The 57,150-nt window shown below is 39.3% G+C and carries 53 protein-coding genes; 36 read left to right on the plus strand and 17 right to left on the minus strand.

Translation table 11 applies throughout. The features are described 5' to 3' along the window. From ACEW8O_RS21290 to ACEW8O_RS21310, 5 genes are all read left to right on the plus strand, one after another. The coding region (locus ACEW8O_RS21290) for a MazG nucleotide pyrophosphohydrolase domain-containing protein (protein WP_373496644.1) at window positions 1-285 on the plus strand (285 nt) is incomplete at its 5' end. A gap of 87 nt (window positions 286-372) precedes the next feature. Beyond that, a complete protein-coding gene (locus tag ACEW8O_RS21295; RefSeq protein WP_373496645.1) occupies window positions 373-690 on the plus strand; it encodes a nucleotidyltransferase domain-containing protein in 318 nt (105 codons plus the stop codon). Between the two features lie 209 nt (window positions 691-899). Next, window positions 900-1,808, plus strand: a complete 909-nt coding sequence (locus tag ACEW8O_RS21300; RefSeq protein ID WP_373496646.1) for a hypothetical protein — start codon at window positions 900-902, stop codon at window positions 1,806-1,808. 57 nt (window positions 1,809-1,865) lie between these two features. Continuing rightward, window positions 1,866-2,666, plus strand: a complete 801-nt coding sequence (locus tag ACEW8O_RS21305; protein ID WP_373496647.1) for a CHAD domain-containing protein — start codon at window positions 1,866-1,868, stop codon at window positions 2,664-2,666. 35 nt (window positions 2,667-2,701) lie between these two features. Then, window positions 2,702-4,084 carry a methyltransferase RsmF C-terminal domain-like protein gene (locus ACEW8O_RS21310; protein WP_373496648.1) on the plus strand — a complete coding sequence of 461 codons (1,383 nt, stop codon included), beginning with the start codon at window positions 2,702-2,704 and terminating at the stop codon, window positions 4,082-4,084. Window positions 4,085-4,087: 3 nt separating this feature from the next. On the opposite strand, the gene hflX is transcribed toward ACEW8O_RS21310, so the two are convergent. Further along, window positions 4,088-5,353, minus strand: coding sequence for a GTPase HflX (gene hflX / locus ACEW8O_RS21315; RefSeq protein ID WP_373496649.1), 1,266 nt, complete (start codon window positions 5,351-5,353; stop codon window positions 4,088-4,090). A 227-nt stretch (window positions 5,354-5,580) separates the two neighbouring features. Between hflX and rfbC the strand changes: the two genes are divergently transcribed. The 8 genes from rfbC (at window position 5,581) to ACEW8O_RS21355 (ending at window position 12,198) form a co-directional block, all read left to right on the plus strand. Beyond that, window positions 5,581-6,132: a dTDP-4-dehydrorhamnose 3,5-epimerase gene (rfbC, locus tag ACEW8O_RS21320; protein WP_373496650.1), complete on the plus strand. Its 552-nt coding sequence runs from the start codon at window positions 5,581-5,583 to the stop codon at window positions 6,130-6,132. Then, the gene (locus ACEW8O_RS21325; RefSeq protein WP_373496651.1) at window positions 6,132-6,884 is read left to right on the plus strand and encodes a tyrosine-protein phosphatase; all 753 of its coding nucleotides are present in this window, start codon (window positions 6,132-6,134) and stop codon (window positions 6,882-6,884) included. Before rfbC ends, ACEW8O_RS21325 begins: the two co-directional genes overlap by 1 nt. After that, a complete protein-coding gene (locus ACEW8O_RS21330) occupies window positions 6,881-7,849 on the plus strand; it encodes an SDR family NAD(P)-dependent oxidoreductase (RefSeq protein WP_373496652.1) in 969 nt (322 codons plus the stop codon). The genes ACEW8O_RS21325 and ACEW8O_RS21330 overlap by 4 nt, the downstream gene beginning before the upstream one ends. A 142-nt stretch (window positions 7,850-7,991) precedes the next feature. Then, window positions 7,992-9,413 carry a tetratricopeptide repeat protein gene (locus tag ACEW8O_RS21335; RefSeq protein WP_373496653.1) on the plus strand — a complete coding sequence of 474 codons (1,422 nt, stop codon included), beginning with the start codon at window positions 7,992-7,994 and terminating at the stop codon, window positions 9,411-9,413. 26 nt (window positions 9,414-9,439) lie between these two features. Next, window positions 9,440-10,210, plus strand: a complete 771-nt coding sequence (locus ACEW8O_RS21340; protein WP_373496654.1) for a phosphosulfolactate synthase — start codon at window positions 9,440-9,442, stop codon at window positions 10,208-10,210. Window positions 10,211-10,257: 47 nt separating this feature from the next. Further along, window positions 10,258-11,190: a DUF368 domain-containing protein gene (locus ACEW8O_RS21345; protein ID WP_373496655.1), complete on the plus strand. Its 933-nt coding sequence runs from the start codon at window positions 10,258-10,260 to the stop codon at window positions 11,188-11,190. Continuing rightward, window positions 11,190-11,948, plus strand: a complete 759-nt coding sequence (gene aroE / locus ACEW8O_RS21350) for a shikimate dehydrogenase (RefSeq protein ID WP_373496656.1) — start codon at window positions 11,190-11,192, stop codon at window positions 11,946-11,948. Before ACEW8O_RS21345 ends, aroE begins: the two co-directional genes overlap by 1 nt. Window positions 11,949-11,982: 34 nt before the next feature. Beyond that, the gene (locus ACEW8O_RS21355) at window positions 11,983-12,198 is read left to right on the plus strand and encodes a hypothetical protein (protein ID WP_373496657.1); all 216 of its coding nucleotides are present in this window, start codon (window positions 11,983-11,985) and stop codon (window positions 12,196-12,198) included. A gap of 558 nt (window positions 12,199-12,756) precedes the next feature. Here the strand turns inward: ACEW8O_RS21355 and ACEW8O_RS21360 are convergent. After that, window positions 12,757-13,890, minus strand: a complete 1,134-nt coding sequence (locus tag ACEW8O_RS21360; protein ID WP_373496658.1) for a DUF819 domain-containing protein — start codon at window positions 13,888-13,890, stop codon at window positions 12,757-12,759. Window positions 13,891-14,041: 151 nt separating this feature from the next. Here ACEW8O_RS21360 and ACEW8O_RS21365 point away from each other — a divergent pair, with 151 nt between their 5' ends. Next, the gene (locus tag ACEW8O_RS21365) at window positions 14,042-15,388 is read left to right on the plus strand and encodes a PhoH family protein (RefSeq protein ID WP_373496659.1); all 1,347 of its coding nucleotides are present in this window, start codon (window positions 14,042-14,044) and stop codon (window positions 15,386-15,388) included. A gap of 251 nt (window positions 15,389-15,639) precedes the next feature. Next, window positions 15,640-15,996 carry a hypothetical protein gene (locus tag ACEW8O_RS21370; protein ID WP_373496660.1) on the plus strand — a complete coding sequence of 119 codons (357 nt, stop codon included), beginning with the start codon at window positions 15,640-15,642 and terminating at the stop codon, window positions 15,994-15,996. 86 nt (window positions 15,997-16,082) lie between these two features. Here the strand turns inward: ACEW8O_RS21370 and ACEW8O_RS21375 are convergent, their stop codons facing one another. The 7 genes from ACEW8O_RS21375 to ACEW8O_RS21405 form a co-directional block, all read right to left on the minus strand. Then, on the minus strand, window positions 16,083-16,838 hold the full coding sequence (locus tag ACEW8O_RS21375; protein ID WP_194973618.1) for a LytTR family DNA-binding domain-containing protein: 756 nt from the start codon (window positions 16,836-16,838) through the stop codon (window positions 16,083-16,085). A gap of 143 nt (window positions 16,839-16,981) precedes the next feature. After that, the gene (locus ACEW8O_RS21380) at window positions 16,982-17,716 is read right to left on the minus strand and encodes a LytR/AlgR family response regulator transcription factor (RefSeq protein WP_373496661.1); all 735 of its coding nucleotides are present in this window, start codon (window positions 17,714-17,716) and stop codon (window positions 16,982-16,984) included. Window positions 17,717-17,728: 12 nt separating this feature from the next. Next, entirely contained in the window at window positions 17,729-18,781 is a 1,053-nt protein-coding gene (locus ACEW8O_RS21385; protein ID WP_373496662.1) for a sensor histidine kinase, read from the minus strand. A 95-nt stretch (window positions 18,782-18,876) separates the two neighbouring features. Continuing rightward, complete coding sequence (gene uvrA, locus ACEW8O_RS21390) at window positions 18,877-21,723, minus strand: excinuclease ABC subunit UvrA (protein ID WP_373496663.1); 2,847 nt, start codon at window positions 21,721-21,723, stop codon at window positions 18,877-18,879. 101 nt (window positions 21,724-21,824) lie between these two features. Beyond that, window positions 21,825-23,615: a hypothetical protein gene (locus ACEW8O_RS21395; protein WP_373496664.1), complete on the minus strand. Its 1,791-nt coding sequence runs from the start codon at window positions 23,613-23,615 to the stop codon at window positions 21,825-21,827. A 65-nt stretch (window positions 23,616-23,680) separates the two neighbouring features. Next, window positions 23,681-24,628, minus strand: a complete 948-nt coding sequence (locus tag ACEW8O_RS21400; protein WP_373496665.1) for a lytic transglycosylase domain-containing protein — start codon at window positions 24,626-24,628, stop codon at window positions 23,681-23,683. A gap of 2 nt (window positions 24,629-24,630) precedes the next feature. Next, window positions 24,631-25,365 carry a TIGR00730 family Rossman fold protein gene (locus ACEW8O_RS21405; protein ID WP_373496666.1) on the minus strand — a complete coding sequence of 245 codons (735 nt, stop codon included), beginning with the start codon at window positions 25,363-25,365 and terminating at the stop codon, window positions 24,631-24,633. A gap of 120 nt (window positions 25,366-25,485) precedes the next feature. Here ACEW8O_RS21405 and ACEW8O_RS21410 point away from each other — a divergent pair, with 120 nt between their 5' ends. Genes ACEW8O_RS21410 through ACEW8O_RS21425 form a run of 4 tightly spaced genes read left to right on the plus strand, consistent with a single transcriptional unit; the run spans window position 25,486 to window position 27,628 of the window. Beyond that, on the plus strand, window positions 25,486-26,097 hold the full coding sequence (locus ACEW8O_RS21410) for a YkgJ family cysteine cluster protein (protein ID WP_373496667.1): 612 nt from the start codon (window positions 25,486-25,488) through the stop codon (window positions 26,095-26,097). A 53-nt stretch (window positions 26,098-26,150) separates the two neighbouring features. Then, the gene (locus ACEW8O_RS21415) at window positions 26,151-26,510 is read left to right on the plus strand and encodes a phage holin family protein (RefSeq protein ID WP_373496668.1); all 360 of its coding nucleotides are present in this window, start codon (window positions 26,151-26,153) and stop codon (window positions 26,508-26,510) included. Then, window positions 26,497-26,874: a hypothetical protein gene (locus ACEW8O_RS21420; RefSeq protein ID WP_373496669.1), complete on the plus strand. Its 378-nt coding sequence runs from the start codon at window positions 26,497-26,499 to the stop codon at window positions 26,872-26,874. Before ACEW8O_RS21415 ends, ACEW8O_RS21420 begins: the two co-directional genes overlap by 14 nt. Then, on the plus strand, window positions 26,864-27,628 hold the full coding sequence (locus tag ACEW8O_RS21425; RefSeq protein WP_373496670.1) for a geranylgeranylglyceryl/heptaprenylglyceryl phosphate synthase: 765 nt from the start codon (window positions 26,864-26,866) through the stop codon (window positions 27,626-27,628). Before ACEW8O_RS21420 ends, ACEW8O_RS21425 begins: the two co-directional genes overlap by 11 nt. A gap of 171 nt (window positions 27,629-27,799) precedes the next feature. Here ACEW8O_RS21425 and pheS read toward each other — a convergent pair whose 3' ends face one another. Beyond that, entirely contained in the window at window positions 27,800-28,828 is a 1,029-nt protein-coding gene (gene pheS, locus ACEW8O_RS21430) for a phenylalanine--tRNA ligase subunit alpha (protein ID WP_373496671.1), read from the minus strand. 460 nt (window positions 28,829-29,288) lie between these two features. Here pheS and ACEW8O_RS21435 point away from each other — a divergent pair, with 460 nt between their 5' ends. From ACEW8O_RS21435 to ACEW8O_RS21480, 10 genes are all read left to right on the plus strand, one after another. Next, the gene (locus ACEW8O_RS21435) at window positions 29,289-29,855 is read left to right on the plus strand and encodes a fasciclin domain-containing protein (protein ID WP_373496672.1); all 567 of its coding nucleotides are present in this window, start codon (window positions 29,289-29,291) and stop codon (window positions 29,853-29,855) included. A gap of 240 nt (window positions 29,856-30,095) precedes the next feature. Beyond that, the gene (locus ACEW8O_RS21440; protein ID WP_373496673.1) at window positions 30,096-31,346 is read left to right on the plus strand and encodes a hypothetical protein; all 1,251 of its coding nucleotides are present in this window, start codon (window positions 30,096-30,098) and stop codon (window positions 31,344-31,346) included. A 151-nt stretch (window positions 31,347-31,497) separates the two neighbouring features. Further along, window positions 31,498-34,308 carry a type I restriction-modification enzyme R subunit C-terminal domain-containing protein gene (locus ACEW8O_RS21445; RefSeq protein ID WP_373496674.1) on the plus strand — a complete coding sequence of 937 codons (2,811 nt, stop codon included), beginning with the start codon at window positions 31,498-31,500 and terminating at the stop codon, window positions 34,306-34,308. Between the two features lie 29 nt (window positions 34,309-34,337). Next, on the plus strand, window positions 34,338-35,234 hold the full coding sequence (locus ACEW8O_RS21450; protein WP_373496675.1) for a DUF488 family protein: 897 nt from the start codon (window positions 34,338-34,340) through the stop codon (window positions 35,232-35,234). A 38-nt stretch (window positions 35,235-35,272) separates the two neighbouring features. Next, complete coding sequence (locus tag ACEW8O_RS21455; protein WP_373496676.1) at window positions 35,273-35,950, plus strand: DUF433 domain-containing protein; 678 nt, start codon at window positions 35,273-35,275, stop codon at window positions 35,948-35,950. Further along, window positions 35,947-36,366 (plus strand): hypothetical protein, encoded by a 420-nt coding sequence (locus tag ACEW8O_RS21460; protein ID WP_373496677.1) that lies wholly within the window; start codon window positions 35,947-35,949, stop codon window positions 36,364-36,366. Before ACEW8O_RS21455 ends, ACEW8O_RS21460 begins: the two co-directional genes overlap by 4 nt. Next, complete coding sequence (locus ACEW8O_RS21465; RefSeq protein ID WP_373496678.1) at window positions 36,363-37,712, plus strand: restriction endonuclease subunit S; 1,350 nt, start codon at window positions 36,363-36,365, stop codon at window positions 37,710-37,712. The genes ACEW8O_RS21460 and ACEW8O_RS21465 overlap by 4 nt, the downstream gene beginning before the upstream one ends. Beyond that, entirely contained in the window at window positions 37,709-38,497 is a 789-nt protein-coding gene (locus tag ACEW8O_RS21470; RefSeq protein ID WP_373496679.1) for a DUF262 domain-containing protein, read from the plus strand. The genes ACEW8O_RS21465 and ACEW8O_RS21470 overlap by 4 nt, the downstream gene beginning before the upstream one ends. Before the next feature lie 84 nt (window positions 38,498-38,581). After that, window positions 38,582-39,511 carry an HNH endonuclease family protein gene (locus tag ACEW8O_RS21475; RefSeq protein WP_373496680.1) on the plus strand — a complete coding sequence of 310 codons (930 nt, stop codon included), beginning with the start codon at window positions 38,582-38,584 and terminating at the stop codon, window positions 39,509-39,511. After that, window positions 39,511-41,028 (plus strand): N-6 DNA methylase, encoded by a 1,518-nt coding sequence (locus ACEW8O_RS21480; protein ID WP_373496681.1) that lies wholly within the window; start codon window positions 39,511-39,513, stop codon window positions 41,026-41,028. Before ACEW8O_RS21475 ends, ACEW8O_RS21480 begins: the two co-directional genes overlap by 1 nt. 164 nt (window positions 41,029-41,192) lie before the next feature. Here the strand turns inward: ACEW8O_RS21480 and ACEW8O_RS21485 are convergent, their stop codons facing one another. Further along, window positions 41,193-41,516, minus strand: coding sequence for a four-helix bundle copper-binding protein (locus ACEW8O_RS21485; RefSeq protein WP_373496682.1), 324 nt, complete (start codon window positions 41,514-41,516; stop codon window positions 41,193-41,195). Window positions 41,517-41,698: 182 nt separating this feature from the next. Here ACEW8O_RS21485 and ACEW8O_RS21490 point away from each other — a divergent pair, with 182 nt between their 5' ends. After that, window positions 41,699-42,403, plus strand: a complete 705-nt coding sequence (locus ACEW8O_RS21490; protein WP_373496683.1) for a head GIN domain-containing protein — start codon at window positions 41,699-41,701, stop codon at window positions 42,401-42,403. A gap of 334 nt (window positions 42,404-42,737) precedes the next feature. Here ACEW8O_RS21490 and ACEW8O_RS21495 read toward each other — a convergent pair whose 3' ends face one another. Further along, window positions 42,738-43,313 carry a porin family protein gene (locus tag ACEW8O_RS21495; RefSeq protein WP_373496684.1) on the minus strand — a complete coding sequence of 192 codons (576 nt, stop codon included), beginning with the start codon at window positions 43,311-43,313 and terminating at the stop codon, window positions 42,738-42,740. Between the two features lie 133 nt (window positions 43,314-43,446). On the opposite strand from ACEW8O_RS21495, the gene ACEW8O_RS21500 reads away from it, so the two are divergent. Together ACEW8O_RS21500 and ACEW8O_RS21505 are read left to right on the plus strand one after the other, a co-directional pair. Further along, complete coding sequence (locus ACEW8O_RS21500) at window positions 43,447-43,896, plus strand: secondary thiamine-phosphate synthase enzyme YjbQ (RefSeq protein ID WP_373496685.1); 450 nt, start codon at window positions 43,447-43,449, stop codon at window positions 43,894-43,896. Between the two features lie 243 nt (window positions 43,897-44,139). Beyond that, on the plus strand, window positions 44,140-46,350 hold the full coding sequence (locus ACEW8O_RS21505; protein ID WP_373496686.1) for a DUF5916 domain-containing protein: 2,211 nt from the start codon (window positions 44,140-44,142) through the stop codon (window positions 46,348-46,350). A 262-nt stretch (window positions 46,351-46,612) separates the two neighbouring features. Here the strand turns inward: ACEW8O_RS21505 and ACEW8O_RS21510 are convergent, their stop codons facing one another. After that, entirely contained in the window at window positions 46,613-47,185 is a 573-nt protein-coding gene (locus ACEW8O_RS21510) for a TIGR00730 family Rossman fold protein (protein WP_373496687.1), read from the minus strand. Window positions 47,186-47,484: 299 nt separating this feature from the next. On the opposite strand from ACEW8O_RS21510, the gene ACEW8O_RS21515 reads away from it, so the two are divergent. Then, window positions 47,485-48,066, plus strand: coding sequence for a hypothetical protein (locus tag ACEW8O_RS21515; protein ID WP_373496688.1), 582 nt, complete (start codon window positions 47,485-47,487; stop codon window positions 48,064-48,066). A 70-nt stretch (window positions 48,067-48,136) separates the two neighbouring features. Here ACEW8O_RS21515 and ACEW8O_RS21520 read toward each other — a convergent pair whose 3' ends face one another. From ACEW8O_RS21520 to ACEW8O_RS21530, 3 genes are all read right to left on the minus strand, one after another. Beyond that, window positions 48,137-48,322, minus strand: a complete 186-nt coding sequence (locus ACEW8O_RS21520) for a hypothetical protein (RefSeq protein ID WP_373496689.1) — start codon at window positions 48,320-48,322, stop codon at window positions 48,137-48,139. 148 nt (window positions 48,323-48,470) lie between these two features. Then, entirely contained in the window at window positions 48,471-49,673 is a 1,203-nt protein-coding gene (locus ACEW8O_RS21525) for an NAD(P)/FAD-dependent oxidoreductase (protein WP_373496690.1), read from the minus strand. 355 nt (window positions 49,674-50,028) lie between these two features. After that, the gene (locus ACEW8O_RS21530; RefSeq protein ID WP_373496691.1) at window positions 50,029-50,172 is read right to left on the minus strand and encodes a hypothetical protein; all 144 of its coding nucleotides are present in this window, start codon (window positions 50,170-50,172) and stop codon (window positions 50,029-50,031) included. A gap of 553 nt (window positions 50,173-50,725) precedes the next feature. Between ACEW8O_RS21530 and ACEW8O_RS21535 the strand changes: the two genes are divergently transcribed. The 3 genes from ACEW8O_RS21535 to ACEW8O_RS21545 all read left to right on the plus strand — a co-directional run bounded on the left by ACEW8O_RS21535 (window position 50,726) and on the right by ACEW8O_RS21545 (window position 56,041). Then, window positions 50,726-53,527, plus strand: a complete 2,802-nt coding sequence (locus ACEW8O_RS21535) for a UvrD-helicase domain-containing protein (protein ID WP_373496692.1) — start codon at window positions 50,726-50,728, stop codon at window positions 53,525-53,527. Between the two features lie 48 nt (window positions 53,528-53,575). Then, on the plus strand, window positions 53,576-54,742 hold the full coding sequence (locus tag ACEW8O_RS21540; RefSeq protein WP_373496693.1) for an MFS transporter: 1,167 nt from the start codon (window positions 53,576-53,578) through the stop codon (window positions 54,740-54,742). Window positions 54,743-55,015: 273 nt separating this feature from the next. Further along, window positions 55,016-56,041, plus strand: a complete 1,026-nt coding sequence (locus ACEW8O_RS21545; RefSeq protein ID WP_373496694.1) for a virulence RhuM family protein — start codon at window positions 55,016-55,018, stop codon at window positions 56,039-56,041. A 119-nt stretch (window positions 56,042-56,160) separates the two neighbouring features. Here ACEW8O_RS21545 and ACEW8O_RS21550 read toward each other — a convergent pair. Then, window positions 56,161-57,150 (minus strand): SulP family inorganic anion transporter (locus ACEW8O_RS21550; protein ID WP_373496695.1); only part of this gene is annotated, 990 nt, incomplete at its 5' end.

Raw genomic sequence — 57,150 nt, forward strand, 5'->3', positions numbered from 1 at the left:
GTGGAAGAAGAAATGCAGGAATTCAAAGAAGCCTTTAATGCTGTCGAAGATGCTGAAATCAACAAGGAACAGGCCTCCGGTGAATTTGGTGATTTGCTTTTTTCTCTGATCAATTACGCAAGATTTATCGATATCAATCCTGAAGAGGCTCTAGAACGTACAAATTTAAAATTTATCAAGCGGTTTCAGTATCTGGAAAATGCTGCGAAAGATGCCGGAAGAAAAATAGAGGATATGACCTTGGCTGAGATGGATGTGTATTGGGAGGCGGCGAAGAAAATCTGAGGAAAAACTTTTGGATGAAATTTTTCCAGCCTTAGAAAGGCTTAGGGAATTCTTTAAAACAGAAGCCAAAACTTAATCCCGGAAAGCATGAAAACCATTTTGGATAATTTTGGACTAAAAGAAAGGGATTTAAAAACAATTTTTGAAATCCTTGATAAATATGCGGAGGTCAAACTTGTACAAATCTTTGGCAGCAGGGCAAAAGGTACCCATAAGACAGGGAGTGATATCGATTTGGCAATCATGAATGATGGGGTTCCGGATTCAACTATTATGAAAATAAAATCAGAATTTGAAGACAGTTCTCTACCCTATTTTGTAGACTTTGTAAACTTTCCCCAGCTCAAACATCCTGGATTAATAGAACATATCGAAAGAGTTGGAAAAGTATTTTATGAAAAATAAAACTTAGTGAATCTTAAATAGTTGGTTTTCACCTTCAGCACCTTCACTTTTTTACCTTTGAAAAGGATAATTTCCTCCTCAAAATTTTATTTTGAATTTCCCTTTTTTAATTCTCATTTCCGTGGTAAATAGTCTTGATTTTCAAACAAAATCACCCAAATCTATCTCTTCAATCGCAGTGCTTTTTGCTGCCTTAGGATTAATTCACTATGAAAAGTTTCACCCGTGTGGCTTTCGCATTCATCATTTTCCTGGTTTCATCTTCTGTTTATTCCCAACAAACCGATTTCCTCAAAATAGATAAAGAAATCAACCTTTCAATCCATCATGAGGACTGGCTAAAGGTGCTGGAATTGGCCAAGGCCCAAATCAATATGGATGTTGATCAGGGAGAAGGATATTATTATTCCGCCCTTGCCCTCTTTAAAACAGGTAACACCAAAATGGCAAAACCCTATCTGGAACAAGCCAAAAAACTGGGGAGCGAAAATCTCTATCCCAAAATCTTTGAATTGGAAAAAGCCATTTCATCAAACAGCAAAAAGCCAACTCAGAAGTATGACAATCTCCCTGAAGGATTTATTCCTATAAGAAAAGTGGACAGATTTTTTTATTCTTATGTCTATAATCCAACCGCCCCGTTTGGATTTACCATCGGCAGCATCAATCACCGTGGAATTGGGACCTATATGACCATTAGAGGAAACTCCGATATTCTGGTCAAAACAGGTGACCTGACAGCAAACAACATGGGTACCGTTTATGGTGAAGCGGAATTTGAAAAAGCACAGACCTCAGGATACATCCGTCATGGCGTGGTAGAAGGAATCATGGGCATAACCTGGAAAATTCATAAACCCCTTTGGATGTATTTCGGCGCAGGATTGAACCACAGCAGGGAATTTTGGGAAGTGGAGATCATTGAAGAGAGCAAGACAATAAAAAGAAACGAATGGGCTAAAAATCCTCAGGCCAACAAAAACAAGGCTGCCTTTGAAGGCGGTATGATTCTGGATTTTAAAGGATTGAACTTGAGGTTTGGAGGCAACCTGAGGGAGTTTGACTTCTCCAATGTCGAATATCATATTGGCATCGGATTCTCATTGAAATCCAAATGAATTAAATGCTAATTCTTTTTTGAATAAAATGTATATTCATGACCAAAATTATAGAGATTGAACAAGCGCAAACAAAAAGAATTTTTAGAGGATAGATGGAAAATGCTTCAGCAGCATTTTGACCAATTTTGTCAACATCAAAACCCAGTTGATATTCACCAAATGAGGGTTTTTACCAAGAAAATCCACTCATTTGTAAAATTCCACTCTCATGCTTTTCCGGACAGTGACCTTGTCAGGATTTTCAAACCGGTAAGAGAAATTTTTAAACATGCCGGCGTAATCAGGGAAGCCCAAATACACCTGCTCAATTTTGAAATAGTTGGTTTGGCAAATGGAAAACTTCAAAACAGGCTGGAAAATCTGATCCAAAAGGAAACCGATAAATTTGTTCAAAAAGAAAAAAAATATCGGAAAATCCTTCAAAAGGCTGAGGAAGATTTTTACAAAGAACTTACCCCCATTCCCATTTCCCATTCGAAGAGGTTCTACAAAGATTATATCCTTGACACTCAACTCATTTTTAACAAAAAAAAATATATCCCCCATCTTCACGATTCCAGAAAAAACCTGAAATCAATCCTCCACATATCAGAATTGACCGGAAATGGGGTTAGCCAAAAGAAAGAGGTGAATGTGGAATACCTTGGAGGACTGACAGAAAAAATCGGTAATTGGCATGACCTACATCAGACCCAATTGTGGTTGAAAGGAAAGAAAATTGATGGCTTTTCCAGAAATACCTTATATCAAAACATTGTAGATATACTTATCCAAATTGACACCTCAAAAGATGGTTTCAAAGAAAAGATTCTGCGGGTCTCTTCAACCGAATCTCAGATTGTGCAAGAACAATAAAAGGGAAAAGGTTATTTTTGGCAAAACCATTTTGTATGTCTGAAATCAAACTCCCGGAAGCTTTTGTGCTCAGGATGAAAAACTATCTGGGCGAAAAAGAATTTCCGGCATTTGTAAAATCACTGGAAAAAGAACCTCGGGTTTCTATCAGGATCAATCCTTACAAGGAAATAGACCTGAAAGAAGATGTGACAAGCGTTGCTTGGAATGATGAAGGTTATTTTTTATCCGAAAGACCTTCATTTACTTTAGATCCACTGTTTCATGCGGGATGTTATTATGTTCAGGAATCTTCTTCCATGTTTATTGGACATATATTAAAATACATTCAGTCACCCAAGGACGGAATATTTTTAGATTTAGCTGCGTCGCCGGGTGGGAAATCCACATTGTTGAGCAGTTTTCTTGGAAAGGATGGTTTTTTGGTAGCCAATGAGGTGATCAAAACCCGTGCAAATATCTTAAAGGAAAATATCATCAAATGGGGCTTGGGCAATACCATGGTCACCCAAAACGATCCGGAGCACTTTAAAAATCTCGAAGGTTTTTTTGATCTGGTGCTAGTAGATGCGCCATGTTCGGGAGAAGGTTTGTTCAAAAAAGATCCGGAGGCAAGGAATGAATGGTCAGAAGACAATGTCAACCTGTGTGCTTTAAGACAGGAAAGAATCATGGACCAAGCCGGTGCATTGGTAAAGGGTGGTGGATATCTCATCTACAGTACCTGTACATTCAATGAAAAAGAAAACGAGGAAATGATCCGGTTTATCTGTTCGGAATATGCCTATGAACCTGTCCGAATCCCCTTAGATCCCGCTTGGAAAATAACCGAAAGTGCCACCGAAACCGAGGATGGGATTTTTTATGGGTATAGGTTTTACCCACATCATGTAGAAGGCGAAGGTCTATTCATTTCAGTCTTCAAAAGACCTGAGGATGACTACATTCAGGAACCCAAAAAAACAAAGGATTTCAAGCATTCCCACATCAAGGCGGCAAGCAAGCAGGAAAGCCAAAGATTGATTTCGGATTTGGGCTTGGATGAAGAAAGTACTTTCTATAGTCTTCAGGACAGTTTCTTTTGGACCAATGCCAGATATCAAACCTATTTTGAATTCCTGAGCAGGTTTTTGAACATCAGGTATTTTGGGGTTGAGTTGGGCAAATTCAACAAAGACCAATTTATCCCCAACCATGAGTTTGCGGTCAGCATATTACCCAAAATGGGAATGACTACACACGAACTGAGTCTTTCTGATGCCCTTTCTTTCCTGAGAAAAGAGGACATTGAAATAGGAGATATCCCTGAAGGATGGGTTTTGGTCACTTATCGAAACAACCCTCTGGGTTGGATCAAAAATCTGGGGAATAGGATCAACAATAATTATCCAAAAGAATGGCGGATAAGGATGAGGTAAGGATCACTCTAAATCCTTATATAAAGACATATCGATCACCTCATCTTCAAGATAATGCGGATACATTTTGATATGCTGCTTTTTCACCTCTTTGACCAAGGATTCCCTGAAAATCTCCACGTTAGTTCCCTCATGTGCTGCCATGAAAACAGGCTCAATACCGGTTTTTTTGGTATAGGATTCAGCTAGTTTCTCAAAATCCAGGTAATTGTTTTCCTCCACCTCAAGCTCCGTCATGTGCATCATTTCCTCTTCTGAAGGCATTTTGGGCACAAGGTCAATTTTGTTGAAGACCAGCAACATTGCTTTATCCCCTGCACCGATTTCATTGAGCGTGTTGTTCACTACCGAAATATGATCTTCGAATCCCGGATGTGAAATATCCACCACATGCACCAAGAGTTCTGCTTCCCTGATTTCGTCCAAGGTGGATTTAAAAGATTCGATCAAATGGGTAGGTAGTTTTCTAATAAACCCAACCGTGTCAGAAAGCAAAAAGGGAATGTTCTCTAGTACCACTTTCCTGACAGTAGAATCAACCGTTGCAAAAAGTTTGTTTTCCGCAAGGATATCTGTTTTGGTCATCAGGTTCATCAAAGTACTTTTACCCACATTGGTATAACCTACCAAAGCAACCCTAACTATCCCTTTCCGGCCTTTTCTTTGGGTCACGCCTTGCTTATCGATATCCTGGAGTTTGCTTTTTAGCAATGTGATTTTGCTACGGATATCTCTTTTATCCGTTTCGATTTCCTTTTCACCGGCACCGCCCCTGGTTCCCGTACCACCTCTTTGTCTTTCCAAGTGGGTCCACATTCTGGTCAATCTCGGTAAAAGATATTGAAAACGGGCAAGTTCCACTTGGGTCTTGGCCTGGGCCGTCTGGGCCCTGTTGAGAAAAATATCCAAAATCAACAATGAGCGGTCATAGACCTTTACCTTAAGTTCATTTTCCAGATTTCGCATTTGGGAAGGGGAAAGGTCATCATCAAATATCACCATATCCACCTCAAAGTGCTCTATGTAGGATTTAATCTCCTCCAATTTACCCGAACCCACGAATGTCCTGACATCTGGCTTTTCCATCCTTTGGGTAAAGCGGTAAACCGTCTTGGCACCTAATGTCTCTGTCAAAAATGAAAGCTCGTCAAGATATTCTGTGATCTGATGGTCTGTCTGTCCCTGACGGATCAAGGCCACCAAAACAGCAGTCTCCTGAACCGGAGCGGTATCATATAATTTTTGAAGCTTTCGGGAATATTTACTCATGTAAGTTTGTTTGTTTTTGAAAAGATCAAGAGCACATAAATAGTTCCAAATCTTAATCAATACCACAAATTTACCAACCTACTCCCAATAAGCCTTATATTTGCCCAAATATTCCCGGAAATCAACCAAAACCGACAAATACGACGAGTGAGATACAAAAAGATATTCACGGATCATCAGTTTAGTTTGTAAATACCTATCACCAAAATATTAACAAATAAAGATTTATGAAAATTTTAACTACCCCGATTGAAGGTCTTTTTGAGATTTATCCAACAATTTTTGAAGACAATCGAGGATACTTTTTTGAATCATTCAAAAAAAGTGAATTGGATCGCTACGGGATAGAGAGTGAGTGGATACAGGAAAATCAATCTTTTTCCAAAGCAGGTACAGTAAGAGGGCTCCATTTTCAAAAAGAACCTCATGCCCAAGCTAAATTGGCCAGGGTATTGAAGGGAAAGGTGCTTGATGTAGCTGTGGACTTGAGAAAAGGTTCAAAGACTTATGGCGCTGTTTACACTAAAATTTTAGACGATGTCCAGCACAACATGTTGTATGTACCTGAGGGTTTTGCCCATGGTTTTTCGGTATTGGAAGATGCTGTGTTTGCATATAGGTGTTCAAGTTATTACAACAAGGAGAGTGAAGGTGGCGTTATTTGGAATGACCCGCAATTGGCAATAGACTGGGAGGTGGATACGCCGATTCTTTCCGACAAAGATCAGTTATTGCCCACTTTCGAAGAACTTACCGAAATGACCAAAGGAGGAATTTAATGGGAGTGTTAGATATTTTTAATTTTATCAAAAAGGATAAATCCATTCAGGATCTCGACTTGAGTTGGATGGGAGTGGATATGCATTCCCATTTGATACCGGGGATTGATGACGGTTCGAAGAGTATGGAAGAAAGCATAGGCCTGATCAAAAGGCTAAAAAGCTATGGACTTCGAAAACTCATCACCACGCCGCATGTCATGTCCGAGTATTACAAAAATTCTTCGGAAACAATTCTGCCAGGACTAGCCAAATTGAGAGAAGCTCTTTTAGAGGAAAACATAGAAATTGAAGTCGAAGCCGCAGCGGAATATTTCATTGATGAGATGCTGATGGAAAAACTCAAAAACGGAGAAAAATTATTGACCATCGGAGATAATCTTGTTCTTGTTGAGACCGGATTTATGAGCAGGCCTTTGATGTTGAAGGAGATATTTTTTGATATGGAAATGCACGGATACAAACCGGTTCTGGCACATCCTGAACGGTATCAATACCTTATACAGGACAAAGATTTTCTATATGAACTGATCGATAGGGATATTTTTTTCCAGATCAACCTGTTATCGCTTACAGGCTTTTACTCCAAGCCCATCAAAAATTTTGCTGAATTGCTTATCGATGAAGGTAAAATAAGATTTTTTGGAACTGATTGCCATAACCACAGGTACCTGGACATGTTGGAAACTTTGCCAAAATCCAAGTATTTCGAAAAAATTCAGCAGATGGGACTGCTCAACCCTTCCTTATGAAAATATTGATCACAGGTGCCACGGGACTTTTTGGCAGCTACCTTGTAAAGAAATTCGCTCAGGTAGGGTCTATTTTTGCATTAAAAAGAAAAAGCAGTTCTGATAAATTACTAGGCGATGATGCTTCAATGATCAATTGGATAGAAGGGGATATCCTTGACCCTATATCCCTTGAAACCGCTATGGAAGGAATTGACATGGTCATTCATGTAGCCGGACTGGTTTCATTTGAACCTAAAGATGAGGACAAACTCATGGAGGTCAATGTAACCGGAACGGCCAATGTTGTCAATGCCATGCTGGAAAAAGGGGTGAAAAAACTCATCCATGTGAGTTCTGTTTCTGCATTGGGGAGGACAGTCGATACGCTCACCTATGATGAAAATTCGAAATGGACAGCATCCAAATTCAATACACCTTATGCCATTTCCAAGTACAGGGCCGAATTGGAAGTTTGGAGAGGTGTTCAGGAAGGGCTACAGGCAATGGTAATCATGCCTTCGGTGATTCTGGGAAAGATAACTGATGATAGAAGCAGTACCCGGATCTATCATTATGTCCTCGAAGAAAATAAATATTATCCACAAGGGACTGTCAATTTTATCGACGTCCGGGATGCTGTAGAGATCACCTTTCAACTCTATCAAAAGGAACAGTGGAATGAGCGTTTTATTCTTAACCATAAGACAATACCTTACAAAGATTTTTTTGAGGAAATGGCAAAAGCCTTTGGTAAAAATCCTCCGACGAAAAAATTGAAATCCTATCAGCTAAGGATGGCGCTGATAGCAGTCGGTATTGCAAGACTGTTGAAACTGACCAAAAGTCCATTAAACAAACAAACCGCCTTGATTTCGCAGTTAGAAATATATCTTGAGAACAAAAAAGTGAATTCGCTTTTGAACTTTAGATATACCCCTTTAGAGCAAACTTTCAAATGGGCAAAAGCAAACGAAAGCCTCTGAAGTACGTTGACAACCCTTATAACAATTAACCGGTAAACCCACGTCATATAACCTACCCAAATTTTAGAGAAAAATATTTGAAGTATGATTTTGTGGCTCCTGATAATTTGGTACCTTAAGTAAGAATTTTAAAATAAAGCTGATGACCGGAGATTTTGAAAACGAATGGGAGGAAGACAAAGAGTTAGTAGAGAGATTTGAAAACTCATTGAAATCCAATTTGGATTTATATTTTGAAGAGGAAGAATTAGAGAATATCATCCGCTTTTATTTTGACCAACAAAAATACCTGAAAGCGCTAAAGGCCTCTGACCACGCCTTGGAGAAGTTCCCCTACAGCATTGAAATAAAGCTGTTTAAGGCCCAATGTTTGATTTTTAATGATGAACTGGAAGAAGGTCTGGAGATTCTTGAAAACCTCAATAACCTTTCCCCGAACAATGAAGACATCATTCTTGCCTTAAGTCAGGGACTGATGATCAATGGAAGTATCAAAGAGGCGATTACCATGTTGGAGGACTTCATTCCTTTGGCCGATGATAAAGCGGAGGTTTATTATTGTCTTGGCAATCTTTATAAAGCCGATGAGAACAATGAAAAAGCCATTCATTATTACAAGGAATGTGTCAAACTGCGCATCAATCATGAGGATGCGCTTTTTCAATTGGCTATGATCACCGAGGAAGAAGGTTCTTTTACTGAAATCCTTCAATTCTATCAGGATTTCATAGATCAGGATCCTTACAGTGCAGGTGCATGGTATAACTTGGGAGTGGTTTATAACCGCTTGGGAAGATATGAAGAGGCCATTCAAGCCTATGATTATGCGCTGATCATTGATGATGCCTTTGCCTCTGCCTATTTCAACCTTGGCAATGCCTACATGAATACCCAGCAGTTTGATCTGGCATTGGAGGCGTATCAAAACACGATCAACTGTGAAGGTTCGAATGCGGAGAATTGCTGCTACTTGGCGGCAGCTTACGAAAAGCTGGATCAGATTGACATGGCCTTCAAATATTTCAAAAAATCATCCAAACTTGACCCGGAATATGATGATGCCTGGTTTGGCCTGGGCATGTGTATGCTCAAAAGAGAAAAGTTTTTTGAGGCTATCCATTATTTCCGAAAAGCCATCAACCTGACGACCGAAAACCCCAATTATTGGGTAGGTATGGCTGATGCGGAATACAACCTTGGCAACCTCCAAGCAAGCGCCGATGCCTATGAAGAAGCCATTAATCTTGAGCCGGGAATCATCGAAACCTACGTCAACCTTGCCATCATTTATTTTGACCAAGACCGATTTGAGGAGGCTATTGATGTCCTCAAAGAAGGAATTGAGGAACTCCCTGAGGAAGCCGAACTGTATTACCGTATGGTCGTATTTCAGCTAAAAACAGGTAAATACAAGGAAGCCTTTTCATATTTGGAAAATGCATTAACTTTGGACTTTGGGAGACACACCATGCTTTTTGAATTGATGCCGGAAATCAAACATCAAAAGGCTATTTTCAAAATCATCTCCCAATATAAAGATGACGCAAAGTCATCGGAATCTTAACATCTAATTACCTGAAATCTGTTGGAATGAATTACGTTCTTAAGAACCTGCCAGTACGTTCACAAAAGCCGCGTACTACAGGGTTAACCATGGTCATGGATAAAGGCCTAAGCATCAGGGAAGTCGAATACTTTGTTGATTCAAACAGCGATTTTGTTGACATTGTGAAATTGGGCTGGGCAACATCCTATCTGACTAAAAACCTGGCACAAAAAATCGATATTTACCAAGATGCTGGAATCCCCGTGTATTTGGGAGGCACATTGTTTGAGGCTTTTGTAATCAGAGGTCAGTTTGAGGATTACAGAAGGGTGCTTGAAAAATATAACCTTAGATTCGCTGAGGTTTCTGATGGCTCTATCAGTCTCAATCACGACAAAAAATGTGAATACATTGAAATCCTTGCAAAAGATGTCACAGTCCTTTCGGAAGTAGGGTCAAAAGACGCCGCAAAAATCATCCCTCCTTATAAATGGATCGAGCAAATGCAGGGTGAACTTCAAGCAGGTTCCTGGAAAGTGATCGGAGAAGCAAGAGAAGGCGGAACTGTGGGACTTTTTAGAGATTCGGGAGAAGTAAGACAAGGATTGGTAGAAGAAATCCTCACCAAAATCCCCGAAGAAAAAATTATCTGGGAAGCCCCCCAAAAAGAGCAACAGGTATGGTTTGTCAAGCTTTTGGGTGCCAATGTCAACCTTGGAAATATAGCCCCAAATGAAGTCATCCCTTTGGAAACTATCAGATTGGGACTAAGGGGCGATACCTTTGACCATTTTCTTGGAGACCATCAACTTTAATTTTACGGAAGTGCCATTATGGAAAGGCATCTAATCTATCTCAATCAATGAACCATCTGAAAGATTACATTTTGGTCTTCCTGAAAGGAATTTCTATGGGTGCTGCGGATATTGTTCCGGGAGTATCGGGAGGCTCAATAGCACTGATTACCGGGATATACGAAAAACTGCTGGACAGCATCAAGGCCATCGATCAGACTGCCCTGGGCTATCTTTTTCGTTTTGAGATCAAAAAATTCTGGGAACATATCAACGGAACATTTCTATTGACGCTGTTGATCGGAATCCTGACGAGTATCTTCACGCTCTCAAAACTGATCACTTTCTTGATGGAATACCACGCCATTCCCCTGTGGTCGTTTTTTTGTGGATTGATCATCATTTCAGCCATCATCATTTTGCGGGACATCATTACTTGGACAATTGGAGTAGTCATTGCTATACTTATAGGTACTGTGGCTGCTTATTGGATTACCGGACTTCCACCTGTAGGTTCTCCTGATGCCCTTTGGTTTACATTTGTGGCCGGTGCCATTGCCATCTGTGCCATGATTTTACCTGGCATTTCGGGCAGTTTTTTGTTATTGATATTGGGTCAGTATGAAAGAATCCTTGCAGCAGTTTCTGAAAAAAATATCCCCGTTCTAGCTGTGTTCGCTTTGGGTTGTATTGTGGGTTTATTGTCATTCAGCAGATTGATTTCCTGGTTATTGAAGAAATATCATGCCATTACATTAGGATTATTGTCAGGGTTTATGCTGGGGTCCATCAACAAACTATGGCCATGGAAGAAAGTGTTATCCTACCGGATGTCCTCAAGCGGGGTGCAAAAACCTTTTGTCACCGAAAACATACTTCCCCAAAATTATCTCGAGGTCACAGGTCAGGAATCTTTATTTCTATTTGCCTTGCTTGCGTTTTCATTTGGTGTAATTTTGGTACTCGGTATCGAAAGGACCGCTTACTACATCAATAAGTAATGAGGAATTTTGGATTGATAGGTTATCCTTTAGGCCATTCTTTTTCGAAGAAGTATTTTACTGCTAAATTCGAAAATGAGGGAACAAAAGACTGTCAATACGATCTTTATGAAATTGAAGATATTTCGCTTCTTCCCTCCATTATCCGGAATAACCCGGAACTTCAAGGTCTAAATGTGACCGTCCCTTACAAAGAAAAAGTATTGCCTTTTTTGGACAGCCTTGATCCTGCCTGTGAAGAAATCGGTGCTGTAAACTGCATCAAAATCATGGATGGAAAACTCAAGGGTTATAACACCGATTACATTGGATTTAAAGAATCGTTGGAAAATTGGTTGAATGGTGAAAAGCCTTATGCATTGGTTTTGGGAACAGGTGGAGCCTCCAAAGCTGTTGTTAAAGCATTAAAGGATTTGGGGATTTCATACCTGATGGTATCCCGAAACCCAGGTGATGACCCGGGAATTATTTCTTATGAAGACCTTTCAAAGACTAAATCGGTTTTGGACCGGAATCATCTCATTATCAATACGACCCCATTAGGTACTTTTCCCAAAACAGAAGAAATGCCGGCAATTAATCCTGATTATATTTCCAGCATGCACAAAGTGTATGACCTGGTATATAATCCGGAAAAGACTTTTTTGATGCGGTCTCTTGAAGCCCGCGGTGCGGTGGTGAAAAATGGAATGGAAATGCTCCAACTTCAGGCCGAAGCAGCCTGGAGAATCTGGATACAAAATGGAAATGCTCTGTGACCAAACAGAAAGAATCTGCAAAAAACTTGAAAGGATGGGCGTAGAATATTTCCGAAACCAATACCTCAACATCATCGCCATCAAGGCAAAGTATATGTCCAAGGAACTCGCACATAAATATTACCTGGTAGCAGACAGCTATGAACATGAAGCCAAATGGTACAAAATCGTAGTAATGCCCCACGTCAAGCCGGGAACAATTGACAGGTTTTTGATGGAATTGGAGGGGGAAGTCAGGGGGAGGAAGTGATGTGGAGCTTGGTGTAGATTGGCGTTGCCGCTAGGCGTAGATTGTATCTACGCCTTTTTTCTATCTTTGGATCCCGTACAGTAGTCGGGAGCAATTCCAGTGTCAATATTTGTACTCTAATCCTTGAAACTCAGGAATGAAAGGTCATATTGAGGTGGCTTATTGGTGAATTTAGGAAGGTTTACAATTGCAAATTGATAATGATAGAAGGGTGTAGTTGCAAACTACACCCAGTCACCACCGAAAGTTTAACCACACCCAGAGGTAGAAATCAAACAGAATTATTTATGATTGAACCAAATAAATCCTGCAAATTTGATATTAAGTATTAAATTCAATTTCTTAAATTTAAAAGTATGACAGTGATAATTGATAAAAACAATTCCAAGAACATTTCCAAAATACTCAATGAAAAACTTGGGAAAAGGAATAAGACTGGAAACATAGCTAAACACTTTGGACATTTGAAAAGGAAAATTGACGGATTAGCATATCAACTGGATGTAAGGAAAAATTAAAGTTGATTTCACTTGATTGGTCTAAGAATTTTTTTTCAATCTACACCATCCCCGCCACCATAAAACCCAAATAAGTTCCCAAAGCATTTCCCAAACTACCAACCAATACCCCGGGGATCAAAAGATCCGGACGGTTGAGACTTTCGGCAGCGGCAAGGGCAGTGGTATTCCCTCCCACATTGGCCTGAGAAGCTACGGCAATCACATCCCAATCCATTTTAAATGCTGCCCCCACACCGAATATCACCAGACCATGAATCAAGATAATAACAAAAACAAAAAGCATCAATGTGCCCGCAAGAGAGCCTATTCCTGATAGTGCCGTCACATCACAGAGTGTCCCAATGACAGCCAGGAATATCAAAATAAAAAAGAATCCCAAGGTATGTTTTCCCTGCAACCGCTTGACAAAACTGAATTGGGCCATAATCAGGGCCAGTGAAGTTAGGGTGATGATCTCAGGGATTTCTGGGAAATAATAGGCAGTCATTTTGGAAATACCCATTCCCAGCAAACCCATTCCTAAGATCAAGGATAGCGAAAAAATGGAAATGTTTTCCTCTGCTTTGATTTTTGCTGCTGATTTGGATGAATCCAGCTTTTTGCGGGGAAAATACCGCTGCAGGTACTTCGGCAAAATCAAGGTGGCAATGACCCATGGCGTTCCCAGAAGATTGTCAACCACCGTAGTAGCTGCAAACAAAACCCCACTTTCATTGACCTGATAATGCAACGCCACCGCATTGAAATTGATACTCCCTCCAATATAGGTCCCGGTAAACATCCCCGCCACGGCATGTGCCAAGGGACCGATCTCCGCTGCAGGATTCACCAAAAACCAGGCAACAAATATACCAATTAATGTCCCCAAAGCTCCCAATCCAAACATCAGAAGGATGGGAAGACCGGCATCTTTTAGGCTTTTGAGGTCCACTTCCAACAGCGCTATGAAAATTCCCAAAGGAGCGATATAGACAAATACGCCTGTATAAACCGGATGACCGTCAGTGGCCGTGGGGATAATTCCCAAATTGGAAATGAGCGCGCAGATAAGAATGGCTAGGATGGGAGTGCCTATTGTTTTCCAACCCTGAAACCTATTCAACCAACTCGCAAAAAATACGGCCAAACAGAGCATGGCCGAAACATAAACAGGATCCTGATTCCAGAGCATTCTGAAAAATAGACAAAAAATTATCATTCTGATAGTCAAATCAATAAGATTATCCTTTTCTTAAATAAACTTAATTTCTTTTGATAAAATGGTAATCCTATATTTAAATTTCTATATTATTCCCAACAAACAGACAGTAACATTTTAACCTATGCCAAGAGCTAAATCCGATAAAGACCGAAAAATTTTTGTGTTGGATACCTCAGTCATCCTTTATGCACACAATTCCATCATGAACTTTGCGGAACATGATGTAGTCATCCCGATTACGGTATTGGAAGAGCTCGATCAGTTTAAAAAGGGCAACGATACCAAGAATTTTGAAGCCAGGGAATTTATCCGCCTATTGGATAAATTGGCCAAAGACCACATGATCCATAATTGGACACCACTGAACGGGAAGACCAAGGGTAACTTCAGGGTATTGATGAACCCGGATAACAGTATCAATGCCAACTTGGTGTTTGGAGAGGAAAAAAACGACCATAAAATCCTGAATGCCGCCCTTCATCTACAACAAACCGAAAAAAACAGGAAAGTAATCCTGGTCAGCAAGGACATAAACCTCAGACTCAAAGCCAAGTCTCTGGAAATCCATGCGGAGGATTATGAAACCGGCAAAATCAAAAACATCACCGAACTTGAAAATACAGGGAAGTATTATCTGGATGGTATTGATCAGAATGTGATCAACAACCTTTACGAAAGCCACTCGGTAGAAGCCAAGGCGGTGTTGGGAACGAGAAAGAGAAAGGCCAATGCTTTTTATATCCTCAAAAGTGAAAAGAATTCTGTCCTTGCCTATTTCAATTCCGAGGACAATACCATGGAAAGAGTGGATAAGAAACTGGCCTACAATATCAAACCCAAAAATGCTGAACAGACCTTTGCCCTTCATGCCATCTTAAACCCTAGAATAAAACTTGTTTCCATACAAGGAGTCGCAGGTACAGGAAAAACCTTATTGGCATTGGCAGGAGCATTGGAACAAAGGAGGGATTTTAAGCAGGTATTTTTAGCGCGGCCCATTGTTCCATTAAGCAATAAAGACATCGGATATCTACCGGGTGATATCAAATCCAAATTGAATCCCTATATGGAGCCTCTTTGGGATAACCTGAAGTTCATTCAGAATCAGTTCAAAGAATCTGACAAGGAATACCAGAAGATCACCGAAATGATCAATCAGGAAAAGTTGGTGATTCAACCTTTGGCCTATATCAGAGGCAGGTCTCTTTCGAACATTTTCTTTATTGTGGATGAGGCCCAAAATCTCACTCCCCACGAAATCAAGACCATCATCAGCAGGGCAGGGGAAAATACCAAGATTATCTTTACAGGAGATATTTTCCAAATTGACACTCCTTATCTTGACAGCCAAAGCAACGGGCTATCTTACTTAATAGATAGAGTCAAAGACCATCCTTTGTATGCACATATCAAATTGGAAAAAGGTGAACGGTCAGAATTGGCCAACTTAGCCAACGACCTGCTATAATTAAAATCGCTTTTTGATTTTTTTAAAATCCGTATGCAACCTCTTCTCCCGAATTTGAATCAGAATAACTGTATCACAAAACAAAAGAGTGTGTACGCCATCGTACACCTCATCTCGGTATAAGAACACATAATCTATTGAATTTCAATTATTTACTAAAATGGGATCAGAATTTGGCATATACCTGATACCATGCAGCGATCGGGCTGACAGAAATAACAGAAACCAAGTCAAACAAAAAAATAAAGAAAATGAAAACCACTATTTTAACTCAGAAAAATGTTTGTGCCTTTTTAGGATTATTAATGGCATTGACAATCTTGTGGTCTGCACAGGCAGTAGCGAAAGTTGATACAACTATCAACGAGGTAATCCCAATGGAAATCGAATTGGGATATGGATCAGTACAGGAAGAAGCCATCCAAATGGAAAAAATTGATCTTTCTGATATCAGAGAAATTCCAACCATCACTTTTATCAACAAATATGGAGATATCGTGGCGGAGTTTTATGGAGAGAAATCCGAATTGGAGAAAAAATTCAAGGAAACATTTAAAAAAGGACAATTCGTAACTGCCTACGGCAAACACGAATTCTACCTCATATGAAAGTTTAGTTGATTGTTTGGTTTTTTGAAAATAAAAAAAGGTGGGTCATGCCCACCTTTTTTATTGTATAAGTATAGTTTCGAAAATTAACTTTCAGTGATGGTGTTCAGTTTGGCCAAGAAGCTGTTATAATATTGTCTTCCTACCTGAACCACAGAACCCATGTGGAGCGTGATATCTTTGGTGTTGAAGCTTTCGATCTGTCCCAATTGGACGATAAAAGATTTCTGAACCCTTAGGAAAAGATGGGAAGGCAGTTTTTCCTCCATATCTTTCATCGACTTCCTGATGGTGAAATTTCTGTTTTTGGTAAAGATAGTGACCATGTTGCCATTCGCCTCCACATAGTAAATGTCCTCATAAGGAACCCTTTCATAAGCATTGTCTGCTTTGATGAAAACGGCATCCGTTACGAGATAAGGACTTTCATCCTTGGACCTGATAACTGCTGTTTCGGGTGCGGGTTTGGTTCTTTTGTTGTAAAGAACAATTTCTACAATGGCATGAATATCATTGGTATTGAATGGCTTGACGATAAATCCTGCCGGATTGATTCTTTTGGCCCTTTCAATAATGGTAGGGTCACTGTAGGAGGTGACATAAACCAAAGGAGCATCCACCATTTGTTTGATGATTTCACCCAATTCAATTCCGTCTTTATCACCTTTCAGTTTGATATCCATAAAAACCAAATCAGGCCTGTATTTCTTGACCACCTTGATGGCCTGATTGGCTGAATTGGCTATATCGATATTGACATAACCTAAAAGTTCTAAAATTTCTTCAATGTTCTCGGCAATATTAACGTCATCTTCAACGATCAGGATCCTTTCCTCTTTCATAGTGTTTTATGGGAAATAATACGTTATAATAAATGTTAAATAGATTTTTATTATTAAAAGAAAATAATAGCCTCTATTTACAAATTTTAGTTTTCAGAATCAATATTTATTTAAATTTTCTGAAATTATCAACTTTCTGACCCTTACAGACTCATCAGATCTTTGAATCTTGCAGCCTGTCTTCTGCTGACTTCAATTCTGTCCCCTCCTTTAAGCGTGACCACAAGTCCACCGTTAAACCAAGGTTCAATCGCTTCCACCCAACTGAGATTGATGATATGCTTTCTGCTTGCTCTGAAAAAAGACTTTTCGTCCAGTCTTTCATCCAATGCATTGAGGGATTTGTGGATCATCGGTTTATTGTTGTCAAAATAAACTTTGATATAATTCCCGTCTGATTCAAACAACCTGACGTTGGCCAATTTGACAAACCAGCACCTGTCACCGTCTTTAACAAAGACCTGATCATCCAAAGTCAGTTTTTTGGAAAGAAAAGCATCACCCTCACTTGATCTTTCAGGTGCTTCATTGAGCTTTTTGAAGAGTCTTTCAATGGCTTCATTCAGCCTTTTAGGTTCTATGGGTTTGAGGAGATAATCAAGTGCATTGACCTGAAAGGCCTTCAGGGCATATTCGTCATAAGCCGTGGTGAAGACCACATGGGGTACATTGTCCAATTCTTCCAATAAATCAAAGCCGGTTTTTTCCGGCATCTGAATATCGAGAAATACCACATCGGGCGACAATGCTTCAATTTTTTCTTTGGCATCGTCAACATTATTGGCTTCTCCTACGATTTCCACCTGATCGTATTGGGACAATAAATTGATCAGTTCTTTTCTTGCCAGTCTTTCATCATCAATTACTAGTGCTCTCATTTTTTTTGATTTTCAACCTAATGTAAGGTTTTGTTTTGGAATTTTGATTTCTGTTACTACATATTCGGTATCCGAATTATATATTTTGAAAGAGGCCCTGTCTCCATAAATCAATTTCAGCCTTTGGACGGTATTGTTGATACCATGCCCCTCCCTTTCTTTCTTTTTACTGAATCCCTGACTTTTTAACTGTCCACTGTTTTTGACCTGAATGATCAGATCATCAGTAATGCCTTCCCTACATTTGATTTCAATCAAACCACCTTTTACCCGGTTGGAGATTCCATGTTTGATCGCATTTTCTACAATAGTCTGCATCATCATAGGAGGAATCTTATAATCATAGGCAGATGGTTCGATATCATATTTCACCTGAAGCCTTTCCTCAAATCTAATGGTTTCCAAATTTAGATAATCCTTGACAGTATTGATCTCATTTTCAAAATCAATGATCCGTTTTTTATCCATCATCAATGAAAACCTCAGGATATTGGACAATTGGGTGATTGCCTGCTTTGCTTTGGAAGGATCCTCATCTACCAATGCCCGCACACTATTCAGGGCGTTGAAAATAAAATGGGGATTCAATTGGCTCTTTAAGTGGTTTAATTGGATCTCATTGATTTTGGCCTGGTACTTCAGGGATTGGTTGTAATTGTCCAGGAAATGGAAAAGGAAATACAGCATTACCCAAAGGGAATAAAAAAGGAAGCTGAGGAAAATATTCACTGAAATGACTACCAATCTAAAATCCTGTTCAGTATCCAATGTATCAAAAGCAAGATTGATCAAAATCTGGACAATAGTATTCAGTACACTCAATGCAACCAAAGCAAGTAATGTATTTGGAAGCAATTGGGTAAAACGCAGGTTTAGCCATCCGTACTTTTTGACGACAAACCTAAATGTATGTGTGGACAACAGGTAGAAAGATGCCAAAGAACAATATGCCCCAATCTGGATCGGAGACACCCCCCGCTCCAGCGAAACAAAAAAAAGATTGATCAGGGCAAATCCCGACCAACCAAAAATCTGCAAAAACCAGTATAGTCTTGTCTTGTTCATGGTGTTGTCTCAAATATAATCAAGCCATCCCATGTACAACCAATATTTTTAAAGAAGGGTGAATTCCCGGTTTTGACGGGTCAAATTTCATTATGTCAGTTAAATTCCTCTTTCAAAAACCCGGCTGTATAACTCTTTGGATGGAGTGCTACTTCCTCAGGCTTGCCCTCTACCACGATATGTCCACCTTTTTCACCACCCTCCGGTCCAAGATCAATGATATAATCTGCTACTTTGATCACATCCATGTTGTGTTCGATGATCAATACCGTATTCCCTTTTTCCACCAAGCGGTTCAAAACTTCCAATAAATGTTCAATGTCCTGAAAATGTAAACCGGTAGTAGGCTCATCCAAAATATAAAAGGTCTTGCCTGTATCTTTTTTGGAAAGCTCGGTGGCAAGTTTCACCCTTTGGGCTTCACCGCCGGAAAGGGTAGTAGCATGTTGTCCCAAGGTAATGTAACCCAAGCCGACATCATTGAGGGTTCTGATCCTTCTGAGAATCTTGGGCTGGTTTGCAAAAAAATCAACTGCCTGCTCCACCGTCATGTCCAGCACGTCCGAGATTGATTTTCCTTTGAACCTTACCTCAAGGGTTTCCCTGTTGTATCTTTTTCCTTTACAGGTTTCACAGGGAATATGCACATCCGGCAAAAAGTCCATTTCAATCAATTTCATGCCACCACCCTCACAATCTTCACATCTGCCTCCTTTGACATTGAAGCTGAATCTACCGGGTTTGTATCCCCGGATTTTGGACTCCGGCAATTCGGTAAATAATGTTCTGATATCAGAAAACACTCCTGTATAGGTTGCCGGATTGGATCTTGGAGTTCGGCCTATGGGAGACTGATCCACTTCGATGACCTTATCCAAGTGGTTAAGACCTTTAATTTCTTTGTGGGCCAAAGGCTCTTTTTTGGAATTATAAAAATGCCTGTTCAGTAAAGGGTACAATGTTTCATGGATCAAAGAACTTTTGCCACTTCCCGAGACCCCTGTCACACAGATCATGGTTCCCAAAGGCAGTTTGAGATTGACATTCTTGAGGTTATGTCCGGAAGCACCTTTTAATTCCAAAAGTTGACCTGAACCTTTCCTTCTTTTTTGAGGAACTTCTATTTTTAGACTGCCTGACAGATATTTTGCAGTGATACTCCTTTGCTCCAAAAACTCCTGAGGATTCCCAGCCGCTACAATCTGACCGCCATGTCTGCCGGCGCCTGGTCCAATGTCCACCACAAAATCAGATTGCATCATCATGTCTTTGTCATGTTCGACTACGATGACTGAGTTGCCAAGATCACGGAGATCTTGTAGCGCCTTGATCAATTTGACATTATCTCTTTGGTGCAGTCCGATACTTGGTTCATCCAATATATAAAGGACTCCGACCAGTTGGGTACCGATCTGAGTGGCCAGTCGTATTCTTTGCGCCTCTCCCCCTGACAAGGTCCTGAGCGGTCTGTTCAGAGAAAGGTAATCCAATCCTATATCCAAAAGAAAGCCAATCCGCTTCCTGATTTCTTTTAGCACTTCCTTGCCGATAATCTGTTGCCTTTCCGACATCCGGTCCTCAAGTCCTTCAAACCATTCTCCCAAACTCACAATATCCATCATAGCCAATTGACCAATATGCTTTTCATCTATTTTGATATGGAGTGCTTCTTTCTTCAACCTGTAGCCTTCACATTCAGGACAGGTCATTGAAGTTGTGAATTCATTGACCCAATCCCGTATTTTTTCAGTGCCGCCTTCTTGCTGCTTTTGTAGAAAATTGACTATACCCTCAAAAGTAGTATGCCATTTGGTGCCGGGGTATTTGACGGAGTCAACCGCCACCTCCACTTTATCGCCATACAATAATATATCCACCACCTCCTTTGGGAGTTTTTCTATAGGTGTGGAAATACTGCATTTGTAGTGTTTGAGGATGGCATCCACTTTCTTGAAAATCCAAACATCCCTGTATTCCCCCAAAGGTGCAATCCCTCCTCTTGTAATACTCAGACTTGGGTCAGGAATGATATTGTCTATCGTAATCTCGTCGATGACTCCCAGTCCATTACATGTCGGGCAGGCACCATAAGGGCTGTTGAATGAAAAGGTATTGGGTGCAGGTTCGTCATAAGAAAGCCCTGTGGTGGGATCCATCAGGTATTTGGAAAAATGATGGATGTTATCCTCTTCATCCCGGAGCATGATGATACCCTTTCCATGCTGAAGTGCGGTTTTCAGGGATTGGGTAATCCTGAACCTGTCATCCTCATCGGCAACTATCCTGTCCACTACAATCTCAATGTCGTGGATTTTATACCTGTCCACCTGCATCTTGGGCTGCACGTCCATGACCACTCCATCTACACGTATTTTAGAAAAACCCATCTTGCGGATCTGTTCAAAAAGCTCCCGGTAATGTCCTTTTCTGCCTTTTACTATAGGTGCCAGAATGTAAAGTTTCTTTCCTCCAAAATTCTCGAAAAGCTGTTCTACAATCTGATCTTCCGTCTGCCTGATCATCTTCTTACCCGAAAGGTAAGAATAGGCTTCACCTGCCCTGGCAAAAAGTAACCTCATAAAATCATAGATTTCTGTGACCGTACCTACCGTGGACCGTGGATTCTTAGAGGTAGTTTTCTGTTCTATGGAAATGACAGGAGAAAGGCCATTGATTTTGTCCACATCAGGACGCTCCATCCCGCCTAAAAAAGACCTTGCGTAAGCTGAAAAACTTTCCATGTACCTGCGCTGACCTTCTGCATAAATGGTGTCAAAGGCCAAGGAGCTCTTGCCACTTCCACTAAGGCCTGTGATGACTACAAGTTTGTTTCGGGGGATATTGATATCTATATTTTTGAGATTGTGCTCGCGGGCACCATATATCTCAATCAACTCTTCTTTTTTCTCGACTATGAGTTCGGACATGGAAGTTTCTAGCATTTCATTCAAGCTTGCAAAAGTACAAATTATTGACGGGTAATCCCATTGAGGGCCAAAAGTTAAAACCCTTGCCACTGCACAAAGTTTATGATTTAAAAAATTTAATCTTTTTTGTTACTTTCTCTCCTGGCCTGCCTTTTCTCTTTTCTTGTAAGTTCATTTTGATCATCCGTATTATTTTTGGAAGAAGATGAGCCGGTTGTTTTTGAATCAGAGTTACCCGATCTTTTTTGTATTTCATTCTGTCTCATTTCATCCACCGACTCTCCTGACAAGGTCGATTTCAATCCCGAAAAAATAAGCTGCCACCAATAGTTGAACATGGGCTTGTGAGGGACTCTGATAAAATAGACGCTGCCTTTTTTCAATTCACCCCTATTGTTCGGATTGTTGGATTTGATGATTACCCTGTTGGCAATAAAAGCCCCAATTTTTCGGAGTAAATTTTGATCTTGCTCAAAATCCTTGTTGAGAAGTTCAATCTCAAGATTTTGATATCGGATAATTACTTCACCTGAACCTTCATAATCATTTGCCAAAATATTGAAATCCAATCTATCGACTGTTCCTGATTTGAGAATTGCCTTAGCCTCAGGCCCCATCATGGAATTCAGTACGGTGAGATCCATTTTTTCCAAAGTACCTTTTAAAGTGAATTTTCCTTCCGGATCTTCCAGGTCATATTGGATCAAGGCATTGATCTGTCCCTCCCCCATCAATTTTCCATTGGCATCAATAGAAATGGTTCGGTTATCCCCTCTTCTGTCTATGTAATTGGAAACATTGGTCACATGGGCATTCAATTCCGAAAAGAACATAGTCCCTGACCTTGGTGATTGGTTTTCAGGCCTCTCCTCTATCCTGACAAATGCATTGTTTAAAAAAAGATGTTCAATATGCAATACCTGTTGAAGATTTTGGAATACCTCATGAATCATCTGAGTACGTTTCAATTTGTCCTCGGGTATTCTTTTATCCACAAAGGATTCAAGTTGGAAATTATTGGCAAATACAGTATCGATTTCGATAATTCCTTTTCTAAGAAAACTGCCAAAATTCACTCCTTTCAGCTCCATTTCGGCTTTATCTAATTCCAACCAACCCTGTCTTTCTTTGAACTGTGAGGTATAGTCATATTTATCCAATTTATTGAGCAAGCCCATGTAGCCAAAAGACATGTTTCTTTCCTCTGTATCAAGAAGTATATCTCTGACTGCTACATATTGTCTGAACCGGTCAAAATGGAAAACTGCCTCATCGATTTCCCCGTGGATTTTATCTACATGAAAAAGGCTTTCGGGGTTGTTGATATCCTCTATTGACAATTGGAATCCTTGGGCATCGACATTGAAGTTGCGGAGGGATATCCTGACAGAATCATTAAGATTTTCTTTGACTTCAATTGAAAATTCTCTGAGTTCAAAAATTCCGACCTCAATCATATCATAATCTTTGGAAGCTTTTTCCTTTTGTTTATTAGGTTCTCTTTTCATTGAATCCAATGGAGGGGTAGAAGAAATTATTTTGATATTGTTTAAGGTTGCCGAATCAACAGAAATGGAATTATGAAAAAGAAAAGGAATCCACTTAAATCCGGTCACATTGACATTGTCAGCCGATAGATTGACTTTCACGCGATTATCATCTATTCTTTCGGTTGGCGTGACTTTGATATTACTTATCTTAAGGTAGGTTCCGGAAAAATTATAGTCCAAGTTTATAGCTCCAAAACTTACTTCATGATCTCCAAAGTCGCTTGTTCTGGTGATCATGTTGGTCACTATCCGGGCCGCATTTTGGTTGAGGTAAATATTGATCAGGTAAGGTAGGCCCCTTAAAATCAAAACTGCCAAAACCAGGAGAACCAGAATGCCTACCAAAATCTTCTTCATAAATAGCCGCTTAAATGGAAAGTATTAGAAAAATAGGCAAAAACTATGATAATATAACAAACAGGTCAATCGACAGGTAATTTGATCAGGTATTCTTTTCCTCTCTTGACGTCTAATTTGGTGGATCTGAGCCAAGGATTATGGATTTTGAGTATTTTGTAATTGGTATTGTGTCTGATGGCCCATTGGGCCAGGCTGGATATGGATTGATCTACAACTAACTCCCTGTACACAGGCTGCCTGTAAATATCCTTTTCGGAGAACTCAAACCCATATTTGACAGGATTTTCAAAGATCTCCTTAAAGGCAAGAATCCTGAAAAGATACCTGCTGGTTTCTTCTACCAAGTGGAGGTCATAATAATCGGATTGGTGCTGTTCTTTCTTTCTATTACCAATTCCGGTAATCCCCATATTGTAGCTTGCTGCCACCGATGTCCAATTACCAAACTTACTGTATGCTGATTTCAGGTATCTGCATGCGGCAAGGGTTGATTTTTCCAAATGATACCTTTCATCAACATCATCGCTTACTTCCAGGTGGTAATCTTTGGCAGTGCCGGGCATAAACTGCCAAAAGCCTCTTGCACCGGCAGGGGAAACCACATTCAACAATCCCGATTCTGCCATTGCCAGGTATTTGAAATCCTCAGGAACACCTTGCTCTCCGAGGATTTTTTCTATAGTGGGCAAAAATTTCCCGGCCCTCTTCATCAACAAAATCATATTGGACTGCCAATAGACATTGACATAAATCTCACGCTCAAAGCGCTCCATCACATCCGCCTCTTTCATTGGTACAGGTTCACCGGCAAAGGAAATCTTCTCGGGAAGCTCAAATAGCCGAATTTTAGGTTCAGGAATGGTCAGTGTCATTTTCTCACCCTCTTTGGATTCAATGACAATTTCTTCACCAAATACAGCAGTATTGATTTCCTTGGCCTTTTGGAAAATGACAAAAACAAACAAAATCCCCAACAGTCCATAAATGATAAAAAGGTGATACCGTCTCAATGTCAATAATTTGGAGTGAGTAAATATTTACTGTAAAATTCATCGATGACCTTCACCGCTTCAGTGGCATCATCCACCAAATAAAAGAGATTCAGGTCCTCAGCATTGATGTAATTGTACTTTTGAAGGAGGGTATCTTTGATCCAGTCCAACAGACCGCTCCAGAATTCTTTCCCAACAAGCACAATGGGAAACCGCCCGATTTTGATGGTTTGCATCAGTGTCATTGCCTCAAAGAGTTCATCCAAGGTTCCAAATCCTCCCGGTAGCACAATGAATCCCTGGGAATATTTGGTGAACATTACTTTTCGGACAAAGAAATAATCAAACAGGATCATTTTGTCCGGGTCAATATAAATATTGCCTCTCGACTCAAAGGGCAGCTTGATGCAGAGTCCCACTGATTTTCCGTTTTCTGAATTGGCTCCTTTGTTGGCCGCCTCCATAATTCCAGGCCCACCTCCCGTGATTACTCCATAGCCATGCCTGACCAGTTTTGCAGAAATCTCTTCGGCCATAAGGTAATGTGGATGTTCAGGGGAGGTCCTTGCCGAACCGAAGACTGATACACAGGGGCCGATTTTGCCCAGTTTTTCAAAACCCTCCACAAATTCAGAGATAACCTTAAAAATCACCCAGGAATCCGTACTCTTTATTTCATTCCAATCCCTTTCTTTAAAAGCTTTTCGGGTTTTTTCTTCACGCTTTTCATCAAAATTATCAAATCTGCTGCTCATAATGCTCCTTTTTTATCCTCAACGTATGTTTTCCCAAAAATATCCTTTAGGGTGGATAAATAATAATATTGTTTTGATTCTTAACTTGATCTACCTTCGCAGGCTTTTAACTATCAATCTATGAATCTCGAACAAAAGTCAAAGGAAGTCAGAATGGTTTTTGAGGAACTTGACCACGAAATCAAGTTTTTCCTTGATGCCAGTAAGCTGACCTGCTTATCCGGTTGCGGCTTTTGTTGCTCCAACCCCAAAGTGAGTGCCTCTGTACTTGAGTTTCTTCCTTTGGCTTTTGATTTATATGCTAAAGGAAAAGCAGAAAAAGCCTTGGAGATTTTGGAGGAGACAACCGAAGAGGATGACTGTATCATATACAAATCTCTATCAGAAGACGGGCATTCCGGGTATTGTTCCGATTACAAAAATAGAGGAATGATTTGCAGACTTTTTGGATCCAGTGCCAGAAAAAACAAAGAAGGTCAAAAAGAAATCATCACCTGCAAAAAAATTAAAACTGAAAAAAAAGAGCTTTATGAAACTGCAGCCAGCGCCATTAAGTCTGAAATGCCTGTTCCCTTAAGCACAGATGCATATCGAAAAATAAATAATATAGATTTTCGGTTAACAGAGCGGCAATTGCCTATTAACAAAGCTATTAAAGAAGCACTTGAGTCGGTGATCAGCTATAAATTTTACTCAGAAAACCAGGAATCGGAAAGTCTTGAAAATTTTTGATATGAGCTTTTTGGCGTATATTGGGCTTGATATTCACAATCAAAGAAGTTTTTATGTTCAACGTTTCTGAAATTATTCAAACGATCAAACAGCTTATCGAGGTAAGAATAAACATTATTAAAGAAGAAGTCAGTGATTACTTTTCTGCCATTTTCACAAGGATCTTTTTGTTGGTCTTGATGGCGGCAGCATCGATGATGGTCTTGTTGTTTGCGAGCATCTCTCTGGCATTTTATCTCAGTGAGCTATTGTATTCCACCTACAAAGGATTTCTATATGTCTCCGTTATTTATTTGTTGATTTTTGTGCTTTTATACTTTATCAAAGAATCAAGAATTATTACCAACCCAACCCAAAGGTTCCTGAAGAAATTTGTTTTAGGAAAAAGAAAATATGAAGATGAAGAGAACTGAGCTAGAAAAAAAAGCCGAAGAGCTGGAGCAAACGCTTGGAATGCAGCTGAGTCTGGTTAAAAAAGGATCGGAGGGGTTTGCGAAAATCGGAGGAGGGATATTATTGGGAGGGATTGTAGCCTTTTCCGCCGTAAAATTATTGAGCCGAAAAAAAAACAATAAAACAGATAAAGTCCTCAAAACACTTGAAAAAGAAGGTTTGCTTGATGATGAGATCAAACATAAACTGACACAGAAAAGCCAGCCGGGATTTATGGGAAGATTGAGTGCAATATTGCTCCCCATAGCGATAAACTACGGCAAAAACCGTTTATTTAATAAGCTGAACAAGTCAGATGACAGCATTGAAAAAAATGCAAAATAAAACAGGGACCAAATTTGAGGAGCTCTGTCGTTCGGGCAGAAAAGGTGTAGCTTGGCTGATTGACCCAGATGATGTCCTCTCACCGGAGATTTTTGAAGACCGAATATTAGAGGCCGTTAGACTTAAAATTGATTTTATTTTTTTGGGTGGAAGTTTGATACAGCGGAACAGCATCAATGAAATCATCAGATTTATCAAAAAAACAGAGGAAAATATCCCTGTGGTCCTGTTCCCCGGGAATTCACTTCAGTTCAGCCCCTTAGCAGATGCGATGCTGTTTCTATCTTTGATTTCAGGTAGAAACCCCGACCTCTTGATCGGGCAACATGTCAACATCGCACCACTTTTGGAAAATAGCAATGTGGAGATATTGCCCACCGGATACATGCTGGTAGATGGCGGACAAACCACAAGCGCACATTATATCAGTCAGACCATTCCCTTACCAAACCACCACCCTGAATTGGCAGCAGCAACAGCCCTAGCAGGTAAATATTTGGGGATGCGTTATTTCTATCTCGATGCGGGAAGCGGAGCACCCAACCCTGTTTCGACTGAACTTATCAAAGAAGTAAAACAAAAAACAAATTCCCCGCTGATTGTCGGTGGAGGATTGACCTCCCTGGATAAAATAAAGGCAGCCTATCATGCAGGGGCCGATTTGGTGGTCATCGGGAACGGTGCCGGCAAAAACCCAAAGCTACTCTCAGAAGTTTCGGCTTATTTGGAGTCGATTAGGGTATTGGCGAATTGATAGATGCGGGAAGCGAGAGCCGAGAACCGAGAGTCGAGATATGTGACCTTTGGGGTTTTCAAAACCCCGAAGGTCTTTGTAGAGGAGATGCGATGCGAGAGCCAAGATTCGAAAGAAGACCTCGGAATTGAAAAAAAGAAGTTAGCTTTTTTTTTAGACTTTCCAGGATAATCAAAGCATTGATTTGAATTGCTTTAAAAACCGGACATCATTTTCAGTAAAAAGCCTTAAATCCTTGATCTGATATTTGAGCATGGCGATTCTTTCGATACCCATCCCAAAAGCAAAACCCGTATACTTTTTGGAATCAATGCCGCAGTTTTCCAACACATTGGGGTCAACCATACCTGAACCGCCGATTTCTACCCAACCCGTTCCTTTACAGACATTGCAGCCTTTGCCACCACATAGCTGGCAACTGATGTCTATCTCAGCACTTGGTTCTGTAAAGGGGAAGAATGATGGTCTGAATCTTACCTTGGTTTCTTTCCCGAACATCTCTTTGGCAAAATGATACAGGGTGTTTTTCAGATCTGCAAAACCGACATTTTCATCCACATATAAACCTTCCACCTGATGGAAAATACAATGGGCTCTCGCTGAAATGGCTTCATTACGGTAAACCCTTCCTGGTGACAATGTCCTGATCGGTGGTTTTTGGTTTTCCATAACCCTGACCTGCACGGAGGAAGTATGTGTTCTCAAGGCGATATCAGGGTTTTTCTCAATGAAAAAAGTATCCTGCATTTCCCTGGCCGGATGGTTTTCGGGAAAGTTCAATGCAGTGAAATTATGCCAATCATCTTCTATCTCAGGGCCTTCGGAAAGATTGAATCCTATGCGTTCAAAAATTTCTATGATCCTTTGCCTAGTAGCGGTCAAGGGATGGATTCCTCCTGCACTGATTGTAGTTGGGGGTAGGGTCAGGTCAAGGTCAGTGGATTTTGAAGTCTTTGAAGATGAATTGACTTTGTCAATCAATTCCTGGAACTTTTGGTCAGCGAGTTCTTTGACTTCGTTGACCAACTGTCCATATTCCCTTTTGTGTTCGTTGGGGATATTTCTCATTTCAGCAAAAAGTTCTCCTACCACACTTTTCTTGCTGATATATTTCATTCTGTAAGCCTCCAACTCGTCCACATTATTGGCATCTGCCGAAGCGATGGATGATTTGATGGCTTCTATTTTTTCCTGATGCATTTGTTGTCCATTTTTCAGAACCACAAATCTAAAAGAATCTCTTGGAATATGGGAATAGGGAAAAGTTATTTGGATAAGTATCTCCTATGATATCATACGTTTTAAAGCTAATTGATAACGGTGGATATTGGATATGGGTGGATACTTCCTGATAGATTCCTACGATGCATCATTAAAAATCCCGCAGGGATGATCGATATTTTAGCCACGGGTTTCAACCCGTGGGTCACGAGATTAGAAATTGAACCTAAGTCCCATAGGGACGGACTATGTATTTTGAATACCATGAAATCATCCGTCCCTATGGGACTTGGCTTTTCAGCAGGAAAATATCAATAAATATCAAATCCATTTAAACCCAAAAAATCCAGATCCAAATATTTTTTTCAATATCTAAATCCACTTTTTAAAACCATCTCGTATCTCTCCTCAAATCAACAAAACCAAAAATTATTTATTTATGAAAACCATGAGATTATTTCAAGCAGCTATTTTAGCGATGTTTATTTTGAGTGCCAATGCAGCCTTTGGCCAAAAGGAGAAAACAGTAGAAGTGGGTGGCGCCCCGATGTATCCTTCTAAGAATATCGTGGAAAACGCTGTCAATTCCAAAGACCACACCACTTTGGTAGCAGCTGTTCAGGCCGCTGGTTTGGTAGAAACATTGCAGACTTCAGGTCCTTTTACCGTCTTCGCTCCTGACAATGCCGCTTTTGCCAAGTTGCCCGCAGGTACCGTAGAGACTTTGGTCAAGCCGGAGAACAAGGCCACTTTGACAGGAATATTGACTTACCATGTGGTGTCCGGAAAATTCGGTTCCAAAGAAATAGCAGATGCCATCAAAAAAGGTAACGGCAAAGCTACTTTCAAAACCGTGCAGGGTGGAACTTTAACAGCCTGGATGCAGGGAAAAGACCTTTACATCTCGGACGAAAATGGCAACAAATCCAAAGTGACCATCGCCGATGTTTTTCAATCTAATGGTGTCATCCATTCAGTGGATACGGTAGTGCTTCCTAAAAGCTGATTACCCAATTTGCCAAGTTAAAAAAAGGTGCCTTAAGGGGCGCCTTTTTTTTTGTTTGAATACTGGAATCAATTTGAAAAGATAAGGATGTTCGATTTCTGGCGACAAGACCACTGTTAATTTTAAAATAAGGTTTGACAGAACTCACATTCCTTTTTTATTAAAAATTTAAATTGAATACATTGGAATTAACTGAATAACTGAAGAATTCTGTATTTTCAATCCTCAAAATAGAATCTAATGAATAACTACATTAATAATTTTATCCTTGATAAGAATACTTTTAAATTGATAGAAAATTTAAAAGGAGAGTTTGATCCATTAAATTCCACTAATGAAATCACTGAAAAAAGTCTTTTAGTAAAAATAATTGATAAATATGATGTGAGATCATCTTCAACAGGAAAACAATACCGATTTGGAGAGGTAGAAATTACGTTCTATTCCAGAGTTCAAAAGGAGTATTTGAATGAATTTAAGCTAAAAAACTGGACCTTGAAAAAAATAATCTTCAAATATGATAGTTATGCTAGGATAAACCAATATCCTATTATTGAGGACAGTAATGAAATATTTAAAGAAACTCCTAGCCAAATATTTGACATTTTTCAAGACTTTCAAAAATACATTATAGATTGTTTAAACTATCTAAAACTTTTATCAAACTTTTCAAATTATGAAGAATTTGAATTGTTCGAAAAGAAAATTAATCATTTCAATAATTCTCGGTATAGCATAAAATCAGATAATTTTTTTTGTGATAAAACTAAGGAGTCTATTTTCGGATTTTTGGAATTAATTTTTTTTAATCAACTAAATGGGTTTTTCTCAAAGAATACGGAAAAATCAACTTGCAGTACCTTTATTATTGGTGGGTCTGGAACAGGTAAAACATTCCTGGCTAATTTCATAACATCTTATTTGACCCAATTAAAAATATGCACATCTCCTGAACTAATTGAATATAAAAATTCTCAAGTTCTTGGTAATGATTCATCAGATACTATTAAATCGATTACTTCATTTTTTGAAAAAAATGAGAACAGAGTTGTTTTGATAAATAGAATATCAAAATCAATATTTATAGAAACAGCGTATTTTGAAATTCTCTATGATTTTATTGATTCGAATAGGGGGGTTGTTGTTTTTGAAGGTGATAAAAAGGAGTTTGAAGAATTTTTAATTTTACAGCCAAGGTTCATGTCTTTAAATTTAAACTTGGTGGAGTTGTCCGATTTTTCAGATGACCATATAAAATTTCTAATTACAGAAACATTAAAGGAATCTGGTATTTCTGTCAAGAATTTACCAATTGAATATATAAACGAAATATTTGTTTTGTTTAGAAATTCCAATTTTGTAGGTCTACAGAATTTTTATTTGGTAAAACATTTAATAAATAAAATCCTTTCTAATCATGTCAATAATCTTCTTTCTGAAAAAATATTTCCAATTGAGAAATTGAAAGTCATCGATTTCAAACATGCCTGATTTAATTAATAACACTTTAGGTGTTTAAATTCTATAATTGTTGATTTCAACTTTAATCTTACCTCTAATTTGAGATGTTAAAATATCCTTTTAATTTGAGCTTGAATAGAACCTAATATTTAGCATAACTTTTAAAGGTGAAAACACTTTTATGAACCCAAAACCCAACCAAAATCCTGAACAAATTGCCAGAGACTCAATTGATAAGCAATTGGTGCAGGCAGGTTGGTTGGTACTATCAAAAAACGAGGTAAACCTTTCCGCTGGAAAAGGAATAGCAGTTAGGGAGTATCAGACTTCATCCGGCCCTGCGGATTATGTGCTTTTTGTAGACCGTAAACCTGTTGGAATCATTGAAGCCAAACGGGAAGAGGAAGGGGAAAGATTGACTTTGGCAGAAGGACAGTCCTCAGAATATGCTACCAGCAAGTTGAAATACCTGGATCATGGTAATCTTCCATTTGTCTATGAAAGTACTGGAACCTTGACCAGATTCACAGACTATCGTGATCCAAAACCCCGTTCAAGACCTGTTTTCCATTTTCATAAACCCGAAACATTCGCAGAATGGTTGGATCAATCCAAATCTCTGAGAGGGAGATTGAAAGATTTTCCCAATATGGATGAATATAGTCTTCGGCCCGCACAAATCAGTGCCATCAGAAATCTGGAAACTTCCTTCAAGGATAACAGACCAAAAGCCCTGATCCAAATGGCTACCGGTGCCGGAAAGACTTTTACAGCTTGTACTTTTATTTACCGCTTGCTTAAGTTTGCCAATTCCAAAAGAATCCTTTTTTTGGTAGATACCAAAAACCTTGGGGAACAGGCGGAGCAGGAATTTTTAAAGTATCAGCCCAATGATGACAATAGAAAATTCACAGAACTGTACAATGTACAGAGATTGAGTTCAAGCTACATCGCTTCTGATGCTCAGGTCTGTATTTCTACAATTCAGAGACTTTACGCCATCCTTCAGGGAAAGGAACTGGAAGAATCGGCAGAAGAAGAAAACCCAAATGAATCAGGTTGGACATACTCCAGACTACTGCCGGGAAAAGAGCCGCTTCCTGTTGGCTATAATTTAAAAAATCCGATCGAACAGTTTGATTTTATCATCATCGATGAATGTCATCGTTCGATCTACAACTTATGGAAACAGGTCTTGGATTATTATGATGCCTTTTTGGTGGGGCTTACTGCTACTCCCGACAAACGTACATTCGGCTTCTTTAATGAAAATGTAGTCAGTGAATATACTTACGAAGAATCCGTTTTGGATGGTGTGAATGTTCCTTATGATGTTTTTACCATAGAAACGGAAATCACCAAATCAGGCTCTGTCATCAAGGCCAAGGAGTTTGTCGATAGGCGTGAAAAACTTACCCGAAAGAAAAGATGGGAACAGCTTGAGGAAGATTTGGAATATAAGCCTAGTCAACTGGACAGAAATATTGTCAATCCCAGTCAAATCCGAACGGTCATTCGAGCTTTCAGAGAAGCTTTACCTACTATTTTCCCAGATCGATTTGATGAGGGTGGGGAGTTCGAAGTGCCCAAAACTTTGATTTTTGCAAAAACTGACAGCCATGCAGATGATATAATTCAGATTGTCCGGGAGGAATTCAATGAAGGAAATGACTTTTGTAAGAAAATCACTTACAAGATTGAGGATGACCCCAAATCCGTCCTCAACCGTTTTCGTAATTCTTGGGCTCCAAGGATTGCAGTGACGGTTGACATGATTGCCACTGGAACTGATGTCAAGCCTTTGGAAGTCCTGCTGTTTTTGCGGGATGTCAAAAGCACCAATTACTTTGAGCAGATGAAAGGCAGGGGTACCCGGACAATAAAATTTGATGACCTGCTAAAAGTGACCCGGACTGCCAAACATACTAAAACCCATTTTGTGATTGTGGATGCCATTGGAGCTATCAAATCCAAAAAGACAGATAGCCGTCCTTTGGAGCGGAAACCTTCCGTTCCTTTAAAGGATTTGCTTGGGGCAGTGAAAATGGGGGCTCAGGATGAGGACCTGTTCCTTTCACTTGCCAATAGGCTATTGAGACTTGAAAAAGAGCTGTCCGAACCAGAAAAAGAAAAATTCTCGGAATTGGCCAATGGAAAAAGCCTTCAAACCGTCATCAAAAACCTCCTTAATGCCTACAATCCAGATATCATCGAAAGCATAGAGTCCGAAGTAAAGGAGAAAATGAAAGGACAGGCCCCGTTTGATATTTGCAATACCATAGAAGGGAAAGTGGATGAACTCAGAGTGGAAGCTTCCAAAGTCTTCACTGGTGAGCTCACGGATTATGTCGAAAAAGTCCGGAAAGTCCATGATCAGGTGATTGACCACATCAACACAGATCGAGTGCTTAAGGCAGAATGGGATACTTTCAGCAAAGTCAAAGGAGAACAGGTCGTAAAAGAATTCGCTGAATATATCCTGACACATAAAGATGAAATCCTTGCCCTTAGCATCTTCTATGATCAGCCCTTCAGAAGAAGAGAGCTCACACTTAAAATGATCAAAGACCTGCTTGAGCAACTGAAATTAGATCGTCCATTACTTGCTCCTTCCTATGTTTGGGAGGCTTATCAGCAATTGGATCAGGTGAAGGAAAATTCTCCGAAAAGCGAACTGATCGCCTTGGTTTCTTTGGTCAGGAAAGTCGGCGGTATTGATGCACAACTTACTCCTTATGACCGAACGGTAAATCAGCATTTTCAAAAATGGATCTTTCAGCAAAACGCAGGGCAACATAACCGATTTACAGAAGAGCAGGTGGAATGGCTACGGATGATCAAAGACCATATCGCCAGCAGTTTCCATATTGATATTGAGGATTTGGATTACACACCATTCGATGGCAAGGGAGGAAGGGGAATGATGTGGAATCTTTTTGGGACAGAAATGGACAGTATAATTGAGGAATTAAACAAAGAACTTACAGCCTAAGCGTTTGCATTGGCTATCTTTGTAAGCATATGATGTATTATAGAAGAAAAATATTGTTGGCGATTTTGGAAGCATTTGGTGGAGAGTTGGAGAAATTACAGCTTCAAAAGCTCCTAATGATATTTTCTTCCTATCAAGAAGAAAAAAGTTACCATTTTGTACCCTACAAATTTGGCTGTTTTTCATTTCAGGCCAATGCTGACCTCTCCACCATGAGGAAATATGAGCAAGTTCAAGAAAACGAAAGAACTTGGAGAAAAACAGATCCAATGGATTATTGGCAAAAATTAAAGCCAAAAGATAGAGTAGCTGTTTCAAAGCTGAAAATTCATTTCCAAGGAAAGAAATCAGAGGAACTGATAAGATATACTTATACCAAGTTTCCCTATTATGCAATTAATAGTACCGTTTCAGGGAGGTACTTAAACGATCTTGAAAAAGCCATAGTAGAAGCCCAAAAGCCAAAATCAAATAAAAAGGCATTGTTTACCATTGGCTATGAAGGGCTAAGTTTGGAAGAATACATCAACAAACTGTTGACAGCGGATGTCAAAGTTCTTTGTGATGTAAGGAAGAATTCTTTCAGTATGAAATATGGCTTCAACAAATCACAATTGACGATTGCTTGCGAAGGTGTGGGAATTCAATTTATCCATATTCCAGAGGTGGGGATAGTTTCTGACAAAAGGCAGGAATTACATAATCAAAGAGATTATGATGCGCTATTTGAAGATTACAAAGAGACTGTATTACCGCAAACATTAACCCAACAGCAAGAGATTCTGGACTTGATCAAAAAATACGATCGTGTAGCCATTACTTGTTTTGAGGCGGACATTTGTCAGTGCCATAGAAAGTATTTGGGTGAGGCTTTGATCCAAAACTTAGAAAAAAGCGTTCAATTAATACATCTAAGTTCCAATTGAATTATGTAATTTGTAAAACTTTTTAAATCCAAAATAAGATGATAGCTATAGATAATAAACCCAGATTAGGTACAGGAATTTTCACCATTGGTGAAGTAGCTAAGATTTTAAAAATTTCTTATCCAAAGGCTTATCGTTGGATCAATAAATATTGGGACGGTGAATTGGGCAAAGAATTTGGCAATACTTATTCTTGGAAATTGGATGACTCTATAGCGGTAAATTTTTACACATTAGTAGAGTTTTATGTTTTTGTGGAATTGGCAAGGAAAGGAGTTAAAACCAGTGAGGTTTTAAAAGCCCATAAAAAACTTTCCAAAATTTATGATTCAGCCTACCCATTTGCAAAAAGAGAGGTTCTTGATGAATTAAAAACTGATGGAAAAAAGGTTTTTTGGAAAAAAGGTCATGACTTGATCAATTTAGATGGAACAGACCAATTTAATCTTGGCTTTATAGAAAGCTTTTTTAAGAAGCTGGAATTTGATTCTGAAAATATGGTCAGTAGGCTTTGGCCACTTGGTAAAGAAGTTTCTGTAGTGGTTGACCCCAGACGTAAGTTTGGCCATCCAATTATTGAAGGAAGGAATATCTATCCAGAAACTTTGTATGGTCATTTTAAAGCCGGTGATCCAGTACCTTATATTGCTTATGTTTATGAAATCACTGAAAAAGAAGTAAAAGATGCAATTTTTTATTGTGAACAAGCAGCATGATTATTTTTACAGATGAAAATATACCACCACACTTAGCCAAGGGTTTCGATATCCTTCAAAAACCGGAAAGTTTAAAGTCTGGCAATTCCATAGAGGTAAAACATTGGCCGGAGTATTCAGCCTATAGCGAAAAGGATGAAGATTGGATTCCTAAAGTCTCAGCCCTCAATGCCTGTATGCTGACACAGGACATCAACATCAGTAGAAGGAAACATGAACTTGAACTCTTTAAAAAAAGCAAACTGGGAATTTTTTTCCTTCGAGGTAAAAACAAAAAATCAGGTTTAAGTATTTGGGAAATGGTTGAAATTTTGGCCAAGACATGGCCTGAAATTACACGGATTGCTCTAACCGAAAAAAAGCCATTTGGATATGAAATCAAAGCAAATGGCAAATTCAAGAAAGTATCAATATGAGAAAAGAATGGCCTAAGGTAAGGTTGTCTGAAGTTAGTGAGATCAATCCTAAGCTGGAAAATAAAAATTCAATTTCTCAAGATTTTGAAGTGCAATTTCTTCCAATGGCACTGGTTGAAGAAGTATCAAATAAAATCCACCTTCTAGAGACTCGAAAGTTTTCTGAAGTTCAAAAGAAAAGCTATACTTATTTTGCCGAAGGAGATGTTCTGTTTGCTAAGGTTACTCCTTGCATGGAAAATGGGAAAATAGCGATAGCCAAAGGACTCAAAAATAAAATAGGTTTTGGATCATCAGAGTTTCATGTTTTCCGACCAAATAAGGAAATAGAAAAGGAATTTCTTTTCTACTTTTTAGTTCAGTCAAAGTTTAGAAATGAGGCCCAACATGAAATGACAGGAGCAGTGGGACTTAGAAGAGTTCCAAAGCATTTTCTAGAAAACTATCCATTTCCCATTCCCCCCCTCCCCGAACAACGCGCCATCGTCGCTCGGATTGAAGAACTATTCAGTGAACTTGACCATTCGATTGCCAACCTGCAAACTGCCCTTTCCAAACTCGAAGTTTATAGACAGGCTGTGCTGAAAAAGGCTTTTGAGGGGGGATTTATTTCAGAAAAAATAAAGCGAAGTGAAGCAAATTTACCTCTTAACTGGTCGTGGAAATCAATAAAGCAAATTTCTTCTGTCTTAGGTGATGGGCTTCATGGAACTCCAAAATATTCTGAGAATGGTGAATATTATTTCATTAATGGTAATAATCTAAATGATAGGAAGATTGAAATAAAGCAACATACAAAACGAGTTGATAAAAGCGAGTTTGAGAAATATAAAAAGCCCTTAAACGAAAGGACAGTTTTTGTTTCAATAAATGGTACTCTTGGAAATACAGCTTTCTATAACAATGAAAAGGTCATCTTAGGAAAAAGTGCATGTTATTTTAATCTTGTTGAATCTGTTTCGAAAGAATATGTTTTTTATGTTTTGAAGACAAACAGATTCCTTAACTATGCAAACACCGAAGCTACTGGAAGTACAATAAAAAATGTGTCTTTAAAGTCAATGAGAAGTTTTTTAATCCCTTTACCAAGCTTTCTTGAAGAACAAATCCTAATCGTACAAGAAATCGAATCCCGACTTTCGGTAGCAGATAAGCTGGCAGAGACCATACAGACCAATCTTCTAAAATCTGAATCTCTGAGACAGAGCATTCTGAAAAAGTCTTTCGAAGGAAAGTTGTTGACAGAATCTGAACTGGAAGCTTGTAGAAAAGAAGCGGATTGGGAATCTGCTGAAAGGTTGTTAGAAAGTATAACTAATAATAATAACAAAAATTTGAAAAGATGAATGTAACTCCAAAAGACTTCACTTTACATTCTTTATTAAATGTTCCAACTGAGCAATTTAAAATCCCTTCATATCAAAGAAGATATGCATGGAAATATCCACAGCATCGAGCCTTGATTGAGGATATTGACATGCTCCTACCTGGTGATGGACACCTTTTTGGGATGTTGATACTTCACACAAGCTTTCATCACGGGGGAATAAATGCTGTTAATGTTGTTGATGGCCAGCAAAGATTGACAACAATTACAATTTTGTTAAAGGTTTTAATGAATAAGTTTATTGATCTAAAAGATGATTATAATGCTTATCAAGTTGTTGGTCAATTGCTTTACTGTGGAGATCCAAAAAAATCAAGTACTCCAAAATTAGAATTAGGTGAACTAGACAATCCTGATTACTTGAATCTTTTAAAAGGTGATTTGGACAAAATAAAAAACAGAAATTTATCTGATGCATATTCTTTTTTCACTGAGTTTGTAGAAGATGCCATAAATGATGTTGGAATAGATTGGTTAGGACATTTCCTGACTAAATTAATACATACAGCAAAAATTATCCGATTAGATGTTATGCAAGCTCCCGATGCATACAAGCTTTTTGAAACAATTAATAATAGGGGATTACGACTTTCTGCAACTGACATTCTCAAGAATTTTATTTTGGGACATGCTGCGAAAATCTCAAATGAAAAGTTAAATGAAGCAAGAGAAATTTGGTCAGAAATAATTGTTCAATTAGATGGGATTCCAACAGATGACTTTTTTAGGCAATATGTCTGTTGAATTTATACTCGAAAAATCTCAAGCTCTAAGTTGGTCGAGGAGTTCAAGAAGAATTATTTCAGATGGGTATTAGAAGTAGATAAGTTGGGAGAATTTAGTTATGCCTATGGTCCAATTGAAACAGCTGAATTTGATGACGATGAAGAACAACTGGAAAATGAAATCGAATCTGTTGAAAAATCTGAATATGATTCTAAAGGGAGAATGGATATTTTAGAGTTTATTGGAAAGATTCTCGAAGCTGCAAAATGTTATTCTAAAATCTGGTATTTAAAGTTTTCCGATAAAAAAATCAATCAAAGAATTGCCGATCTCCAAGATATAAAGTCTTTTCCTTCATATATTTTTCTAATGCATTACCTTCAAAAGGATATGCCAAAGAAAGACCAATATTTGGTTTTAGAAATGATTGGTGTAACAATGCTTAGAAGGCACGTTACAGGACAAAGCACCGCATATAACGATGATATTTTTTCAAAACTATTACGAGTAAGGTTCGAAGAAAATCATGTTCAGGAAATTAGAAACCTTCTTATGGAGGACACTCCAACAGACGATGAATTCTTGGATAGCTTTTCAAGACATGAATTGAAACAACGAGTAATTAATCGTGCGAGATATATGTTAACTAAAATCGAATATTTTAAAAGAAAAGGTACTAGTGAAATCTCAATTAACGGGGCTGATGATGTTCATGTTGAGCATATTATACCGCAGACAATAGATACAAAAACATCAAAAAATGATTTTGGAGATTGGGAAAAATATCTTGGAGAAAAAGCAAAAATTAATCACAAAAAATTTGTGAATAGAATTGGGAATATGACCTTGCTAGCAAGTTCACTCAATATTTCAGCTTCTAATAATCCATTTGCAAAAAAGAAAGGAAGCTATAAAACATCAGAATTATTTATTACCCGTGAATTAGCAGAATTAAGAGATTTTAAATTTTCACATGTTGATAAACGCGGTCAAGATTTAGCTCAAATTGCTATAAAAATTTGGAAATTATAATGACAGAATCCGCATTATTATCTAAAGTTTGGAATTTTGCCAATGTACTCCGAGATGATGGGGTAGGCTATGGGGACTATTTGGAGCAGATTACTTATCTGCTTTTTCTAAAAATGGCAGACGAAATGTCCAAGCCTCCTTATTCCAAAAATATCCAATTTCCACACATCAAAGACACAGAAGGGAAAGAAATTCCTGAAGGAGAGTACTGCAATTGGGAGACCCTCTCCAAAAAAAGGGGAGCGGAACTGGAAGCTTATTATTCACAGATGTTGCGATCTTTAGGTACTGAGCGTGGGATACTGGGTCAGATATTCACCAAGTCCCAAAACAAAATTCAGGATCCTGCCAAGTTGCTCCGGGTGATCGATATGATTGCCAAAGAAAACTGGACACTAGTAGGGGCAGATGTGAAAGGTGATATTTATGAAGGGCTTTTGGAAAAGAATGCAGCAGATACCAAATCCGGTGCGGGACAATACTTCACCCCAAGGGCTTTAATTAGGGCTATGGTGGAATGTATGGCACCAAAACCGGGAAAGACCATACATGATCCTAGTTGCGGCACAGGGGGATTTTTCTTGGCAGCTTATGATTATATTACATCGCACCTTCAACTGGATAGGGATCAGAAGCACTTTCTGAAAAACAGCACCTTCTCAGGAAATGAAATTGTGGCAAGTACCCGAAGGCTCTGCCTGATGAACATGTTCCTCCACAATATTGGAGAACTCGATGGAGATACATTTATTTCCCCCAATGATGCCCTGATAGCCGACGAAGGCACTCGGGTAGATTATGTCTTGGCCAATCCCCCCTTTGGGAAGAAAAGCTCCATGACCATCACCAATGAGGAAGGGGAACAGGAAAAGCAAGACCTCAGCTATAATCGTCAGGACTTTTGGGCCAGTACGTCCAACAAGCAGCTTAATTTTCTACAACATATCCGAACCCTACTGAAAGTCAACGGAGAAGCGGGAGTTGTTTTACCTGACAATGTACTGTTTGAAGGTGGCGCAGGAGAAACGGTCAGAAAGGAATTGCTCAAGACTACTGAACTACATACCATCCTTAGACTCCCTACCGGGATTTTCTATGCTCATGGTGTCAAAGCGAATGTCCTTTTCTTTGACAACAAACCTGCCTCCAAAGAGGCTTGGACAAAGGAAGTGTGGATTTATGATTACCGTACCAATATCCATCATACCTTAAAGAAAGGCACAATGAGATTGGAGAATTTACAGGATTTTATCCAATGCTACAATCCATCCAATAGAAATAAGCGGACAGAAACTTATTCCGAATCTAGTCCAGAAGGGAGATGGCGGAAATTCGGATATGAAGAAATCATTGCCCGTGACAAGACCAACTTGGATATCTTTTGGCTAAAGGATAAAAGTTTGGCCGATCTGGACAACCTCCCCGATCCTGATGAATTGGCAGAAGAAATCATTGAAGATGTGGAAGCAGCTTTGGATGGGTTTAGGGGGATAATGGGGATATTAAATAAGGGATGATGGATTTAGAAAAAGAGCAAAGACTAAAAGGACTTCAAAATCATCCAAAATAACTTCCACAACAGATCAAACTGTATTTCGGAGTTTTTTTGGCTTTTTGAAAAAATGATATGCCAAAAATACCTGATTAGATGGCTAATCAGGCTTGGTTTTGTAAATCAAAATTATTGGTTCAAAAAAGTAAGACAGGCTTCTTTACAGTTCTGACAGGCTTTGGCACATGCCTGACAATGGTCGTGCGAATGCTTGCCACATTCTTCGGCACAGATTCCACAGATTTTAGCACAATATTTAATCAGGTCATTTACTTCTTTGAAACTTCCGGAAAGTATCCTACTGGTGGTCAGGCAAACTGAACCGCAAATCTGATCTGTTTGAATGCAGTCTCTCATGTGACTGACATTTTCCTCTTGGAGACAGGCATCTGCACAATGAAAACAAGCATTGGCGCATTCCTGAAGTTTGATAATCAATTCGTTACGTTTCATGGTTTTTCATGGTTTAAAGTTAAAAATCAATTGAATTGAAAGAAGTGCAAATATCATTCCATCGCCAAAATCCTATTCATGCCATGACTAGGAGTCATGGCATGAACCCCCTGAGATGAATAAGGTGTAATTCAAAGTTTTTTTTTACTTTTAGAATTATAATTCACAAAACAGGCATACCTATGAAAATCAAAAACATTTTAACATTATTCCTCTTATTGGGCATTTTATGCTCCTGTGACTACAGAAATGATGATTACAGTGAGTCAATTGAAATTGAAGGTGTCAAGAGGGTCAAACTCAGCGGTATGTTCAATGTCAATATCTCACAATATGACCAGGAGTCCTTGGAGATTGTAGGCAATGAAGATCTGGTCAAAAGACTAAAAGTCAAACAAAGTGGTGATTTGTTAGAGCTGACACTCGATGGAAAAACCGAAGGGGGTTTTTTTAACAAAAAAGGTATTCGAATTGACCTAATCATAGCAGACCTCAAAGAACTTGAGTTTGAGGGGGCAGGAAATATTAAAACAGAACATTCTTTGACTCTTGAAGATCTTCGGATTATAGGTAATGGGGTTGGAAATATCAATTTGGAAATCGAAGCTGAAACCGTGGATTCCAAATTGAATTTTGTGGGCAATATGGAGTTGAGGGGAGAAACACATGAATTTTACCTGATCAATGAAGGCATAGGCAATATTGATGCCTCCAAGTTCATTGCTCAAAAAGTAGATTTGATAAGTTCAGGTATTGGATCGGTTTCCGTTCATTGTGAGGATGAAATTTCTCTGGAAGTCAATGGCATTGGTACAGTAAATTATACTGGTAATCCGACTGTCATCAGTGAAAAGGTGTCGGGGATAGGGAAGGTGAATAGAAAGTGAGGGAAAGGATGAAGGGTGATGGATGAGGGATGAGAATTACCAAGTATGAAGGTTAAAGTACCAAGTATGGGTGTTAGTTAGATTGAAGATTTATTGACCGCTGTCGGATAATCGATGTTGGGGAGTACGAAATTAAACCACTTCTTTTCCTTTGCGCCTCAGCGTCTTTGCGGGAAAAAAGACAAAGCTTTATTGGATCTATACCCGCCTAATTTTAATCCACCACCGATTTCCCCCAATTCCCCATCAAAAAAAATCCCCATCTGCCAAAAGGCAGATAGGGACTTGATAGATAAGTTTTTATTGGTTAAAAGTTCCTGCAATGCCGGAAAGATTATTTATGTCCAAAGAGATAAAACACACCCAACTGAAATCCTCTGTTGGTTGCATTCAAAGTATTTGAGTCATAGATATTGCTCAATCCGTGGTTGTACCTAGCGTCAAGACCAAATCCTGTATCGACAAACACATAACTTCCTCCAATACTAAGTCCAAGGTCCAAGGAATTATAGGCGTCTTTGACATTGACAGTGGTATTTGCCGATTTGGTTTTGGCATTTACCAAAAACCCAACCTGTGGTCCAGCTTGTAGCCTGAAGCCATTGTCAAACATGTATTGAAACAATAAAGGGATATTGATGTAATCAAGATTCAGGCTGTTATCCGAACCCCCAAATTTTGTACCTTGTGCGGAGTACATAATTTCAGGTTGAAAAGCGAATTGGTCGGTCAGGTGAATATGGGTTAGTAAGCCCAAGTGTAGACCGGGTTTCAGATCGGCTTTTCCGTTTCCATTGATGTTAGAAAGATTCAATCCTCCTTTGACACCGATATTTGAATGGTGGTCTTGTGCCATTACAGCAGTAGACATCAACAAACACATTACAAATGCAATTAAATAATTTTTCATAGTTTTTTGATTTGAGTTTTTGCTTTGCAACCAAATTTATGGTCGTGGTGAATAAGCCCGCAAATATTGCCTTAAAAAACCAAAAGATGTTACATAAAAAAATAAAGATACTTACATAATTATTCGATTTACGATGTTTCAAAAAACCATAATATTACGACCTCATTCACGGGGTTACCATTTGATTACAGATTTGATTGAAAGTGAATTTCCCGAAATCAGTCAATTGAAAATCGGGATGCTTCATGTTTTTATCCAGCAGACCTCTGCCGGACTGACTATCAATGAAAATGCAGATCCCACGGTGAGAAAAGACTTTGAAACCTTTGTAAATGAGTTGATTCCGGAAAGTTATCCACGGTTTATCCACACTTTTGAAGGGACAGACGACATGCCGGCCCATTTAAAAAGCAGTTTAATGGGTAGTAGCGTACAGGTGCCCATCGGTGGTGGAAAACTTTTGCTGGGAACATGGCAGGGAATTTATTTCTGTGAATTCAGGAAACATGGAGGCCCTAGGAAGTTGGTTCTGACGGCGTTTGGGGAAGGTTTTGAAAGGATGAAGGATGAAGGTAGAGGGTAGAAGGATGAAGCAAGTCCAACTGATCATCCGGTCGGAGATTAGAAAGGATGGGTTGGCCGTCATACTGAATAAGCTTTTGAATCTTACATCTCAAATCTGTCGCCTGCCTGCAGTTAATCAGTTTTCATATTTTTCTTCTTAAACGCCACATCCCAATCCTTGTGTCTTAATTTAACCATTGGTATAAATGACTTGAAATAGGAGAGGGGTTATTCCCTTATTTGATCTCAAATTGAGATTGCAGTGAGAATTTGGTTAACGCTTTTAGTTTTGTTTTTTCTTTCCAATGTCTTTGCCCAGGAGACGGCATATGAATTGCCAGGCCTGATTGCGGAAAAGATCGACTATGCTATCACAATTGATGGTGAATTGGATGAAGCTATCTGGAACGAGAATGGCTGGGCCACGGAATTCCATCAATTTTTCCCATCAGACACCTCTTTGGCCGTGGCCCAATCAAAAGTGAAAATCGCTTATGATGATAAGTTTCTTTATATCGCTGCGGTCATGTACAACCTTGGTCCAAGGGAAAAATATGTCAGCACATCTTTGAGAAGGGATTTTAGAGGTGAACAAAATGATGGAATAAGTTTTGTATTTGATACTTTCAATGACAATACCAATGCCTTCCAGTTCGGAGTAAATCCCTATGGCGTGCAGCGGGAATCGCTTATCGCCAATGGCGGGATGGTACCTACGGACCTGAACCTTGCCTGGGATAACAAATGGTATTCCACAGCCAAGATATATGAGGACCATTGGGTGGTGGAGGCTGCGATCCCATTTTCAACGCTTCGCTATAATGACGGCGCTTTAAACTGGAATGTTAACTTTTACCGTATTGACAGCAAATATAATGAGCGGAGCACTTGGACTCCTATTCCCCGTAATTTTAATGTAATTGGACTGGCCTTTACCAGAAAGCTGCTATTTACCGAACCACTTAAAAAAGAAAGTTCGAACGTATCTTTTATACCCTATGCAGCGATGGGCACGGACAGGAACTCGCTGGAAGGTACTTCCAATCCTCCAAAGCCAACATTTGGTGCAGATGCAAAAATTGGTCTTGGACCTGCCCTGAATTTGGATTTGACCGCAAACCCTGATTTTTCTCAAGTGGAAGTGGATGAACAGGTCACGAATCTGGACAGGTTTGAAATATTTTTTCCTGAAAGAAGGCAGTTTTTTCTCGAAAATGCCGATCTGTTTGCGGATTTCGGAACCCAGAATATCCGGCCATTTTTCTCCAGAAGAATAGGCGTGGACAGGGATGAAAATACAGGTCAAAATGTACAGAACCCGATTCTGTATGGAGCAAGACTCAGTGGAAAACTTAATGAAAACTGGCGGGTTGGGGCCATGAACATGCAAACCGGCAATGATGAAGAACGTGGGATAGTGGGAAAAAATTTTTCGGTGGCAGCTTTGCAGAAGAAAGTTTTCAACAGATCCAATATCGGTGTAATCCTTATCAATAATGAAAGCCTGAACAGTGAAGCGCAGGGTAAATTATTTGACCAAACCAAATCCAATAGGTTGGCGGGGATAGACTATAATCTCGCCTCATCAGATAACAGATGGACGGGTAATTTATTTTACCATAAGACATTTGAATTTGAGAAAAAAGAAAATAGTGGGGCCGCTCATGCGCAACTCAACTATAACGATATATATTGGGAGGCAAGTTTGGCGTTTTCCGCAGTAGGTGCAGGTTTTAATCCTTCGGTTGGATTTACGCCAAGAAATGATTTTAAAAGGACTGCCATCAGGTTTTCCCGACAGTTTTATCCCATATCCAAGCTGATCAACAGACATGGGCCCGGAGTAGAGTCCGAAGTGCTCTGGAATGAAAATCTGGGGGTCACTGATGAACTTCACACCTTATTCTATACCACTCGGTTCCAATCCTTGTCTACTTTGACAGTCACTGCCAGTAATCGGTTTACCTATCTTTTTTTCCCTTTTGATCCGACAAGAACCGGCGGAGAACCATTAGGATCAGGGACTGATTATAGAAACAGCACCGTAGGTTTCAGATATATTGGTAATCCCAGAAATGTGTTTTTCTTGACTGCAAGGGGTGAAATCGGAGAATATTTCACAGGAGATATCAAAACCCTTTCAGGTACCATGAATTGGAGAATGGGCTATTTGGCAAATATTTCCATGAATTTCAGTTATAATAATATCCGCCTCCCCGAACCACAGAACAATGCCGATCTATTTCTGGTGGGTCCTAGAATTGATCTCACTTTTACCAGAAGCCTTTTCTGGACTACTTTTATCCAATACAACAATCAGATTGAAAACGTCAATATCAACACCCGACTTCAATGGAGATATGCTCCGGTTTCAGATCTTTTCTTAGTATATACTGAAAATTACTTCCCCAACACTTTTGCTTCCAAACAAAGGGCCTTTGTGATGAAGCTCAATTATTGGTTGAATATTTAAAGGAAGTAGGGAAGTTGGGACGTAGATAGTTTGGAAGTTGGGTATCTTTTAATTGGAAGAACTTGTCCGCCGTGGCGGATTGGAAAATTAAAAAATTGGAAAATTATTTTGAAAAGTTTATTCCTAGTTCTCTACGTCTGCTTACACCCTGCAACTGCCTACTACCAACTGCGACTGCCATCTGATCAACTGCCGACTGAGACTGAACACTGTAAACTAGTCTGCAACTGCCTACTGAACACTGCCCACTGAACACTGCCAACTATTTCACCTCCCACTTCTCAATATACTTTGGCTCAAATCCTGCCATTTTATCCAATATCTCAACAGGGTCACTGCTCACAATCAACAGATCCAATTGTGCTTTGTGCAGAAATCCTTCCTGGACTGCATGGTTTATAAATGCAATCAATCCATCATAATATCCATTGACATTGTAAAGGGCAAGGGGTTTTTGGATATAGGCCAATTGGTTGAGCGTCATGATTTCGAAAAGCTCTTCAAAGGTGCCAATCCCTCCCGGCATGGCAATAAAACCATCACCCCGCTCGGCCATCAGCCATTTTCTGTCACGCATGGTTTCAACAACGGTTAATTCGGTACAACCTGTATGCGCCACTTCAATGTCAACCAATTTTTGGGGAATAATTCCATAGACTTGTTTGCCTGCCTGTAGCATGGCATCAGCGATCACTCCCATCAAGCCCACATTCCCGGCCCCATATACCAATGCCAAGTCTCTCTTGATCATTTCCTTGGCCAATGCTAAAACTCCTTTTTCGTAAGCCGGATTCTTACCTTTATTGGATCCGCAGTAAACAGTGATTTTTTTCATTTTGGGATTTTTAAATCTTAATTTTTTCTATTCCTTCTGTTAATAAACGTCTTGGCAATTTGGGTTATTCTATTGAATAATTATTTATAAAACTTCCTACTTTCCCATAAATTCCCTGATATCCTCCACCACTTTTCAAAATCCGGTCTGTAGTTATACATCATGTGGCCACCTTCGTAGTAAGCGGTGAGAAAACTTACCGCTTTTTTGTTTTCAACATGAACCTATTTTAATCATATTTGAAATTCTAATTTTATTTGTATATTTCTGTATTTCAATAATTTAAAAAAATTTTAGGCATGAAATCCAGGTCGATGCTATTCCTGTTATTTTTCCTTTCCATTGGAAATATTTTCCTTCAGGCACAAGGACTGACCGCGCAGGTTATTGAATCAGTTTTTTATGTCCAGCCCAATGGTGGGGGAGAAGAAAGAATGATACGCGAATTTGGTTTGAACATGGACTCCCTTTATCTTACCATTGAAGGGAGAATCAAAGAAATTTTAAACCTGAAGGAGTTGGGACTCTTGCAAAACAGCCCTTTTCTTTACACCAAAAGAAAAAACAAAAATTTTAAGAACCTTACCAAGGAGGACCAAAACAGGGCAAAGAGTGCTCCCGCTGATATATACCTGATTATTTTCCTTGATGTCAATCCTCCCTACCCTAGTTTGATGTCAAAATATTTAATTAAAACAGCTATTACACTGGAAGTTTATATATTTGATAAAAACCTGCTACCACTCCAAAAAATGAAAGGCAAAAAGGCCAACACGGGGATTTCTTTTTCACCAGATGAAGATGATTATGATGATGATTTTTTTGACTTTGATAGGGACAGCTTTTTATACTTATTTGACAAGGCCTTAAAAAAACTTTAGATAGGGGTAATTATCCACGTCATAAAGAAAATGACAAGGGAATCTGTTCTGAATTTTACTATCTTAAAATCTACCTCCCCATAAACCCCCTGATATCTTCCACCAACTTCTCAAAATCCGGTCTATGGTTGTACATCATGTGGCCACCTTCATAATAGTACATTTTGACCCGATCCATAGGAATATCATGTCTCGCAAAGGTATATTCTGCATCCAAAAATGGGGTGATCAAATCATAATAGCGATCGGCGACCATGACTTTTGGTCTTTGCTTCTTCTCATAGATAGATAATAGCTGATAACCATGGAAATTTGTTCAGAATGTGGTTGAATTTAAAAACACTGACGAAAACAGAAAACCCTGAATATGATCTTCAGGGTTTCTTTACAGGACTTTAGAAATATTAAGGCAAGTAACTGAGTCCGTTCCGGGTTTTCCATAAGAAGTACTTTTCAAAAAGAACTTTTCCGAAATCGTAAATCACATTTGGAATCATTACCGCAAAAGCCCTTGGTTTGAAAAGGTTATTGCTTAAAATAACCACTTCTTTTTTCCCAGCATCCATGATACAGATTCCTGGGATTTTACCCCAAGGTTTGTTCACAAGATCTGTCCTCCCCTTTTCCACTCGGATTATGTTTTCAGCAACGATTTTACCTGTTTCATCACTTGGATAGCCTGTCTTAGGACTGCTAAAAGGAACTTTACCAGGCTTAAAGGGTAGCTTCACATCCACCGCAATTCCTGCTGCCCAAATATTGGGATAAACCGGATGTCGGTAATCATCACCCACAGGCATATACCCGTTGACGGTAGCCCCAAGTTTTTTTGAGTTTTGCACAAAATCTACTCCTACAAATGGTGGCATAAGCATAGAAAAGGCAAAAGGCAAGACCTCACCATTACTAAGGTAAATTTCCTTATCGGTCATTTTTTCCACAGCTACCTTAGTTCGGAAATGAATATTGAACATCTTCATAAAAGACTTTAACATGGTCTCAGCCCCAGCCATTCCATCAATACCGAAATGCCCTAAATAAGTTTCTGGAGTAATCCAATATAAATCTACTTTTTTTCTTATACCTTCTTCTCTAAGCCATTTTTCAAAATTGAATACAAATTCATATGCAGCACCCATACAGCCGGCATTTTGGGTAGCTCCAATAACCACGGGCCCAGGGTTTTTTTTAAAATTTTCAAGCGTTTCCCTGATTTTCATGGCACCAATAGGGGTTCCGACATAGTGCGCATATTCCCTGACTCCAGGGGCTACGTCAAAATTTACTTTCGGTCCGGTAGCAACTACCAAATGGTCATAAGAAACTTCACCTCTATCAGTTAGCACCACCTGTCTTTCAGGGTCAACTTCCAATGCCACTGCTTTGAAAAATCCAACACCTTTTTTCTCAAAGATTTTTTGTCTTGGAACAGAGATATCTTTGACTTCCCTTCTTTTGAAAGGTACCCATATCAATGAGGGAATAAACAGGAAGTCCTCATTCCTATCAATGACCACTACTTGTTGGTCTTTTCCTGCTTTTCGTTTGAGCTCAAGGGCAGCAGTAAATCCTGCGAAATTTCCCCCGATGATGACGGTTTTAGCCATGTCCTTTTTTTTATAAAAATACCGCAACATTACAAGGAAAAGCAGTGACAAACATCACATTTCAAAAAGATAAAAATGACACCAGTTAACATTCCTGATTTTGCAACTTACCGAACCATGAAACGATGAATAAGCGGCAATATCATCTTCCTTGGCATCAGAATTTTCCTGAACTACTCTGGGACAAAAAAACTTCTATGTGCAACCAAACCGAGGCTGAACCGGGTCCTCCGTTAAAGATAAAAATTACCGGCCTTTTTGACGGATCCGGTTCATCTTTGACATAGGCTGTGGACCAAATGGAAGCAGTGGGTTCACCATCACTGTTTTTCAGATAAGTCTCTCCTGCAATCGCCTAATAACTGATACTTTTCCCATGAAAAGTCCCTTGATGGGTAGTTTCAAAAATCACAGGATTCGGGATTGGTTTTTCACTTTCCTGGGCAAAAACCGAAGAAAAACAAACGAACAATAGTAGGCTTAAACAGATAGCTTTCATATAAGTATAATTTTCTTTTCAATGGTCATAACTTGTCAGTATCGGGATAGAATCTCGCAATGGTTACGATCATTCCGGTGCGTGTCATTTGCGACATGCCTTTCTGCCTCAGGCAGGCTTGATTTCATGATATTTATTTTTAAAACATTAAATCAAACTTAATTAACTTGGATTTTCAAATGCTTTCCAATAAGCTTTTACAGCTTTCCAACCATCCTAATTCACGTAGACCTTCAACTCAACCTTAACAACATTTTTTAAATAACCACAAAAGTGATAAAAGAGAACAAAAGTTTACGGATTCCTTTTGTTCTCTTTTGTTTTTTTGTGGTTCATAAACTTATTCCAATAAATCATATTTTACAGCTTTCCAACCATCTTAATTCACGTAGACTTTCAACTCTACCTCAACAACATTATCTTTCATAACCACAAAAGTGTCAAAAGGAAACAAAAGCTTACCATTTTCTTTTGTTCACTTTTGTTTCTTTTGTGGTTCATTAATTAATTTTCCAACAATAAATTTACCCCTGAAATTAAAATTCCCCCTTCAATGATGGATATCCTTTATTACAGCGACCTCGATTTTTCCAAAGTAAAAAAGCAATTTGAAAAGACCGTTGATTTTTTGAAAAATGGAGACTTCAAATCTGCTGAGATCAAGAAAATGCAACCTACAAGCTATTATAGGGCAAAACTAGATGTTGAAAATCGCTTACTTTTTAAGTTCGCATCTTATGAAGGGAAGAACTATATTTTATTGCTGGAAGTAATCCTAAACCATGAATACGAAAAATCCCGGTTTCTAAAAGGTGCTGAAATCGATGAGACTAAAATAAAGTTACTCCTTTCCGAAAAAGAAATAACCAAAGAAGATCTCTTGCCGCTAGCTTATGTCAATTCAAAAGCCACAAGCTTCAATCTTTTGGATAAAGCCATTTCATTTGACGAAAGTCAGGAACTGATTTTCCATAAGCGTCCTCCGGTGATCATCATCGGGTCTGCAGGAAGTGGGAAAACCGCACTTACCCTTGAGAAGATAAAGCTATTGAAAGGCAGGATACTATATATAACACTGTCCCCCTACCTTGTAGAAAATTCTTCCAGTCTGTACTACTCGTTTGAGTATGATAATGAAAAACAAGAAGTAGAGTTTCTCTCTTTTCATGACTTTATCCAAAGTATCAAAGTAGCTGAAGGTAAAGAAATAGACTTTAAGACCTTTGAAAACTGGTTTACAAAATTCCGTAATTCCTTTAAAATCAAAGATGCGCATAAGCTTTTTGAAGAATTTAAGGGAGTGGTCACTGGAATGGATATCAGTAAGGCATTCTTAAGCCGCGAGGATTATGAAGGATTAGGGGTAAAGCAGTCGGTTTTTTTGGCGGAGGAAAGAGTTGAAGTTTACTCCATTTTTGAAAAATACCTGCAATTCTTGAAAGAAAGCAATTTTTACGATATCAATATTATTTCCAACCAATGGTTGGAATTGGTCAATCCCATATATGATTTTATTATTATAGATGAGGTACAGGACCTGACAACGGTGCAGCTTCACCTGATCTTGAAGTCACTTAAAAAAAGTGAGAATTTCATCCTTTGCGGGGATTCCAATCAGATCGTACATCCTAACTTTTTCTCTTGGTCCAGTGTAAAAACCTACCTGTATAAGAATGACAAAAAGGGCAAAGAAATCAGCATTCTGAAAACCAACTACAGGAATGCCCCGGCTGTCACTTCTCTGGCAAATAAGCTTCTTAAAATCAAGACCAGCAGGTTTGGGGCCATAGACAAAGAAAGTACCTACCTTGTCAATTCTATCAGCAAAAGAAGCGGGGAGGTAGTTTTTTTGCAAAGCAATGACAAAATCAAATCTGAGCTGAACCAAAATACCAAAGGCTCTGCAAAATATGCTGTCATTGTGATGCGCAATGAAGACAAGGCTGAAGCAAGAAAAATTTTCAGGACCCCGCTGCTGTTTTCCATTCATGAGGCAAAAGGCCTTGAATATGAGAATATCATATTGCTGAATTTTATCAGTGACTATGAGAAGGAGTTCAGGGAAATTTCCCAAGGGGTCCACCCGGATGATATCAGGGAAGACCTGGAAATCAAATTTTCAAGAGGCAAAGACAAGACCGACAAGTCACTTGACAGTTACAAATTTTATATCAAGTCCCTATATGTAGCCATAACAAGGGCAGTGGAAAACCTGTATTTATTGGAATCTTCACCAAAGCATGACATCCTAAAGCTTCTGGATCTTGTGCAAACCAGGGATAAAGTTGGGATCAAAGAACAAAAATCCTCCACAGAAGATTGGAAAAACGAAGCCAATAAACTTGAAAAACAAGGAAAAAAGGAACAGGCAGACCAAATCCGCCAAAGCCTATTGAAAATCCAGCCCACGCCTTGGAAACCATTATTGAAAGAAGATTGTCCCAGATTGAAGTCAGATGCCCTGGATCCGGGCAATTTCAATAAAAAGGCCAAAGATCTGCTTTTTGACTACACTTTGATCTATCACGACCCCGAAGTCATCGAGAAATTGGCCGACCTCAAATATAGGCGTGCAGAAAATCCTGATTTGGAGAGAAACTCCCTTATCCGAAAATACTATCCCCACTACAGGTCGGAAAACGTCAAATTACTCACAGCAAATACAGACAAATATGGCATTAATTACCGAGATCAGTTTAATTTGACCCCACTTCTGGCGGCTGTTTATGCAGGTTCTGTCAACCTGATCAGATTTTTGAAAGAAAACGGGGCAGACAGGACCGCAATGGACAATGAAGGTAAAAATGCCCTGCAGATTGCTTTGAACAAATCCCATTTCTCTCCTTTATATGCTTCCAAGGAGCTTGGGAGGATTTACAAATATATCCTGACAGATAGCATCAAAGTCAAAGTGGACGGAAGGATGATCAAAATTGACAACCACAAAATAGAATATTTTTTGCTCAATTACCTGATTGCCTTACAGACAGCTCTGCTTAAAAAAGATCGTTGGGGAGGAGGAGTGAAAATGGATGATTTTTTAAGGACTATAGAAACTTATCCTGAATCCGTGTTGCCTTACTATAGAAAACAAAGGTCTTATCTCAGTCAGGCAGTTTCCAGAAACGAAATAGATGGAAAAGAAGGCATTACCAAAAAATTGTTCTTTAGAGTTTCGAGGGGATGTTATGTAATAAATCCTGAGCTGGAAATTTTAGTCAATGAAGATTGGATGAATGTATATGATCTGATGGGAACTGAAAAAGTCGGAAAATTTGACCAACAAAAATATATTCTAAAAGCAAGGGAAAAGATGTTTGAGGATTATCCCGAAATGCGGAAATATTATAAATAGAAGATGGATGGAAAGCTTGGCACAGAAGAAATCACTGATCTTGAATAAATGAAAAGCAGTATCCTTACCCGAAATGTCATCGTGCTTTCCTTCGTGAGTTTCTTTACGGATGTGGCTTCGGAAATGCTTTATCCGGTTATGCCCATTTACCTCACTAGTATTGGTTTTTCTGTGCTGCTGATTGGCGTTCTTGAAGGTTTTGCGGAAGCTACGGCAGGATTGAGCAAGGGATATTTTGGCAAGCTCAGTGACAATCAGGGTAAGCGATTGCCTTTTGTGCAATTTGGGTATGCGTTGAGTGCCATTTCCAAGCCTTTGTTGGTTGCTTTTGTACTTCCTCTTTGGGTGTTTTTTGCAAGGACTTTGGACAGATTGGGAAAAGGGTTGAGGACAGGTGCTAGGGATGCTTTATTGTCTGATGAGGCCACACCGGCTACCAAAGGGCGGGTTTTTGGATTCCACCGTTCCATGGATACCCTTGGGGCGGTAGTGGGCCCTTTGTTGGCTATGGCTTATTTGGCCTATCGTCCTGAAGATTACAAAATGCTGTTTTTGATTGCTTTTCTACCGGGAATTTTTGCCATAGGTTTTACATTTTTTATCAAAGAAAAAAAGAAGGAAAAACCGCAGGAAATTACCAAAACAAAATTTCTGGATTTTTTGAAATACTGGAAGCAAAGTCCTGCTGATTACAGAAAACTCGTATTGCCATTATTGGTATTCACAGTTTTCAACAGTTCAGATGTCTTTCTTTTGCTGAAAGTAAAAGAAGCAGGACTCAATGACACTTATGTTATTGGCCTGTATGTTTTCTTCAATTTGGTCTATGCCATCTTTGCCTATCCGATGGGTTCTCTTGCAGACAAATGGGGCATGAAAAGGATTTTTGTTTTCGGACTGTTGGTATTTGCAGGGGTCTATTTGGGGATGGCTTATGCCAATCAATTGTGGATGTTTATCGCGCTGTTTTTACTTTATGGACTTTTTTCCGCCTCGACAGAGGGCATCGCCAAAGCATGGATCACCAATATCAGCAATCCCAAAGACACCGCCACTTCCATTGGTACCTACACCGCTTTTCAGAGTATCGGTGCCTTGGCTGCAAGTTCACTTGCCGGCTTGATTTGGTTTGGTATTGGATCTGAATTTGTGTTTCTGATGAGTGGGATTGTAGCGGTATTGGTTGCTTTTCACCTGATGATTAGGATGAAATAAAATTTGGATAACCCTGATCAGGCTATTCCCAAATAGACGAAAACAAAATAATTCCTGCACTTTCTACCAAAATATACGATAACCCCTTAAAATTAATCATATTTTAGCGCTTTGACCTAGTATTGATCTGGATTGGATAAGAAAAAAGAATGTAATGTTTCGGTAAAACGAACTACTGACCCTGCCCCAAATCAGAGAAGCATTCTTTAACCTGGACCACCAGTTTGAAAACAATAGCAAGGGCAAGGAAATAAGTTTAAAAATTAAAGATTGATGGCCAACCAGCAACAAGAACATAATTCAATCCTGTTTTACACCACCGAAGATGGTCTTTCCAAGATGGAAGTAAGGTTGGAAAACGAAACCGTGTGGCTTTCTCAGGCCCAAATGGTAGATCTTTTCCAAACCACCAAACAGAATATCAGCCTGCATATTCGCAACATCTTCAGTGAAGATGAATTGCAGGAAAATTCATCAGTTGTCAAGGAATACTTGACAACTGCCGCAGATGGTAAAAAATATCGAACCTATTTCTACAATTTGGATGTAATCATCTCTGTTGGCTATCGTGTAAAATCGCACAGGGGTACTCAGTTCCGTATTTGGGCTACCCAACAGCTTAAGGAGTACATTATCAAAGGCTTTGTGCTGAATGACGACCGCTTGAAAGAAACCGGACATACCAATCCCTACTTTGACGAATTGCTCGAGCGCATTCGCGACATTCGCAGTTCGGAAAAGATTTTTTATGCTAAAATCAAAGACATATATACAACTGCCTACGACTACGACAAAACACATCCTATGACAGTAGAATTTTTCCAAAAAGTGCAAAACAAGATGCATTGGGCCATTCACGGCCATACTGCAGCCGAAATCATCTACAACCGGGTAGATGCCACCAAACTCAACATGGGACTATCGACATGGAAAAATGCACCGCAGGGAAAAATTCGAAAAACGGATGTGGTCGTGGCCAAGAACTACCTAAATGAAAACGAACTGAAAGACCTGAACCTGATCGTGGACCAATACCTCAGCTTTGCCGAACTACAGGCACGTAACCGCAAGCCCATGTATATGGCCGACTGGGCAAAAAAACTGAATGACTTCCTGACCCTTAACGATCGGGAAATACTCGAACATGCCGGACGCATATCAGCCCAAATGGCTAAGGAACTGGCAGAAGGCGAATATGAAAAATTCAATCAGGCACAAATCAAAGCACAGGATTCCAATGAAATGAAAGCACTCGAAGAAGGCATCAAAAAACAAGAAATAAGCAAAAAAAAGAAGTAACACATGGTTTATAAAAAAGTCCATGCTGAAGAACTGCTCTAGATTAAATCCCCCGAAGGCTTCTCCATTACATGATCTATAAAAGCTCCCAAAGAATTTCTTTAGGAGCTTTCGTGATTTTAAATGGCCACTTTCTGCTTTTTTCTACTGGACAAATGATGATCCGATTTCTTCTGTAGATGACTCATGCCTGTAAGACTAAATTGCCCTCCATTGTGTTCGTAATCATGCTGATAGTGATGGAGATTTTCCATTACCGTATGATCCACCAAGTTGGAATTGGAAAAATCCACATTGATTGTTTTTCCCTTAGGAAGCGCATCAAGGGAATTTTTCAGTTTGATATAATTGCTGAAAACGGCAGAATGGAACACATCTACGATATAGGTTTCTTTTTCCTGATCCACTGTGACCGTAAAAAGGGGTTTGAATAAGTATTTCAAAGGAAGACCATTTGTAAGATGTATTATGATTTTGAGCAGAATACCAGCAGCAATTCCCAGCAACAAATCTGTGGCTAAGGTGACGATGATGGTGAGGAGGAAAATAAATAGCTGCTCTTTCCCTATTTTGTAGGTGTGCACAAATGCCATGAGAGAGGCTAATTTGTAACCGGTGTATACCAACAGGGCTGCTAAAGCTGCCAACGGAATCTGATGGATCAACAAAGGAAAAAAGGCTACGAATATCAATAAGAAAGCCCCATGAAAGAAATTCGACCAGGCTGTTTTCGCTCCATTGTTGATATTGGAAGAACTTCGAACGATTTCCGAAATCATCGCCAATCCACCGATCAAACCTGCAAGCACGTTACCAATGCCGACGCCCACCAAGTCTTTATTCATATTGGACTTCCTTCTGAAAGGATCCAGACCATCGATGGCCTTGGCGCTGAGCAAAGACTCCAAGCTTCCGACCAAAGCAAACATGATGATGTACTTGATCGAGGTCATGGAGAATACCTGCGAAAAATCAGGGAAGGTAATCGCCGACATTAGGTTTTCCGGCAAAGTCACCAAAAACTTCGGCCCAATGCTGTATTCATGACCATCCAAAAACAAGTACTTGTGCTCATGCTCCAAGTCAAAATACATCCCTATCGGAATGGC

This window comes from Aquiflexum sp. (assembly GCF_041749095.1).
In the GTDB taxonomy this organism is placed as follows: domain Bacteria; phylum Bacteroidota; class Bacteroidia; order Cytophagales; family Cyclobacteriaceae; genus Aquiflexum.

Excerpts from the sequence above, each read along its gene's own strand:
- ACEW8O_RS21295 (WP_373496645.1), top strand. The coding sequence starts at position 373 with ATGAAAACCATTTTGGATAATTTTGGACTAAAAGAAAGGGATTTAAAA.
- ACEW8O_RS21300 (WP_373496646.1), top strand. The coding sequence starts at position 900 with ATGAAAAGTTTCACCCGTGTGGCTTTCGCATTCATCATTTTCCTGGTT.
- ACEW8O_RS21310 (WP_373496648.1), top strand. The coding sequence starts at position 2,702 with ATGTCTGAAATCAAACTCCCGGAAGCTTTTGTGCTCAGGATGAAAAAC.
- hflX (WP_373496649.1), bottom strand. The coding sequence starts at position 5,353 with ATGAGTAAATATTCCCGAAAGCTTCAAAAATTATATGATACCGCTCCG.
- rfbC (WP_373496650.1), top strand. The coding sequence starts at position 5,581 with ATGAAAATTTTAACTACCCCGATTGAAGGTCTTTTTGAGATTTATCCA.
- ACEW8O_RS21325 (WP_373496651.1), top strand. The coding sequence starts at position 6,132 with ATGGGAGTGTTAGATATTTTTAATTTTATCAAAAAGGATAAATCCATT.
- ACEW8O_RS21330 (WP_373496652.1), top strand. The coding sequence starts at position 6,881 with ATGAAAATATTGATCACAGGTGCCACGGGACTTTTTGGCAGCTACCTT.
- ACEW8O_RS21335 (WP_373496653.1), top strand. The coding sequence starts at position 7,992 with ATGACCGGAGATTTTGAAAACGAATGGGAGGAAGACAAAGAGTTAGTA.
- ACEW8O_RS21340 (WP_373496654.1), top strand. The coding sequence starts at position 9,440 with ATGAATTACGTTCTTAAGAACCTGCCAGTACGTTCACAAAAGCCGCGT.
- ACEW8O_RS21345 (WP_373496655.1), top strand. The coding sequence starts at position 10,258 with ATGAACCATCTGAAAGATTACATTTTGGTCTTCCTGAAAGGAATTTCT.
- aroE (WP_373496656.1), top strand. The coding sequence starts at position 11,190 with ATGAGGAATTTTGGATTGATAGGTTATCCTTTAGGCCATTCTTTTTCG.
- ACEW8O_RS21355 (WP_373496657.1), top strand. The coding sequence starts at position 11,983 with ATGGGCGTAGAATATTTCCGAAACCAATACCTCAACATCATCGCCATC.
- ACEW8O_RS21360 (WP_373496658.1), bottom strand. The coding sequence starts at position 13,890 with ATGCTCTGGAATCAGGATCCTGTTTATGTTTCGGCCATGCTCTGTTTG.
- ACEW8O_RS21365 (WP_373496659.1), top strand. The coding sequence starts at position 14,042 with ATGCCAAGAGCTAAATCCGATAAAGACCGAAAAATTTTTGTGTTGGAT.
- ACEW8O_RS21370 (WP_373496660.1), top strand. The coding sequence starts at position 15,640 with ATGAAAACCACTATTTTAACTCAGAAAAATGTTTGTGCCTTTTTAGGA.
- ACEW8O_RS21375 (WP_194973618.1), bottom strand. The coding sequence starts at position 16,838 with ATGAAAGAGGAAAGGATCCTGATCGTTGAAGATGACGTTAATATTGCC.
- ACEW8O_RS21380 (WP_373496661.1), bottom strand. The coding sequence starts at position 17,716 with ATGAGAGCACTAGTAATTGATGATGAAAGACTGGCAAGAAAAGAACTG.
- ACEW8O_RS21385 (WP_373496662.1), bottom strand. The coding sequence starts at position 18,781 with ATGAACAAGACAAGACTATACTGGTTTTTGCAGATTTTTGGTTGGTCG.
- uvrA (WP_373496663.1), bottom strand. The coding sequence starts at position 21,723 with ATGCTAGAAACTTCCATGTCCGAACTCATAGTCGAGAAAAAAGAAGAG.
- ACEW8O_RS21395 (WP_373496664.1), bottom strand. The coding sequence starts at position 23,615 with ATGAAGAAGATTTTGGTAGGCATTCTGGTTCTCCTGGTTTTGGCAGTT.
- ACEW8O_RS21405 (WP_373496666.1), bottom strand. The coding sequence starts at position 25,365 with ATGAGCAGCAGATTTGATAATTTTGATGAAAAGCGTGAAGAAAAAACC.
- ACEW8O_RS21410 (WP_373496667.1), top strand. The coding sequence starts at position 25,486 with ATGAATCTCGAACAAAAGTCAAAGGAAGTCAGAATGGTTTTTGAGGAA.
- ACEW8O_RS21415 (WP_373496668.1), top strand. The coding sequence starts at position 26,151 with ATGTTCAACGTTTCTGAAATTATTCAAACGATCAAACAGCTTATCGAG.
- ACEW8O_RS21420 (WP_373496669.1), top strand. The coding sequence starts at position 26,497 with ATGAAGAGAACTGAGCTAGAAAAAAAAGCCGAAGAGCTGGAGCAAACG.
- ACEW8O_RS21425 (WP_373496670.1), top strand. The coding sequence starts at position 26,864 with ATGCAAAATAAAACAGGGACCAAATTTGAGGAGCTCTGTCGTTCGGGC.
- pheS (WP_373496671.1), bottom strand. The coding sequence starts at position 28,828 with ATGCATCAGGAAAAAATAGAAGCCATCAAATCATCCATCGCTTCGGCA.
- ACEW8O_RS21435 (WP_373496672.1), top strand. The coding sequence starts at position 29,289 with ATGAAAACCATGAGATTATTTCAAGCAGCTATTTTAGCGATGTTTATT.
- ACEW8O_RS21440 (WP_373496673.1), top strand. The coding sequence starts at position 30,096 with ATGAATAACTACATTAATAATTTTATCCTTGATAAGAATACTTTTAAA.
- ACEW8O_RS21445 (WP_373496674.1), top strand. The coding sequence starts at position 31,498 with ATGAACCCAAAACCCAACCAAAATCCTGAACAAATTGCCAGAGACTCA.
- ACEW8O_RS21450 (WP_373496675.1), top strand. The coding sequence starts at position 34,338 with ATGATGTATTATAGAAGAAAAATATTGTTGGCGATTTTGGAAGCATTT.
- ACEW8O_RS21455 (WP_373496676.1), top strand. The coding sequence starts at position 35,273 with ATGATAGCTATAGATAATAAACCCAGATTAGGTACAGGAATTTTCACC.
- ACEW8O_RS21460 (WP_373496677.1), top strand. The coding sequence starts at position 35,947 with ATGATTATTTTTACAGATGAAAATATACCACCACACTTAGCCAAGGGT.
- ACEW8O_RS21465 (WP_373496678.1), top strand. The coding sequence starts at position 36,363 with ATGAGAAAAGAATGGCCTAAGGTAAGGTTGTCTGAAGTTAGTGAGATC.
- ACEW8O_RS21470 (WP_373496679.1), top strand. The coding sequence starts at position 37,709 with ATGAATGTAACTCCAAAAGACTTCACTTTACATTCTTTATTAAATGTT.
- ACEW8O_RS21480 (WP_373496681.1), top strand. The coding sequence starts at position 39,511 with ATGACAGAATCCGCATTATTATCTAAAGTTTGGAATTTTGCCAATGTA.
- ACEW8O_RS21485 (WP_373496682.1), bottom strand. The coding sequence starts at position 41,516 with ATGAAACGTAACGAATTGATTATCAAACTTCAGGAATGCGCCAATGCT.
- ACEW8O_RS21490 (WP_373496683.1), top strand. The coding sequence starts at position 41,699 with ATGAAAATCAAAAACATTTTAACATTATTCCTCTTATTGGGCATTTTA.
- ACEW8O_RS21495 (WP_373496684.1), bottom strand. The coding sequence starts at position 43,313 with ATGAAAAATTATTTAATTGCATTTGTAATGTGTTTGTTGATGTCTACT.
- ACEW8O_RS21500 (WP_373496685.1), top strand. The coding sequence starts at position 43,447 with ATGTTTCAAAAAACCATAATATTACGACCTCATTCACGGGGTTACCAT.
- ACEW8O_RS21510 (WP_373496687.1), bottom strand. The coding sequence starts at position 47,185 with ATGAAAAAAATCACTGTTTACTGCGGATCCAATAAAGGTAAGAATCCG.
- ACEW8O_RS21515 (WP_373496688.1), top strand. The coding sequence starts at position 47,485 with ATGAAATCCAGGTCGATGCTATTCCTGTTATTTTTCCTTTCCATTGGA.
- ACEW8O_RS21520 (WP_373496689.1), bottom strand. The coding sequence starts at position 48,322 with ATGGTCGCCGATCGCTATTATGATTTGATCACCCCATTTTTGGATGCA.
- ACEW8O_RS21525 (WP_373496690.1), bottom strand. The coding sequence starts at position 49,673 with ATGGCTAAAACCGTCATCATCGGGGGAAATTTCGCAGGATTTACTGCT.
- ACEW8O_RS21530 (WP_373496691.1), bottom strand. The coding sequence starts at position 50,172 with ATGAAAGCTATCTGTTTAAGCCTACTATTGTTCGTTTGTTTTTCTTCG.
- ACEW8O_RS21535 (WP_373496692.1), top strand. The coding sequence starts at position 50,726 with ATGATGGATATCCTTTATTACAGCGACCTCGATTTTTCCAAAGTAAAA.
- ACEW8O_RS21540 (WP_373496693.1), top strand. The coding sequence starts at position 53,576 with ATGAAAAGCAGTATCCTTACCCGAAATGTCATCGTGCTTTCCTTCGTG.
- ACEW8O_RS21545 (WP_373496694.1), top strand. The coding sequence starts at position 55,016 with ATGGCCAACCAGCAACAAGAACATAATTCAATCCTGTTTTACACCACC.